The organism is Salegentibacter tibetensis (genome assembly GCF_020164485.1).
Classification (GTDB): domain Bacteria; phylum Bacteroidota; class Bacteroidia; order Flavobacteriales; family Flavobacteriaceae; genus Salegentibacter; species Salegentibacter tibetensis.
In genome coordinates this window covers 1-57671 of the sequence record NZ_JAIQZA010000026.1, presented here as the reverse complement: position 1 = coordinate 57671, position 57671 = coordinate 1, and the positions used below count along the sequence as shown (strand labels likewise).

At 37.6% G+C, this 57671-nt stretch carries 45 protein-coding genes, 1 tRNA gene and 1 pseudogene (1 of these 47 running past the window's edge); 17 read left to right on the top strand and 30 right to left on the bottom strand.

Translation table 11 applies throughout. The features are described 5' to 3' along the window. The 6 genes from LB467_RS13450 to LB467_RS13425 all read right to left on the bottom strand — a co-directional run. Positions 1-986, bottom strand: partial view of a UDP-glucuronic acid decarboxylase family protein gene (locus LB467_RS13450; RefSeq protein ID WP_224474563.1) — the 5' portion only. Its footprint begins 4 nt before the window's first position; the window shows 986 of its 990 coding nt (coding positions 1-986); the start codon lies at positions 984-986; its stop codon lies off the left edge, out of view. 41 nt (positions 987-1027) lie between these two features. After that, complete coding sequence (gene rfbD / locus LB467_RS13445; protein WP_224474562.1) at positions 1028-1876, bottom strand: dTDP-4-dehydrorhamnose reductase; 849 nt, start codon at positions 1874-1876, stop codon at positions 1028-1030. Beyond that, positions 1873-2418 carry a dTDP-4-dehydrorhamnose 3,5-epimerase gene (gene rfbC / locus LB467_RS13440; protein ID WP_224474561.1) on the bottom strand — a complete coding sequence of 182 codons (546 nt, stop codon included), beginning with the start codon at positions 2416-2418 and terminating at the stop codon, positions 1873-1875. Before rfbC ends, rfbD begins: the two co-directional genes overlap by 4 nt. 3 nt (positions 2419-2421) lie before the next feature. Further along, the gene (locus LB467_RS13435) at positions 2422-4104 is read right to left on the bottom strand and encodes a DUF6909 family protein (protein ID WP_224474560.1); all 1683 of its coding nucleotides are present in this window, start codon (positions 4102-4104) and stop codon (positions 2422-2424) included. Positions 4105-4110: 6 nt separating this feature from the next. Beyond that, positions 4111-5610, bottom strand: coding sequence for a GH3 auxin-responsive promoter family protein (locus LB467_RS13430; protein ID WP_224474559.1), 1500 nt, complete (start codon positions 5608-5610; stop codon positions 4111-4113). 70 nt (positions 5611-5680) lie between these two features. After that, positions 5681-6550: a M23 family metallopeptidase gene (locus LB467_RS13425; RefSeq protein WP_224474558.1), complete on the bottom strand. Its 870-nt coding sequence runs from the start codon at positions 6548-6550 to the stop codon at positions 5681-5683. 213 nt (positions 6551-6763) lie between these two features. On the opposite strand from LB467_RS13425, the gene LB467_RS13420 reads away from it, so the two are divergent. Beyond that, positions 6764-6976 (top strand): twin-arginine translocase TatA/TatE family subunit, encoded by a 213-nt coding sequence (locus tag LB467_RS13420; RefSeq protein WP_224474557.1) that lies wholly within the window; start codon positions 6764-6766, stop codon positions 6974-6976. A gap of 75 nt (positions 6977-7051) precedes the next feature. Here LB467_RS13420 and LB467_RS13415 read toward each other — a convergent pair whose 3' ends face one another. Genes LB467_RS13415 through LB467_RS13405 form a run of 3 tightly spaced genes read right to left on the bottom strand, consistent with a single transcriptional unit; the run spans position 7052 to position 10874 of the window. Next, on the bottom strand, positions 7052-8032 hold the full coding sequence (locus tag LB467_RS13415; RefSeq protein ID WP_224474556.1) for a DUF4837 family protein: 981 nt from the start codon (positions 8030-8032) through the stop codon (positions 7052-7054). A gap of 24 nt (positions 8033-8056) precedes the next feature. Further along, positions 8057-9640, bottom strand: coding sequence for a lytic transglycosylase domain-containing protein (locus LB467_RS13410; protein ID WP_224474555.1), 1584 nt, complete (start codon positions 9638-9640; stop codon positions 8057-8059). A 49-nt stretch (positions 9641-9689) separates the two neighbouring features. Then, the gene (locus LB467_RS13405) at positions 9690-10874 is read right to left on the bottom strand and encodes a phosphoglycerate kinase (RefSeq protein ID WP_224474554.1); all 1185 of its coding nucleotides are present in this window, start codon (positions 10872-10874) and stop codon (positions 9690-9692) included. 139 nt (positions 10875-11013) lie between these two features. On the opposite strand from LB467_RS13405, the gene LB467_RS13400 reads away from it, so the two are divergent. Both LB467_RS13400 and LB467_RS13395 read left to right on the top strand, forming a co-directional pair. Then, a complete protein-coding gene (locus LB467_RS13400; RefSeq protein ID WP_224474553.1) occupies positions 11014-12168 on the top strand; it encodes a DNA polymerase III subunit in 1155 nt (384 codons plus the stop codon). A 4-nt stretch (positions 12169-12172) separates the two neighbouring features. After that, positions 12173-12568, top strand: coding sequence for a DoxX family protein (locus tag LB467_RS13395; protein WP_224474552.1), 396 nt, complete (start codon positions 12173-12175; stop codon positions 12566-12568). A 156-nt stretch (positions 12569-12724) separates the two neighbouring features. On the opposite strand, the gene LB467_RS13390 is transcribed toward LB467_RS13395, so the two are convergent. The 5 genes from LB467_RS13390 to LB467_RS13370 form a co-directional block, all read right to left on the bottom strand. Further along, on the bottom strand, positions 12725-13240 hold the full coding sequence (locus LB467_RS13390) for an OmpH family outer membrane protein (RefSeq protein ID WP_317196371.1): 516 nt from the start codon (positions 13238-13240) through the stop codon (positions 12725-12727). 226 nt (positions 13241-13466) lie between these two features. Further along, on the bottom strand, positions 13467-14300 hold the full coding sequence (locus LB467_RS13385; protein ID WP_224474551.1) for a class I SAM-dependent methyltransferase: 834 nt from the start codon (positions 14298-14300) through the stop codon (positions 13467-13469). A 72-nt stretch (positions 14301-14372) separates the two neighbouring features. Continuing rightward, positions 14373-16244: a tRNA uridine-5-carboxymethylaminomethyl(34) synthesis enzyme MnmG gene (mnmG, locus tag LB467_RS13380; protein WP_224474550.1), complete on the bottom strand. Its 1872-nt coding sequence runs from the start codon at positions 16242-16244 to the stop codon at positions 14373-14375. Positions 16245-16264: 20 nt separating this feature from the next. Continuing rightward, positions 16265-16684: an rRNA maturation RNase YbeY gene (ybeY, locus tag LB467_RS13375; protein ID WP_224474566.1), complete on the bottom strand. Its 420-nt coding sequence runs from the start codon at positions 16682-16684 to the stop codon at positions 16265-16267. Further along, a complete protein-coding gene (locus LB467_RS13370) occupies positions 16677-19937 on the bottom strand; it encodes a hypothetical protein (RefSeq protein ID WP_224474549.1) in 3261 nt (1086 codons plus the stop codon). The genes ybeY and LB467_RS13370 overlap by 8 nt, the downstream gene beginning before the upstream one ends. A 117-nt stretch (positions 19938-20054) precedes the next feature. On the opposite strand from LB467_RS13370, the gene gltX reads away from it, so the two are divergent. Beyond that, on the top strand, positions 20055-21572 hold the full coding sequence (gltX, locus tag LB467_RS13365) for a glutamate--tRNA ligase (RefSeq protein WP_224474548.1): 1518 nt from the start codon (positions 20055-20057) through the stop codon (positions 21570-21572). A gap of 236 nt (positions 21573-21808) precedes the next feature. Further along, entirely contained in the window at positions 21809-22771 is a 963-nt protein-coding gene (locus tag LB467_RS13360) for an SPFH domain-containing protein (RefSeq protein ID WP_224474547.1), read from the top strand. A gap of 183 nt (positions 22772-22954) precedes the next feature. Here LB467_RS13360 and LB467_RS13355 read toward each other — a convergent pair whose 3' ends face one another. The 4 genes from LB467_RS13355 to LB467_RS13340 all read right to left on the bottom strand — a co-directional run bounded on the left by LB467_RS13355 (position 22955) and on the right by LB467_RS13340 (position 25745). Continuing rightward, entirely contained in the window at positions 22955-23188 is a 234-nt protein-coding gene (locus LB467_RS13355; protein WP_224474546.1) for a DUF6327 family protein, read from the bottom strand. Between the two features lie 5 nt (positions 23189-23193). Beyond that, positions 23194-23544, bottom strand: coding sequence for a phage holin family protein (locus tag LB467_RS13350; RefSeq protein WP_224474545.1), 351 nt, complete (start codon positions 23542-23544; stop codon positions 23194-23196). Positions 23545-23554: 10 nt separating this feature from the next. Next, entirely contained in the window at positions 23555-23929 is a 375-nt protein-coding gene (locus LB467_RS13345; RefSeq protein ID WP_224474544.1) for a YtxH domain-containing protein, read from the bottom strand. Positions 23930-24068: 139 nt separating this feature from the next. Beyond that, positions 24069-25745 carry a glutamine--tRNA ligase/YqeY domain fusion protein gene (locus LB467_RS13340; RefSeq protein WP_224474543.1) on the bottom strand — a complete coding sequence of 559 codons (1677 nt, stop codon included), beginning with the start codon at positions 25743-25745 and terminating at the stop codon, positions 24069-24071. Positions 25746-26181: 436 nt separating this feature from the next. On the opposite strand from LB467_RS13340, the gene folB reads away from it, so the two are divergent. Further along, complete coding sequence (gene folB, locus LB467_RS13335) at positions 26182-26538, top strand: dihydroneopterin aldolase (RefSeq protein ID WP_224474542.1); 357 nt, start codon at positions 26182-26184, stop codon at positions 26536-26538. Between the two features lie 146 nt (positions 26539-26684). Next, positions 26685-26758 (top strand) — tRNA-Cys (locus LB467_RS13330). A 32-nt stretch (positions 26759-26790) separates the two neighbouring features. Here the strand turns inward: LB467_RS13330 and LB467_RS13325 are convergent. The 3 genes from LB467_RS13325 to rnr all read right to left on the bottom strand — a co-directional run bounded on the left by LB467_RS13325 (position 26791) and on the right by rnr (position 30489). Continuing rightward, the gene (locus LB467_RS13325) at positions 26791-27489 is read right to left on the bottom strand and encodes a LysE family translocator (protein ID WP_224474541.1); all 699 of its coding nucleotides are present in this window, start codon (positions 27487-27489) and stop codon (positions 26791-26793) included. Positions 27490-27519: 30 nt separating this feature from the next. Further along, positions 27520-28191 (bottom strand): head GIN domain-containing protein, encoded by a 672-nt coding sequence (locus tag LB467_RS13320; protein WP_224474540.1) that lies wholly within the window; start codon positions 28189-28191, stop codon positions 27520-27522. A gap of 108 nt (positions 28192-28299) precedes the next feature. After that, a complete protein-coding gene (rnr, locus tag LB467_RS13315; protein WP_224474539.1) occupies positions 28300-30489 on the bottom strand; it encodes a ribonuclease R in 2190 nt (729 codons plus the stop codon). 1111 nt (positions 30490-31600) lie between these two features. Between rnr and rpiB the strand changes: the two genes are divergently transcribed. Both rpiB and LB467_RS13305 read left to right on the top strand, forming a co-directional pair. Continuing rightward, positions 31601-32035 carry a ribose 5-phosphate isomerase B gene (gene rpiB / locus LB467_RS13310; protein ID WP_224474538.1) on the top strand — a complete coding sequence of 145 codons (435 nt, stop codon included), beginning with the start codon at positions 31601-31603 and terminating at the stop codon, positions 32033-32035. 626 nt (positions 32036-32661) lie between these two features. Next, positions 32662-33099, top strand: coding sequence for a GNAT family N-acetyltransferase (locus tag LB467_RS13305; protein ID WP_224474537.1), 438 nt, complete (start codon positions 32662-32664; stop codon positions 33097-33099). On the opposite strand, the gene LB467_RS13300 is transcribed toward LB467_RS13305, so the two are convergent. From LB467_RS13300 to LB467_RS13275, 6 genes are all read right to left on the bottom strand, one after another. After that, the gene (locus LB467_RS13300) at positions 33100-34734 is read right to left on the bottom strand and encodes a S41 family peptidase (RefSeq protein WP_224474536.1); all 1635 of its coding nucleotides are present in this window, start codon (positions 34732-34734) and stop codon (positions 33100-33102) included. A 33-nt stretch (positions 34735-34767) separates the two neighbouring features. Next, positions 34768-35148 carry a ribonuclease P protein component gene (gene rnpA / locus LB467_RS13295; RefSeq protein ID WP_224474535.1) on the bottom strand — a complete coding sequence of 127 codons (381 nt, stop codon included), beginning with the start codon at positions 35146-35148 and terminating at the stop codon, positions 34768-34770. A gap of 240 nt (positions 35149-35388) precedes the next feature. After that, a complete protein-coding gene (locus LB467_RS13290) occupies positions 35389-37236 on the bottom strand; it encodes a M1 family metallopeptidase (RefSeq protein ID WP_224474534.1) in 1848 nt (615 codons plus the stop codon). A gap of 34 nt (positions 37237-37270) precedes the next feature. Beyond that, complete coding sequence (locus LB467_RS13285; RefSeq protein WP_224474533.1) at positions 37271-38944, bottom strand: S8 family peptidase; 1674 nt, start codon at positions 38942-38944, stop codon at positions 37271-37273. A gap of 59 nt (positions 38945-39003) precedes the next feature. Further along, a complete protein-coding gene (locus LB467_RS13280) occupies positions 39004-39867 on the bottom strand; it encodes an MBL fold metallo-hydrolase (protein WP_224474532.1) in 864 nt (287 codons plus the stop codon). A gap of 111 nt (positions 39868-39978) precedes the next feature. Next, positions 39979-41763, bottom strand: a complete 1785-nt coding sequence (locus LB467_RS13275; RefSeq protein WP_224474531.1) for a cation:proton antiporter — start codon at positions 41761-41763, stop codon at positions 39979-39981. 188 nt (positions 41764-41951) lie between these two features. On the opposite strand from LB467_RS13275, the gene LB467_RS13270 reads away from it, so the two are divergent. Further along, the gene (locus tag LB467_RS13270; protein WP_224474530.1) at positions 41952-43832 is read left to right on the top strand and encodes a cation:proton antiporter; all 1881 of its coding nucleotides are present in this window, start codon (positions 41952-41954) and stop codon (positions 43830-43832) included. A 152-nt stretch (positions 43833-43984) separates the two neighbouring features. Beyond that, positions 43985-46024 (top strand): cation:proton antiporter, encoded by a 2040-nt coding sequence (locus LB467_RS13265; RefSeq protein ID WP_224474529.1) that lies wholly within the window; start codon positions 43985-43987, stop codon positions 46022-46024. Here the strand turns inward: LB467_RS13265 and LB467_RS13260 are convergent, their stop codons facing one another. The 3 genes and pseudogenes from LB467_RS13260 to lepA form a co-directional block, all read right to left on the bottom strand. After that, positions 46025-46786, bottom strand: coding sequence for a YebC/PmpR family DNA-binding transcriptional regulator (locus tag LB467_RS13260; protein WP_224474528.1), 762 nt, complete (start codon positions 46784-46786; stop codon positions 46025-46027). Positions 46787-46907: 121 nt separating this feature from the next. After that, positions 46908-47171: pseudogene (locus LB467_RS13255) on the bottom strand (four helix bundle protein); the annotation flags it as partial. 205 nt (positions 47172-47376) lie between these two features. After that, positions 47377-49173 carry a translation elongation factor 4 gene (gene lepA, locus LB467_RS13250; RefSeq protein WP_224474527.1) on the bottom strand — a complete coding sequence of 599 codons (1797 nt, stop codon included), beginning with the start codon at positions 49171-49173 and terminating at the stop codon, positions 47377-47379. Positions 49174-49596: 423 nt separating this feature from the next. On the opposite strand from lepA, the gene LB467_RS13245 reads away from it, so the two are divergent. Genes LB467_RS13245 through LB467_RS13220 form a run of 6 tightly spaced genes read left to right on the top strand, consistent with a single transcriptional unit; the run spans position 49597 to position 57430 of the window. Next, positions 49597-50862: a sugar MFS transporter gene (locus LB467_RS13245; RefSeq protein ID WP_224474526.1), complete on the top strand. Its 1266-nt coding sequence runs from the start codon at positions 49597-49599 to the stop codon at positions 50860-50862. 12 nt (positions 50863-50874) lie between these two features. Continuing rightward, the gene (locus tag LB467_RS13240) at positions 50875-52443 is read left to right on the top strand and encodes a beta-N-acetylhexosaminidase (protein WP_224474525.1); all 1569 of its coding nucleotides are present in this window, start codon (positions 50875-50877) and stop codon (positions 52441-52443) included. A 22-nt stretch (positions 52444-52465) separates the two neighbouring features. Continuing rightward, complete coding sequence (gene murQ, locus LB467_RS13235; RefSeq protein ID WP_224474524.1) at positions 52466-53284, top strand: N-acetylmuramic acid 6-phosphate etherase; 819 nt, start codon at positions 52466-52468, stop codon at positions 53282-53284. Between the two features lie 55 nt (positions 53285-53339). Next, positions 53340-54938 carry a glycoside hydrolase family 10 protein gene (locus LB467_RS13230; RefSeq protein ID WP_224474523.1) on the top strand — a complete coding sequence of 533 codons (1599 nt, stop codon included), beginning with the start codon at positions 53340-53342 and terminating at the stop codon, positions 54936-54938. Between the two features lie 6 nt (positions 54939-54944). Beyond that, a complete protein-coding gene (locus LB467_RS13225; protein ID WP_224474522.1) occupies positions 54945-56402 on the top strand; it encodes a sodium:solute symporter in 1458 nt (485 codons plus the stop codon). An 11-nt stretch (positions 56403-56413) separates the two neighbouring features. Further along, positions 56414-57430, top strand: a complete 1017-nt coding sequence (locus tag LB467_RS13220) for a dipeptide epimerase (protein WP_224474521.1) — start codon at positions 56414-56416, stop codon at positions 57428-57430. Positions 57431-57671 lie beyond the last annotated feature (241 nt).

Here is a 57671-nt window from a genome sequence, read left to right as displayed (position 1 = left end):
CGCCTTATGTGGCTTGAAAAATCCTTATGCTCGCTTTTCTCAAGTTCTTCCGGACTCAGGCTTTTAAAATAATCGTAAGTGATTTTCATCCCTTCGCTTCGGGATATTTTGGGTTCCCAATTTAAAATTTCTTTTGCCCGGCTAATATCGGGTTGCCTTTTTAAGGGATCGTCTTCCGGAAGTTCCTTATAAACCACTTTTTGATTGGTGCCTGTAAGTTTCAGGATTTCTTCAGCAAAATCTTTGATGGTAATTTCATCCGGATTTCCAATATTTACCGGATCAGAATAATCGCTCAGCAACAAGCGGTAAATCCCCTCAACTTGATCATCAACATAGCAAAACGAACGTGTTTGTAAACCATCTCCAAAAATGGTGAGATCCTCACCACGCAAAGCCTGCCCAATAAATGCAGGAATTACGCGGCCATCGTTTAAACGCATCCTGGGACCGTAAGTATTAAAAATTCTCGCAATCCTGGTTTCTAAACAATGAAATCTATGATAGGCCATCGTGAGGGATTCCTGAAAACGTTTGGCTTCGTCATAAACCCCACGTGGGCCAATAGTATTTACATTGCCGTAATACTCCTCGTTTTGTGGATGAACCAGCGGATCGCCATAGACCTCAGAAGTAGAGGCTATCAAAATTCGCGCATTCTTTTCTTTGGCCAGGCCAAGGCAGTGCAAAGTTCCCATAGAACCTACTTTTAAGGTTTGAATAGGGATCTTTAAATAATCTATGGGACTTGCTGGGGAAGCGAAATGCAGAATATAATCTAAATCCCCGGGAACGTGTACAAATTTGGTGATATCATGATGAAAAAACTCAAAATTATCCAACTTAAAAAGGTGCTCAATATTCTTGATATCGCCGGTAATCAGGTTATCCATTCCAATTACTTTGTAGCCTTCTTTAATAAAGCGATCACATAAATGTGAGCCTAAGAAGCCGGCAGCACCGGTAATGAGTATTTTTTTTGCCATATATTTAAGTTTGATTTGAATTTAAGGAAATCCTTTCAGAATTATACATTTGTCAGTTTTTTGAGGCTCTCTTTCCAGTCTAAAACCGGTTTTGAAAAACCTTGTTGAAGTTTGTTTTTATTCAGCACGCTGTATTCAGGTCTTGCGGCGATGGTTTTAAAATCGTTGCTCTCGTTTAACCGGATTTCTTCTGAATTTCCTGTGAATTCTAAAATAGCTTCAGCAAAATCATACCAGGTAGCTTCGCCCAGATTGCTGAAATGGTACAAACCGAAATCTTTATTTTCCGAAACAATTATTTCAATAACAAATTCGGCTAGATCATTGGCATTGGTTGGTGTACCGGTTTGAGAAGTGGTAATATTTAATTCGGCTTTTTCATCTATTTTTCTAAGGATTGTTTTATAAAAATTATGCCCGAATTCTGAATATAACCAGGAAGTTCGAAAAATAAAATGATCACTTAAAACCTCAGCGAGAGTTTGTTCGCCTTTTAATTTTGAAGCTCCATAAACGTTTATAGGATTGGTGGTATCGGTTTCTTTATAGGGATTTTCAGCTTTCCCGTCAAAAACATAATCGGTGGAAAAATGAATCAAAATTGCGCCAAATTCATCACAAACCTCAGCGAGGTTTTTGGCGCCATCCGCATTTATTTTAAAGGCTTTTTCTTCTTCAGATTCAGCTTTTTCAACATTTGTGTAAGCAGCGCAATTAATTACCCAATCGAATTTAATTTCAGAAAAAAGCTTTTTTAAATTCGCTTTCTTAGTAATATCGGCTTCCGCAGAAGATTTAAATACAAAATTAAGCTGGGAATAATTGGCTGAAATCTTTTTAAAACAAGCTCCTAATTGCCCGTTAGCACCAGTTACGAGAATATTTTTCATCCAAAAACCTCTTTAAAATGGGGTTGTTTTAAATCTTTATCTGAAATTATCATTTCTTCCTCCGGGAACTCCCAGTCTATCGCCAAATCCATATCGTTGTAAATGATACCGGCTTCATAACCCGGGTAGTAATATTCATCGCATTTATAAGCAAAAACCGAAGTTTTTGAAAGGGTAACAAATCCGTGACCAAAACCTTTCGGAATATAGAGCTGGTACAAATTCTCATCGTCCAGGATAATCTTAAAACTCTGTTTAAAAGTTGGTGATTCTGGTCTTAGATCTACCACTACATCCAACACTTTGCCATAAATGGCGCGTACCAGTTTGGTTTGGCCAAATTGCCCGGTTTGATAGTGTAAACCGCGCAAAACACCACGTTTGGAAATAGATTGATTGTCCTGAACAAACTCTTTTTCAATCCCGGTTAATTCTATAAATTTCTTTTTGTGATAACTCTCCAAAAAAAGACCGCGTTTATCCCTAAAGATATCCGGTTTGATGATAAAACAGTCTTTTAAAGGTGATTCTTCAACGTGCATAAACTAAGATTTAAAGATTTGTTCCAGGATTTTTTCGGTAATCATATAAGTAGGTTTTACCCCGGTAGTACCAAGACCACCCGAAGCCAGAGTGCTCCCCGTTTCCAACGGATTATCTGAAGCGTAATATGCGTACCTCACCTTAACGTCATTATCTATACTGCCCCGTAATTTTGAAGCTGCCTGAATGGCTTTTTGGTAATGGGCGCCTTCCATCTCCAGCCCGCCAACATTCCAGGTAGAATCGTGGAAAAATTTAAGGATATCCCGGTTTTGAAGAGAAGTTCCCAAAACGGTAATCATAGCGCCGTCTACAATATCGATTCCGCTACCTTCCAGATCGGCGCGGCTAAGTTCATTTTTAAAAGGATAATTATCTGCTGTTCCTTCAAACAGGTGGGCAGAAGGGACCATAATATCGCCTTTCCCACCTTCCAGGATACCGGCTTTTCCCATTATTGAGATAGATTCAACATTCATCTTAATCTCATTGCCTTCAAAATTATAAGGCTTCAGCAGCTCGTCCATAGTTTCGTAAGCCTGCTCCCCAAAAGCATAATCCATGACAATAATTACCGGGGCTTCTTCATCGGTTTTAATATCCCATTTCCCGAATTTCCCCTTTAACCTGGCCGTATCAAAGATTTGAACATCTATATTTGTACCACTGTTATCTTCAAGAAAAGTCATCCCGTTATCGAGCCCGGTTTTCATTACCTTATTTCGTAAACTCCCGTTTGCACTATTACTAAGTGCCTCGTAGATCTCCAGCGGTTTTTTATTTTTAAGCTCGGCTTTTAAGGCTGATGGTGTATAAAGCGTGTTCATCACACTGTGCATATTTGCGCTAATAATATGCAAGGGGCGGTGCATTAAATTCCCCTTTATTAGATGCTGCTTAATATTATCGGCCCAAATCTCGCCGTGAATATGATGGCCTAAACGTTCGCGCAATACAGGGCTAAAAGTGATTATCCTTTTATTGTTCTCAACCGTTTCTGCAATGGCTAGTTTTGCCAACCAGTAAATTATATGTAGAAAACGCTCTGGATTTTCGGGTAAAGAGAATTTTGGATATATCTCCTGCACTTCATAGAAAGTACGGCCTAGAATATTCGCGGTATGGGTTAATGCGATCTCCCGCTGCGCCTGGTCTAAAGGTTCTTCCTGTAAAACGGCTTTTTCCAGTTTTTGCCAATCACGGGTAACGCTGCCTTCCTCATCTATAATTACACGTCGCATTATTTTATGCGATTCTACAAACAAAAAGGTTAGGTGGGTAAGAATATCATAGATCTCAGAACGGCCACGGGTAATCTCAATGTTCATTTGTTCAGCGTCTATCCTGTAACAGTTACGACGGCGTTTTGGGGGAACAATGGGCTTAAAATGCGAATTTCCGTAGCCTTCATCGCTAGTAAGATTAATAAACCGGCATTCTTCAATTCCCTTGGGTAACCGGTCTACTACATACAGTAAACCGTTAAGTTCTGCTTTATCATCGGCAATAGAACCGTAGATTTCCGGGCGAAGAATAAGCAAAGCCTCCCTAAGGGTCTCGCCAGATACTCCCATTGGTTTATAAAATCCACGATTAAAAAGATGACGCATGGTAATATACATTCGCTCTATAGCATGGGTACTTTCTTGTGCACGGGTACGACCGAGTAATTTAAGATTTATCATTTTTGATTATGCTTTTATAATTTGTTCGAGGACTACAGCAATTTTTCGGTCATTGGCCAGGCGCGGTAATTTGTTTTGCCCGCCCAGTTTTCCGATAGATTTCATATACTGCTGGAAACCGTTTTCCGGAACTCTTGATATTTTTAATGGCTGAAGAATCTTGCCTTCAATAAGATCAAAATAATAAGAATTTTGCTGCTGAAGACTTTGATCCAGGATTTTGCTGAATTTCTTTAAATCTTCAGGCTCCTTTTCAAATTCTATAAACCATTCGTGATACGGTAATTTATCGTTATCGGGAGTGATTTGTGGTGCCACGGTAAACTCGCTGATGCGGGCATTTGTAGCCGAAGTTGCTTCCTGCATGGCTTCTTCCACTTCTTTGGCTATAACGTGTTCCCCAAAAGCAGAAATAAAGTGCTTTATTCTTCCTGAAACCATAACCCGATAAGGTTTTATGCTGGTAAACTGTACCGTATCCCCAATATTATAGGCCCAAAGACCCGCGTTTGAAGAAACCAGCATCACATAATTCACGTCAGTTTCAACATCGCCAATACTAAGTCTTGTAGGATTTTCATCAAAAAATTCATCGGCTTTTATAAACTCGTAGAACATGCCTGAATCGAGTTGCAGCAACATTCCTTTTTCAGTTTGTTTATCCTGAAAAGCGAAAAACCCCTCTGAAGCCGGATAAAGCTCAATGCTATCTACTTTTCTACCTATTAAGTTTTCAAATTTAGCACGATAAGGTTCATAATTTACCCCCCCGTAAATAAACAAATCGAAATTCGGGAACAGTTCTCCCACTTTTTTGCCGGTTTTTTGCTGAAGCCTTTCAAAATACATCTGCACCCAGGATGGAATACCGCTAATTACGCTCATATCCTCATTCCGGGTTTCTTCTACGATCGCATCAACTTTGGTTTCCCAATCTTCGATACAATTGGTCTCCCAGCTGGGCATCCTGTTTTTCTGAAGGTAAGAAGGCACATAATGGGCCACGATCCCGGATAAGCGACCAAGTTTCACCCCGTTTTTCTCATCCATTTCCGGGCTTCCCTGCAGGAAGATCATTTTCCCGTCAACAAATTTGGCATTTCCGGTTTCTGCGATATAGCACAAAATCGCATTTCTGGCCGCATTTATATGCGAAGGCATAGAATCTTTGGTAAGCGGGATATATTTGGCACCACTGGTGGTTCCAGAAGTTTTTGCATAGTATAAAGGTTTTCCCGGCCAAAGTATATCGTCTTCTCCGGCTACCATTTTATCCACATAAAACCGCAATTCTTCATAATCGCGAACCGGTACATTTTTGGTGAAATCGGCATAAGATTTAATGTTCTTAAAATCGTGATCCTGACCAAATTTTGTGTCTTTGGCTTTCTCAAGAAGCTCCTGAAATACCTTTTGTTGTGTAGCTTCAGGTTTTGAAGCCCATTTATCTATTTTTTTTTTGATATTTTTAGCAAAAATCTTTGCTCCAAACGACTTTAAAGACATAGGTTTTTTTTGGAATTAAATGGCATTCTTTACTTCAGCAATACTTTGGCCTTGCAAAGGTCGTGATTTATTAATCAAAATCAATATAATCTGTAGGGTCTACGGGTACGGCTTCGTTCCAAAGTTCAAAATGCAAATGCGGGCCGGTGGTGTATTCCCCGGTAGAACCGGCCGTGGCAATAACCTCTCCCCGTCTTACATTTTCGCCCTGCTCTTTAGACAAAGAAGCATTGTGCTTATAAACCGACAACAATCCATATTCGTGCTTAATGATAATCACATAACCGGTTTCTGTAGTCCATTCTGAAAAAATTACCCGGCCATCGGCTACCGATTTTACCGGGGTATTCTTGGCGACCACAATATCTACAGCATAATGTTTTTCTTTAGCATCATAGCCTGCGGAAATTGCTCCTTTTACCGGCGGGAATAAGGAAAAATCTATATTATCTGTAGCCGAGGGCAAAACATTGTATTTATCTTCCTGGGCTACTTCTTCCCTAAGCAGCGAATCGGCCCGGGAAGGTTCTATAGGTTCAACTTCCTGGCCCATAATGGGATTTTCAATTAAAGAATCACGATTAAGACTTGACGTATCTGCTTTCCCGGTAAGCACATCTTTAATGGAACTTAAATATTGATTATTCATCTTTAAAACCTGCTGCAGGGAATCTGATTTATAAGCTAATTGAGAAGCCTGTTGCTTTAATTGGGCGGAAGAATACCCAGGGATATACTCCTTAAGCGGAGTAAAAGCGATTATAAAGGTTGTCGCGGCAATTAAAATTATAGCACTTAGAGTAATAGTGACAAAAACATTGAGTCGGGTTAATTTAAAAGAAAGTTTTTCCTCAAAAGTATCTTCATTTAAAATTACCATACGGTATTTATGAAGTAACTTTTTGGTGAATTTTTTTATCTCTTTTTTATTTTCGGCCATAATTTACAAACAAAGATAATTTAAAATTTCAGCTTGAATAATGAAGGTTATCAAACTTAGTTCCAGATTGAATTTTACTCCGGGAAATCAGGGTTTTCAGAAATAACGTATGATAGGTATCTAAATTAAGCTCAAGTATAACTTAAATTTAAGCTATATTAACGTTGTAATTGCTTAATTCTTGTTAAGTTTGTAATATTAAAATCATACGTTATGAATGCATTTATTTTACCCTTAGCTATTGGTGCCCCACAGATTATATTAATTGTTGTGGTAATATTGCTATTATTTGGAGGTCGAAAAATTCCTGAATTGATGAGAGGTTTAGGTAGTGGGATTAAAGAATTTAAAGACGCTTCAAAGGATGACAATGACGAAAAGACGGTTACTTCCGATGACAAGAATTTTTCTGAAGAGAAAAAATAGACAAATAACTACCTATTAAAAAGCCCGAATTTTAAAAAATTCGGGCTTTTTATTTGTTGTAAAATCTTAGAATATTTATTTAATATCTGCCGATTGCAGGATAGCATCTATCTCAAAGATGTTGTCCCTTTTCCCTCTTGAGGGCGAAAAAACAAAACCTTCTACTACTAAAAAGCGGTTATTGGCTTCATCTTTAATCGCGTAATTCAAAAACGGCCCAGCCATAAAAGCGCCTTTTACTTCCCAGGTTCCCCGGGTTTCATAAGTAAATTTTCCGTCTATTTCAGTTTCAAAAAGATAAGGAGCATAGGCATCTTCAGTAATCATATGGGTTCCCTCAGTAGGCCCGGGAATGTGCGCTCTCCCAATTGAATCTCGCATTTTAATTATATTTCCGATCGTATTCGTATCGGCTTCAATTTGATTAATAGGTACTTCATAAATTAGAATCTCCATATTCCCTTTCGGAATTTCCTTTCTAATCCACACAAATTTTTCATCTTCCAAGGCATACCTATACGCCGAAGGAAATTTAAGCGACAAACCGAATTTTTCTTCGAGCTTATCATCTTTTTTAAGCGATTTTCCCATTCGGCGTTGCTTCTCTTTCATTTCAGTAGCTTTAAAAGCTGCGACTAACTTCTCTGAACTCTCATTAATAACATGAATAAGTTCCTCTTCATTTTGCCCGGAAATTATTACGCCGGTCTGCGGTCTGGCATATAGATCTTTAATAACTTTCGCTCCAGGCTCTTCACCTTTCTGAATAGAGATAAAAGAACGGTTTTTTCGAACAAATCCGCTAAAGGTTTCCGGCGGAATCTGGCTCAATGAAAACATAGGTTCTTCCTGCGGAAGCCCTTCTACCGTAGCAGCAAAATTATCTCTTATGGCTTCGCCCACAGGCCCCTCCCATAATTCGTTTTCGATTATTAGGGTGATTTGATTAATATTTCCTGAAGAGTCTGATAGGATGCGTTCTTCTGCTTTATCGCCATTTTCATTACAGGAGACGAGAAAAATTAAACTGAATAGAAGAAATAATGTTTTTTTCATTTTAATTAGTTTGGTTTGAAATGATTAACCCTTGGAAAGTTTAAGTTCCATCCCGGGTTTTAGGCTACTATTGCCCATATCATTCCAAGCCCTCAAATTCTGTACCGTAACTCCCGGAAACTTTTGGGAAATACTCCAAAGCGAATCTCCTTTCTTCACTACATAGGTTTTTGTGTTGTTATTCTGAGTATTATCAGCGGCAGCATTATCAGTTGTCACCCCAGGTTTTCGCGGATAAATTGTAAGGTACTGGCCTATTCTTAAATTATTACCTCTAAGATTGTTCCAGCGTTTAATACTGCTCACTCCTACCCCATAACGCTCGGCAATTTTTCCTAAATAATCGCCGCTTTTCACGCGGTACCTAATTTTATCTTCTGCTTTCACAAATTCAGGGAAAGCTTTCGCTTTGTTTTGTATGTCCTCTTCAGCAAAATTATAAATTGCGGCTTCGTTACTCACAAAGGCCCCACTAACCGTTGTTGGAAGCCTAATCATATAATTTTCCTCTTCAACAAAAGGAATAATGTCCAATTTGTAACTCGGATTTAAAAACTGAAGCATCTCCTTTTCTACTCCGGTTACTTTAGAAATTTGATCGAAGGTGATCAATTTTTTTACTTTAATGGTATCCGTCTCAAAAAAAGCGATTTCGGGCCCCTGTGGCTGGAAATTGTGCTCATCGGCATATTCGAAAAGATAAAGGGTCGCCAGGAATGCAGGAACATAACCGGCAGTTTCCCTGGGTAAAAACCTTCTTAATTCCCAGTAATTATTAGAACCTCCACTACGGCGAATGGCTTTAGAAACATTACCGGGTCCTGAGTTATAAGACGCCAGGGCTAAGTCCCAATCACCAAACGAACGGTATAAATTTGCAAGATATTGGGCGGCAGCTTCTGTAGACATATGCGGATCCATCCTTTCGTCTACATAACTGCTCACGTCTAGTCCGTGTGCTTTTCCTGTTCTGTACATAAACTGCCAAAGTCCGGTGGCGCCAACCCAGGATTTTGCCCTTGGGTTTAAAGCCGACTCTACAATGGCAAGATATTTTATTTCCAGCGGAATATCATAACGATCAAGCTGTTGCTCGAACATTGGAAAATAATACTCACTTAAGGCCATAAGACGCTCCATAGCCTTCTTATTTCGTTTTAAATAAGAATTTATAACACTTTCCAGTACTGGATGGTATTCTACGTTAAAAGGCGTACGCGCATTTAATTTGGCCAGTCTGGCCTTTAAAGTGTCGGTGGGAAGTTCTTTATATACTTCGTCTTCATAATCCTGCTCCCTGATGCTTTTATACATCTTATCAAAAAGATCTGAGTTGGTAAGCTGTGCTTTCCAAACAGAATCAATTTCGGCCGCGCGAGGCAAATCTTCCAGCGATACCGCCGAAGAATCCCTAATCACAGCCGAAATTGGTAGTTTGTTCTTGAATTCCGGATCTGGATGAGCAAGAATAATTTCACTACTGTCTACCTTTTGAAAGATCTGCACTCTAAAATTAGCCTTTTCTACCTGCTTCTCCTTCTTTTCTTCCTGTGCCTGAAGGCTAATTCCCAAAAGGAATACAAGAGATAAAACTATATACTTACCCATAATATTCAAGATTTTAAAAAGAACGTAAAATCATAGATTTTAGTACGCCTTATTTCCCAATCGCCTCAATACCGGGCAGGGATTTTCCTTCTAACATTTCCAGCATGGCACCGCCACCTGTAGAAACATAACTTACTTTATCTTCAAAACCGAATTTCTTAACCGCAGCCACAGAATCTCCACCTCCAACTAAAGAGAAGGCTCCATTTTTGGTAGCTTCTGCGATAGAATTTCCTAAAGAAATGGTTCCTTTTGCGAATTTATCCATCTCGAAAACCCCTAGTGGTCCATTCCAAAGAATAATTTTAGATTTCTGAACTACAGCATCAAAATTCTTAATACTTTCTGGTCCTGCATCCAGTCCCATCCAGCCATCTGGAATCTCGCTAATCTTAGTAGTATCGGTAGCAGCCTGTTCAGAAAAGCTATCGGCAATTACAGAATCTACCGGCAGGTGTACCTCTACGTTTTTAGCTTCAGCCTTTTTAAGGATTTCCAGAGCTAATTCCTGCTTATCTTCTTCTACAAGTGAATTTCCTATTTTTCCGCCTTTAGCGAGAATAAAAGTATAGGCCATTCCGCCACCAATAATTAAATGGTCCACCTTATCAAGGATATTCTCAATCACCGTAATTTTAGAAGAAACTTTAGCGCCACCTAAAACAGCGGTTACTGGCTTTTCTTTACTGTGAAGTACTTTATCCAGGTTTTTGATCTCTTTTTCTAATAAATATCCAAAACATTTATCGTCAAAATATTTCGCAACTATGGTAGTAGAAGCGTGTGCACGGTGGGCTGTACCAAAAGCATCGTTTACATAAATGTCTCCAAGTTCTGCCAGTTGTTTTGCAAAACCTTCATCACCGGCTTTTTCCTCGTTATGAAATCTAAGGTTTTCCAGCAACAAAATTTCGCCGGGATTTAAATTATCGGCAGCGGTTTTTACTTCTTCCCCAATACAATCGTTCACAAATTTTGGTTCTACCCCAATAACCTCTGCTACTTTGCTAACTATATTTTTTAAAGAGTATTTTTCTTCCTTCCCTTCAGGTCTTCCCAGGTGTGACATTAGAACTACGCTCCCACCATCTTCCAAAATCTTAGTGATAGTTGGTTTGGCAGCTTCAATTCTATTAGCATCAGTTACCTGGCGGTCTTTATTTAAAGGTACATTAAAGTCTACCCTTACTAGTGCCTGTTTGTCTTTAAAATTAAAATCGTTTAAAGTCTTCATTTTCATTTCTTTTTTAAAACCAAAAAATTTGGTTTAGTTGGTTAAGATTAAGCCCAATCGGCTTTTATTCAGCATACGCTATTTACAAATATAAATTTTTCCGAAGACATTAAAGTGTATATAAATTTTATATTTGCTTATGCTTTTTGAAGAAATAATAGGTTTACAGCATTTAAAGAAACATCTTACCACCACCGCTGATAATGGTCGGGTTCCACACGCACAGCTGTTTGTTGGAAAGAGTGGTAGCGGAACATTGCCACTTGCCATAGCCTATGCGCAGTATGTGCTTTGTAAAAATAAGGAAGGTGAAAATTCGGCGGGAAATGAGAGCTGTAATGTGCGCTTTAAAAAACTGGCCCATCCAGACCTTCATTTTGCTTTTCCGGTTGCCGCAAATCAAAAGATTAAAAAACATCCCGTTTCTTCCCACTTTTTAGAAGAGTGGCGGGAATTTGTTAAAACCAATCCCTACGGAAGTTTATTTGAATGGTACCAAAAACTGGGCATTGAAAACAAACAGGGGCAGATTGGGGTAGATGAAGCCCAGGAAGTTGTAAAATCGCTTTCCTTAAAGGCTTATGAAGGCGGATTTAAAATCATGATTATTTGGATGGCCGAAAAAATGAATACCGCGGCTGCCAATAAATTACTGAAGTTAATAGAAGAACCACCAAACAATACACTTTTCTTGCTTATTACTGAAGATGAAGAGCAAATTATACAAACCATAAGGTCCCGTTGCCAAAAACTTCAATTCCCTCCTTTACCCGAAGGTGAAATTGCAGCATTTTTAGAAAAAAATGAAAATTGCAGTAAGCCTGATGCTTTAAAAATTGCCCACCAGGCTAACGGAAGTTATACCCGCGCTTTGCATTTATTACAAAAAGATAGCGGAGACCAACAATTTGAAACCTGGTTTATCAACTGGGTTCGTACTGCATTTAAAGCGAAGGGAAATCGAGCGACAGTTCTGGAACTTATTTCGTGGAGTGAAGAAATTTCGGGGATGGGCCGTGAATCTCAAAAGAGCTTTTTGCTGTATTGTATAGACTTTTTTAGACAGGCTTTAATGCTGAATTACAAAGCTGAAAAACTGGTATATCTACAACCGGCCACACCGGGATTTAAACTTGAGAAATTTGCGCCATTTGTACATGGAAATAATATTAAAGATATTATTGGCGCCCTTGAAGAAGCAATTTATCATATTGAAAGAAACGGAAACGCAAAAATTATCCTCACCGATCTTTCTATTAGACTAACACGATATTTACATAAAAAAACCGCTTAATATTATGAAAAACCTCTACGCAAACATCACAGAAATCCTTATTTTAATTTTTATCCTTATCACTTTTCTGCAATCGGGAATAGATAAAGCTGCCGATTGGAAAGGAAATACAGGCTGGTTAAAAGATCATTTTTCAGGAACTTTTCTCGCCGGGCAGGTTCCCTTTATGGTAGGAATAATTATGATCATTGAAATAATAACGGGAATAGCCACTATTTTGGGTATTATCTGGCTTATTGCTTACAATGATGCATCAATAGCGCTATCCGCTTGCATTCTTGCAGCTATCACGCTACTAATGCTATTATTCGGACAAAGAATTGCAAAAGATTATGCCGGTGCTTTTACCCTAACCGGTTACTTTATCGTGGTAATTTTTGGAGTTTTCCTGATGTCATAAAATATAAAAACTGTCTCAAAAATAATAACTTCCGTCACTGCGAGGAACGAAGCAATCTGCAATTAGTAGTAATCCATTTAGAGATTACTTCACTTCGTTCGTAATGAGGTTGAAATTTATTTTGAGACAGTTCTTCTTAAGAAACTCAGAACCTAATTAATTCTGATTATATTTCTCATTTAAATTATCAAGGATTTCCTGGGTAAGATCCTTACCGTCCTTTGCGTACATAATGTTAGCAGATTCGTTAGATCCAAAAATATAGGTATAACCATTCTCTTCACCATACTCGGCAACATAATCCTTTACTTTATTTACAATAGAATCTATAACAGCATCGCTTTGTTCTCTAAGTTGATTACCCTGCATTTGTTGTTGCTGCTGAATCCTTTGTTGCTTTTGCATTAATTCCTGTTCCTTTTCCTGGCGTTGTGCCTGGGACATAGAATTCATTTCTTCCTGGTAAGCCTGTACTTCCTGCTGGAATGTTCTGGCAATAGAATCTAATTGTCTCTTTACAGAATCTGATTTTGTTGTAAAGTCAGCTTCCACATCCTTCATTTCTTTGTACTCCTGAATTAGTTTTGTGGTATCTACATAAGCTGTTTTTTCCTCGTTGCAGGAAGTAAGTAAAACAGCTACTACCAAAATCATTAAAAGTTTTTTCATCATTATTATAATTTGTTTAAAGCAAATGTATGAAAGTTAAATTTTCGAGGTAAATGAAAATTGAATAATAAACCTGTATAGCAATTTATTATATTAAAAAACCGAATCATAGATTTTACTAATGAAAAATGAATTAAACAGGATGAATTTAACGAATTTTCTCTTTTAAAACCACCCAGCAGTCCATTTTGGAACCAAAGTGCCTTTAAACAAGCTTAAAAGGCTATTTTTAGCTTTTCTGAAAGAAATATACAAGAGAGGAATACTCTGAAGTGCTTTGCGCCTTCAAATTTGATTTCAGGCCCAAATTGAAAGCTTTAAGGAAATTTGACTTTCCGGTTTTGTTTTTTTCTGAAAGCAGGCTCACATAAAACGAATCGAAAACCAGAGGTTTGGTTTCAATCTTTTTAAAATTATGTTTTTTGAATAATCCCGAAATTCCATTTTGAGAAAAATGCCAAAGGTGCCTGGGTACATCGTAAGCGGCCCAAAATTCTTTATAATACTCCGCATCAAAACTTTTAAAATTCGGAACAGCGATCACCGCTATTCCATTCGGTTTTAACAATCGCTGCAATTCTTTAAGTTGAAATTCCAAATCCGGTACATGTTCTAAAACATGCCACATAGAAATTACATCGAAAGAATTTTCTTTAAAATAAGATAATTCCTGCCGTAACTCTATTCCCTTTTCTAAAGCTAATTTTCGAGCGCCTTTGTTTGGTTCAATTCCTGAAACATTAAAATCTTTCTTTTTTGCAGCAAGTAAAAAATCTCCCGTACCTGCTCCAATGTCCAGAATTTCACTTCCGTTAGAAAATTCCAAAATCCATTTTAGCTTTTCTGCAAGCATATAATTTTTTACACCGCGATAAAGTTTATCGGTAAAAGATTTTTTAGAATCGGTATGAGAAATATAATCTTCACTTTCATAATAAGCTAAAAGATTTTTCGGTTTGGGAAGCGTTTCCAAAATCTCAAAATCGCTTCGCATTCTCAATCGAAATTCCTCTCCAGAAACTAAATGATCTTTACATTTTAAATGAAAATCTTTATCTGTCATAGAAGAATTTTGATCGGTGTTTTTTCAAGGTAGATTTAAAAATAAAATTTGTTCCACGTGGAACTATTAAAATTATCTCCCCATATAGACAAGTAAAACGGAAATATCATTCGGACTTACTCCGCTAATTCTTGAAGCCTGGGAAATTGAAATCGGTTGAACTTTATTTAATTTTTCACGTGCTTCAAAAGACATAGATTTGATTTTTGAGTAGTCAAAATCATTAGGGATTTTCACATCCTCCAGCCTGTTCAATTTATCGGCATTGTTTTTTTCCTTTTCAATATACCCTGAATATTTTATCTGAATTTCGGTCTGCTCCAAAATCTCATTATTCAAATTATGCTCCTGAATGTATTCTTCTACCCCCGGGAATTTCCGAACATCATTCATCGTAATATTTGGGCGAGAAAATATTTTAAAAATCTTATCGCTTTGTTTCATCAAAGCAGAATTATTCGCTTCCAAAACCGGATTTGAATCTTCGTGGGATACACTTTTATTCCGAAGGAATTGTACAAAATTAGAAGACTTTTCTTTCTTCTCCTCCATTTTTCGCATCCGCTCTTCGGTAGCTAAACCAATCTTATAAGAGCGCTCGGTTAATCTAAAATCAGCATTATCCTGCCGCAATAAAGTTCTATATTCTGCACGAGAGGTAAACATTCTATATGGCTCCTCAGTTCCTTTTGTAATAAGATCATCTATAAGAACCCCGATATAGGCTTCGTTTCTTTTAATGATAAATTCTTCCTTTTCCTGAACTTTTAAAGCAGCATTTATACCCGCCATTAGTCCCTGGCAGGCGGCTTCTTCATAACCAGTAGTTCCGTTGATTTGTCCGGCAAAGTATAAGCCGTCAACAAGCTTTGTTTCCAAAGTATGCTTCAACTGTGTTGGTGGGAAATAATCGTATTCAATGGCATATCCAGGTCTAAAAAATTTCACATTCTCAAAACCGGCAACAGAACGCAAAGCTTTAAATTGAACATCTTCCGGAAGCGAGGTAGAAAAACCATTTACGTAAACTTCAACCGTATTCCAGCCTTCTGGTTCTACAAAAAGTTGATGACGGTCTTTATCAGCAAAACGATTTATTTTATCTTCAATACTCGGGCAGTATCTTGGTCCAATACTTTTAATCCTACCGTTAAACATCGGCGATCTTTCAAATCCGTCTTTTAAAATTTCGTGTACTTCCGGAGAAGTATAAGTCATATAACAAGACCGCTGTTTTTTTAACGCTTGAGTTTCATCTAAAAAGGAAAATTTAGAAGGTTCTTCATCTCCGGGTTGCTCAATCATTTTGGAATAATCCAAAGATCTTCCATCAACTCTTGGAGGAGTTCCGGTTTTCATTCTGCCCGATTCAAAACCTGCATCAACCAGATCCTTTGTGATTCCGGTTGCGGCTCTTTCCCCGGCTCTACCACCACCAAAATTCTTATCGCCGATATGAATTAAACCGTTTAAAAAAGTACCATTGGTTAACACTACAGACTTGGCTCGAATTTCCAATCCTAAAGATGTCTTTACTCCTTTTAGTTCATTTCCTTCCATAATAAGTCCGGCGACCATTTCCTGGTAAAAATCGAGGTTTGGTGTTTGTTCCAATCTAAGTCTCCAATGCTCGGCAAACATCATACGATCACTCTGTACCCTCGGACTCCACATTGCGGGTCCTTTAGATTTATTGAGCATTTTGAATTGAATGGCACTGGTGTCACTAACCAATCCGCTGTAACCTCCCATCGCATCAATCTCACGCAAAATCTGTCCTTTTGCAATTCCGCCCATTGCGGGATTACAACTCATTTGCGCAATATTTTGAAGGTTCATAGTTACCAATAAGGTTTTAGAACCCAAATTTGCAGCTGCAGCTGCGGCTTCGCTTCCTGCGTGCCCCGCGCCAACTACAATAACATCATATTCATCTTCGAACATAAAATCTCATCTTTCTAAATTTATTGTTCCACGTGGAACAATGCAATCTTGTCGTCTTCCTTCTGTCGCATTTCTTTGGCTTCACTTTCAGATTTATCACCATATCCGCACAAGTGCAAAATACCGTGAATCATAACCCGTTTAATTTCTTCGGAAAAATCAACATCATACTCCTTAGCATTTTCTTTAACGCGATCTGTGCTTATAAAAATATCACCGTGTAATTCATTTCCTTCAGAATTATCAAAAGAAATTATATCGGTATAATTATCGTGGTCCAGAAATTTTAAATTGATCTTGTACAAATAGTGATCATCACAAAAAATATAATTGATCTCGCCAAGATCTTTCTCCTCCGATGCAATAACCTCCCTGATCCATTTATCAAAAGATTTTTTATCTTCTAATTCAAAATCATTTTCCGAATAAAAATTAATTATTGGTTCGCTCAAAATATGTCTTAACTTTCTGTTTATAAATTTCGCGCAAAGGTAAGCTTTGTCTGTTTAAAATTTCGATAGAATTGAAATATTCTTTAGCCTTAATACTTTGATCTTTACCTGTATTATCAAAGTCCTGAACATTGGTTTCAGACTCCCGTTTATTATTTTCTCCCTGTTGCAACCTGGCATTTTCAAACTCCATCAATTCATGTTCCAGCTGTTGCAATTGTTGAAGGTTTTCAGGATCAAATCCTTTATCAAGAAGTTGCTCCTCTGCTACCTTCATCTGTTCCTCCATTTGTTTTCCTTGTTGTGAGCCCTCCCTCTTATTCAATTCCTGTAAACGCTGCCTTAGCTCCTGCTGATCTTTATAAATTTCGAAAAGGTCTTCCATTTCACCTTCTCCCATTCCTTTACCGGGTTTCTTACCTTCGTTTTGCTGACCTTTTTGTTGTTCGCCTTTTTCCTGAAAATCCTTATTAATTTCCTGCTGTTTTTTAATAATATCCTGAAGTTGAAAATCGGAATCTTCACCCTCCCCTTTTCCCAATTGAGGGTTGGCTTGTTGCTGCATCATTGAAAGAATTTCACTGAGCATATACGCCAAATCATTCGACCCGGTCACAACATACTGCTGGCTCGCGGTCCCCTGTGGTAATTCATTTTCAGCGAGTCGCTCCAGGGATTTATCTATGTCAAATTCAATGTCGGTAAGGTTTTTAGTGATATCTTCTGTAATCATAGGATTGTTAAGAGCCAAAGAATATAAACTATCATCTATATGCCTGAAATTTTCTCTTAAATCACTTTGCCTTCTTAACTTGGCAGCATAACCGGGATTATTCATTTCTATCTTACTGAAATCTACAAGAAGGTCTTCCTGCTGAAAAGAAAAGGTAACTAAATTATCAAGAATTTGTCGAAGGGTTTCAATATCGGCTTTTAATTCCTCTCCACTTTGCTGCATAGAAAGTTGTTGTAATTTCTCGCTCATTTCCTTCATTTGTCGTGCAGCGTTCTTTTGCTTCTCTTTAGCTTTCTTAAGTTCTCTTTTTTCTAAATTATCCTCAGCATCATTCAGCTCGTTTCTTATACTTTCTTCATCTACATCATCACGAGGTAAGTCGGTAGGTTTTTGCAGCTCATTATTATCCTTTTCCAGTTGGTTCATTTCCTCCTGAAATTCTTCAAATTCTTCCGAAATTTCTTTTTGCTCATCTAAAGTATCATCATCAGAATTTTCTGACAATTCATTTTGTTTCTCTGAAAGTTTATTCAAATCCCTGACCAGTTTTTGGAGCTTTTCTTCTACATAATAGCGCTTGGTTAATTCTAAAAGTTGTTCCAGGTTTCGCTCTTCACTCTGGTTTCTTTTAGATAATTCTTCTAACTTCTCCCCCAATTCTTCCCTATTAATCTTGTCAGCAATTTCCTGCAATTCTTTAAGCAATTCTTCATTCTCTTTTAATCGTTCTTCATTCCTGTCCAGACGATTTTTTAATTCATCTTTTTCCGAAGAATTTGAATTTAATTCGTCCTGTTCATTCTCGAAACTTTTCTTCAGTTTATCAGAATAATTACGCATCATTTCAGATTGCTGCTTTTGCCGCTGGATAAAATTTTCTAGTTTTTTACGCTGATTATAATCCAGGTTTTCATTCTCCTTCTGCAAACGGTTTAATTCATTTAATTCTTCTTCAGAAGATTTAATATCCTTTAAACTTTCACTCAAATTATTAATGGATTCGCCTTGCTGTTTTAACTTTTCCTCCTCGATTTCATCTGCTGTTTTTCTTCGGAAACTAAAGGTCGAACTCTTGGTTCTTTTTGATCCATTAACCCCATCGTTATCCCAAAGCTGAAAATAAAAATTATAGGTTTCTCCGGGTTTTAAGTCCAAATCACCCGGAAAAGTATAATGAAACTCATCAAAAGTAGTTTTGGAAATCGAAATTTCCTGTTTTTTAAGACTATCTTTTTTATTTTCAATATAATAAACCAGGTTTAGCCGGTTTAGTCCATAATCATCAGATAGTTTCCCGTAGAAATATTGTGTGCTATTATCTATACTATCCAGTTTTTGCTGAATTTCCATTTCCGGGTATTGATCTTTAATAACACGGATGGAATAATCCAAGGCTTCAAAGTTTTTAATCGCATTATTTGATGTACTCACACGGTAATCCATACGGGAATAAACAGACTGTGAATATCGAAAATCGGTGTTTTCTGCGGAAAGTTTTACGAGCGAATCTTTAGTTGAAAAATTTATAATTTCGGTATTTCTGGTATTAAAGTTCCAGGTGATCTTTGTTCCTTCCGGAACATTTACATTTCCGGTTCCGCTTAAACTATCATCCACTTTTCCTATATAATCGGGATAATCAAATTTCATATTGAAATCTAAAAGTTTCGGTACTTTTAGGGTTTCAAGTTTAAACTCTTCCGAAGAAATTCCATTAGCACTCAACCTAAAATTTACATCATTCTGAAGCCGTTTAAAAGTATATTCAAAACTGCCAGGCGCGATTTGTTTAAGGAAATAGGTTTGTCCGATATAAGAAATTTCAGGTTTTTCTGGAGTAATATTTCCTTCGGTTTTTACCAGGATTTTATATTCAGCATTCTCTCTCACCTTTAAAGAATCATTCAAAATTAAAAACCTGAACGGCGCGGGAGCTTCAAAAGCAGTATTGTGTCTAGCTAAGCGGTCTAAGGGTGCCCCGACAAGATTGATATTTCCGGTAACTAAAAGTCCTAAAATCAAGATAAGGGGAAATAAGGCATATTTCAAATATTTATTGTTCTCCTTATAGTCTACCGCACGGATAAAAGGAACTTTATTTAATTGCGCCGATTTTTGTTCAATGCCAGCCAGTAATAATTCAGATTGTTGTGCATCCTTTTTAAGCTGAAGTACATTCAGTAATTTATCGTTTACTTCAGGAAAATGAGCACCGATAATTTTTGAAGCTTCTTCATCATTTATTCCCTTAGAAAATTTAAAAAGCTTCGCTAATGGAATTAGAATAAAATATCCCAGAAGCATCATCTCTACCCCAACAAAAATCCAGAATAGAAAAGTACGGCTAGCGGGATCTAACCATAAAAAATGTTCAATAGCCAGAACCGCAAGAAAATAAAGCAAGCCAATGGCCAAAAATAAAATAAAGCCTTTCAGCAATTTATTCAGGTAAAATTTCCTGATAAACGCTTCGAGTTTTCTTCTAATCTGTTTGTAACTTTCCATAATTGAGGCTTAAAAATACAACAATTTTAGCGGAGTAATTTATCATGGGATTGGTAATCTACACATTAGGTTTCGTTTAATAAGGTTGTATCTTTGCTGTTAAAAACAAAATTAGATATGTCAGCTAAAGTTCGCGTGCGTTTTGCGCCAAGTCCAACCGGCCCTTTGCATATTGGCGGGGTAAGAACAGCTTTATATAATTATTTATTTGCCAAAAAACACAATGGTGATTTCGTATTGCGTATTGAGGATACCGATCAAAACCGTTATGTAGATGGTGCCGAAGATTATATTATTGAATCCCTTAATTGGTGTGGAATTCCCTTTGATGAAGGTCCAGGAAAAGAAGGGGATTACGGCCCGTACCGCCAGAGTGAGCGCAAAAATATGTATCGAAAATATGCCGAAGAACTTATTAAATCCGATAATGCTTATTACGCTTTTGATACGGCTGAAGAACTAGATGCGCATAGAAAAGACCACGAAGAAAAAGGAAAAACTTTTATCTACAACTGGCACAACCGCCAAAAATTAAAGAATTCTCTCGCACTTTCTGAAGATGAAGTAAGAGATAAATTAGATGCCGACGAGGATTATGTGATCAGGTTTAAATCTCCTGAGGACGAAAACCTTCATATTAAAGATGAAATTCGCGGCGATATGGAAATTGACACCAGTACTTTAGACGATAAAGTTTTGTTTAAAAGTGATGGAATGCCAACCTATCACCTGGCTAATATTGTAGACGACCATTTGATGGAAATCTCTCACGTTATTCGTGGTGAAGAATGGTTGCCTTCCCTGGCGCTACATTTTATGTTATATCGTGCTTTTGGTTGGAATGCCCCTAAATTTGCGCACTTGCCGCTTATTTTAAAGCCACAGGGAAAAGGAAAATTAAGCAAACGTGACGGTGATAAACTCGGATTTCCGGTTTTTCCATTAGAATGGAAAGATCCAGATTCAGGAGAAATATCTGCCGGATATAGAGAAGATGGCTATTTTCCTGAAGCAGTTACTAATATGCTGGCCTTTTTGGGTTGGAACCCGGGTACCGAACAGGAATTCTTTAAATTAAATGAACTTGTTGAAGCTTTTGAAATAAACCGTGTTCATAAAGGCGGAGCAAAATTTGATCCTGAAAAAACCAAGTGGTTTCAGCAACATTATATGCACGAAGCCGATGAAAAAATAGTTGCTGAAAAGCTTGAGAAAATACTACAGCAAAAAGAAATTGAAGCTTCTTCAGACTATGTTTTGGAGGTAGTAAAACTGATGAAGGAACGTGCTGTTTTTGTGAATGATATTTGGGATCAGGGTTATTTCTTCTTCGTTGCCCCTACTTCTTACGATCCTAAAAATTCCAAAAAAGCCTGGAAAGAAGGAACGGCCGATTTAATGCAGGAGTTAATAAATATTCTGAGAGAGCAGGAAAACTTTGAAGCCGAAGCATTACAGGCAAAGGTAAAAGCCTGGATCCAGGAAAAGGAAGTCGGTTTTGGAAAAGTAATGCAACCTTTTAGGTTAGCCCTGGTTGGTGCTATGCAAGGCCCCGACCTATACGAAATCGCCGAAATGATTGGAAAAAAAGAAACCATTTCCCGTCTGGAAAATGCGATAAAGACTTTAGGATAAAAGAGTTAACTAATACTTTTAAAAGTAGGCTATTTAAAACTACTTGATTTTCGGTCGTCATTGCGAGGAACGAAGCAATCTTTACAATTGGAGAGATTGCTTCTCCCGATAAGAATCGGGATCGCAATGACGTTTGAAATGTAGTTTCAAACAGCCTATTTTTTGTTTTAACCAATATCGTACAGCTAAGCAAAGTTTCACTATCTTGGAGAATAATCAACTTATATTCTTCAATTATGTTAGGCTACATTTTTCTTCCGCTTATTATCATTTTATTCTTTGTTATTGTATTCAGTGGTATCTTCACTGTCCGGCAACAAAAAGCCGCTATTTTAGAGCGTTTTGGAAAATTTAAAGCCATTAAAAATTCAGGATTACATTTAAAGATTCCTATTATAGATCAAATTGCCGGCAGGATTAATTTAAAAGTACAGCAACTGGACGTTCTGGTAGAAACCAAAACCAAGGATAATGTATTTGTAAAGCTTAAGATCTCGGTACAATTCCAGGTAATTAGAACGAATATTTATGACGCTTTTTATAAACTCGAAAGTCCGTCAGATCAAATTACTTCCTATGTTTTTGATGTTGTGAGGGCTGAAGTCCCAAAAATGATTTTAGATGATGTTTTTGAAAGAAAAGACGATATTGCCATCGCAGTTAACCGTGAGCTTAACGAATCTATGCAGGATTATGGCTACGACATCATTAAAACGCTTGTAACAGACATTGACCCCGATGAGCAGGTAAAGCATGCAATGAACAGAATAAACTCCGCAGAACGCGAGAAAGTAGCTGCAGAATACGAAGGGGAAGCCGAAAGAATACGAATTGTGGCCAAGGCACGTGCCGAAGCTGAAAGTAAACGTTTACAGGGACAGGGAATCGCCGATCAAAGGAGGGAAATTGCCCGCGGACTCGAAGAAAGTGTAGATGTATTAAATAATGTTGGGATAAACTCGCAGGAAGCTTCTGCTTTAATAGTGGTGACGCAGCATTATGACACGCTACAGGCAATTGGTGAAGAAACCAACAGCAATCTTATTTTATTACCAAATTCACCCCAGGCTGGAAGCGATATGCTTAATAATATGGTGGCTTCATTTACAGCTTCCAATCAAATTGGGGAAGCGATGCGTAAGAAAAATGAAGAAATTGAACAGGAGAAAAAGAATAAGCCTGATACAAGACGCAAATAATTGCAATCTCAGTTTACCACATGGGTCAAAATTATTGAATAAAAAAGGTTTGAAGGTTTATTTTCTATCTCCGTCAACCTGAACTTGCTTCAGGTTCTAACATGTTAGATTCTGAAATAAATTCAGAATGACCTATGATTTTAAAAATAAACTCTCAAACCTTTATAATATCTCTAAGAATCTTTATTTCTTTACTGAAGCGGTTACCTTTTTTAAACCGGTAAGCTTCGTTACAGCTTTAAGAATTAATGCTTTTTGCAAGATAGATCCTACCATACTTCCCATAAGAGATAAAGGAGATAGGGCACTTTTAGTGCGCTCTATATTCAATTTTATCTCCTCCCGGTCTATTTTGGTTTGCAGTTTCAGAATTTTTAAATCCCTATCAATTTCTTTAAATGAACTATACTCCTTCATATCGCTTAGTCGTTAAAAAATTTTCTCGAAACTTTTACCAAAAGCATTTTTTCAATAGGTTTTTTTCCGAAGATTAGGATAAGGAGGAATAATAGAAAATAGAATCCGCCAACAATAAAGTAACCGGAACTTGGTGAGCCTATAGCCTCACTAATAAGAATTGCAACGGCTACAGATAGCAAGATCATGGCAAAAATGATAAAAATACCCAGCAAAAGACCCTGCACGAGACCGATGGCCCCTTTCATGGCTTGTTTAAAGAACTTGAGTTTATAATATTCGGCATTGCTATGCGCAAATGCCTTCAAATTATAATTTAACTCATCAATACTTCTGGATAGTTTTTCGAATGCCATACAAATGCTTCTATACTACTGCTTTATTAGGTTGGTCTTTAGAATCTCCGCCTTTACCATCTTTCTGTAGTTTGGCATTTTGCTTTCTAAGCTCTTCTAATTTAGTTTCCATTGCAGTAAGAATATCATCTGCTTTATGACTCGCTGAAGAAAGTGTTTCTTCTAAGCGTGCTTCAAAATCTACACGAGCTTGTTTAGCTTTTTCGGTTAGATTAGAAGAAGTCTCAGTATACTTTTTATTTAATCTGTCCTGAGCCTTCTTAGACTCGTCTTTTAATTTTTTGCGGGTTTCTTCTCCGCTATCTGGTGCATATAATAGACCTACTCCTGCTCCAATTGCAGCTCCGGTAATTAATGCTAATAGTGTACTTCCTGTATTTGCCATAATAGTTTTTGTTAGTTAAATTAATACTAAACCCAAAGATACAAGATGGGTTAAGGCTATGCTGTTAATAACCGGTTAATATGTTAAAATCCTTTACTAAAATATTCTTAAAAACCCATATAACCAAATGGATTACAGCTTATTTAATTTTTGACCAGGAATCTCTAAGTGTAACCGTGCGGTTAAAAATAGGATTTCCTTCTTCTGATTCCTTATCTACACAAAAATATCCTATTCGCTGAAACTGAAATTTATCCTGAATTCCCGCCGATTTTAAACTTGGTTCCACAAATCCTTTAATAACATCCAGGGAATTTGGGTTAACGAATTCCATATAATCTTTCTCCTTATCGCCATCTGGATTCTCTACGCTGAATAAACGGTCATATAGTCTGATTTCGGTTTCTAAAGCGTGTTTTGCAGAGACCCAGTGTAAAGTTCCCTTCACTTTTCTCTTAGATTCTTCGGTACCACTTCCACTTTTACTTTTTGGATCGTAAGTACAATGGATTTCAGTAATATTTCCTTCGGAATCCTTTATCACATCCTCGCCCTTAATGATATAGGCATTTTTTAACCTTACTTCTTTCCCCAGGGTTAACCTGAAAAATTTTCTGTTTGCACTTTCCTTGAAATCTTCCTTTTCAATATAAAGTTCTCTTGAAAAAGGGATTTCCCTGCTTCCCGCCGACTCATCTTCCGGATTATTTTCAGCTTCCAGCCACTCTTCTTTTCCTTCTTCATAATTGGTAATTACCAATTTTACAGGATCTAAAACGCCCATAACTCGAGGAGCAGTTTTATTAAGGTCTTCCCGTGCACAAAATTCTAAATGTGCAACATCAATCATATTTTCACGTTTTCCAACTCCAATAGAATCGGCAAATTTCCTGATAGAATTTGGTGTATAACCTCTTCTTCTTAATCCGGAAATTGTTGGCATCCTAGGGTCGTCCCAGGAATTAACCACGCCTTTTTCTACCAGTTGCATCAGTTTACGTTTACTAACAACTGTGTGACTTAGATTTCTACGGGCAAATTCCCTTTGTTTGGGCTTTAATTTGCCTTCTTTACTTACTTTTTCAACAAACCAGTTATATAATTCCCGGTGAGGTAAAAATTCCAGCGTACAAAAAGAATGTGAAATACTTTCAATAAAATCGCTTTCCCCGTGGGCCCAATCGTACATAGGATAAATTTTCCAGTTATCCTTGGTGCGGTGGTGGCTTTTATGCAAACAACGGTACATCACAGGATCGCGCATTAGCATATTTGGCGAAGCCATATCTATTTTTGCGCGTAAAACGTGTCCACGTTCGGGGGTTTCACCGTTTTTCATTTTCGCGAAAAGTTCAATATTTTCTTCTACGGAACGTTTTCTATATGGGCTTTCTGTACCGGGTTCAGTGGGGGTTCCCTTTTGTTCTGCTATTTCTTCTGAAGTCTGGCTGTCTACATAAGCATCTCCATTTTTGATCATTTCAACAGCCCAGTCATACAACTGCTGAAAATAATCTGAAGCATAACATTCTTTTTCCCATTTAAATCCGAGCCATAAAACATCTTCTTTTATGGCATCTACAAACTCCTGCTCTTCTTTAATAGGATTGGTATCGTCAAAACGAAGGTTTACGGGAGCATTGTATTTTTCCCCCAAGCCAAAATTGAGACAAATAGAAGATGCGTGACCTATATGAAGGTAACCATTGGGTTCAGGAGGAAACCTGAATTTCAGTTCTTCTCTTTTGTGCGTAGTTTGAAGGTCTTCTTCTATAATTTGCTCTATAAAATTGAGCGATTTTTTTTCTTCAGCCATAATTTATTAAAATCAAGAACCTCTGGGAAGAGGTAAAAATCAGACATTTATTTTAAATTTCGAATAATGCTCGAAATATTACTCCCTTTTGCGGGAATAATGCGCAAAGTTACCAAAAAATAGGTCGCTTAGGCCAAGCTTTAGCCTAAAGGAATAATATATTTCCTTTTAAGAGTATTTATTATGGAAGTTATTACTGAAACAAAACTTGCTTTGTAATACCAGAAGCAAATCTAATTTTTATAAAAATTATTACCGAAAAACTTATTCCTTAAAAATTGATATAAAGCACCTACCCACTTATCTTTGTAAACTCCTCGAGGCAAGATCACGAGGCATTATTTAAAAATGTATTTTGAATTCGAGGGTAATCTGAATGATTCGGGCAGGCCTCGGAAAATTTAAATCTCGATTATCGAGTAAAAAAAATAATCTTTTGGGAAGTATTAAATTAAAAAACATCAGGGTTTTTGCCTATCACGGCTGCCTGGATGAAGAAGGAAAAATAGGAAGCGATTACCGTGTAGACCTTAAGGTAAAAGGCGATTTGTCACATTCGGCTAAAACCGATGCCCTGGCAGATACCATAGATTACGTTCATTTAAATAAAATTGTAAAGGAAGAAATGGCGATTAGGTCTAAACTTCTGGAAAACGTGGCGGAACGTATCCTAAAACGGGTGTTAGAGGAGATAATTTTAGTACAAAAAGCAAAGGTTGAAGTTTCAAAAATCAATCCGCCGATTGGCGGAAATGTAGCAATGGTTAGTGTAATTAGAAGTATATCGCGTTAAATTTTGTTCTACTGAAAGAGATTTTAGAATTTAAATTTGTTGACAATTTTTCTTTATTTTAAACTATTTGAATCTTCCTGAAGCGCGTATGTTAGTTTTATTTTTTAAACTTAAAATTTTTACTACATTTGCCAACCCTTAAATAGGGCATCGTGGCCGAGTGGCTAGGCAGAGGTCTGCAAAACCTTGTACAGCGGTTCGAATCCGCTCGATGCCTCCAAAAGCTCCCAATTCTGGGGGCTTTTTTTATGCTTAATTTGTTATGGTATCGCTGGGAGTAATGGTTTCAATCTGTTCTTTAATGCCATTAACCTGGTTTGGGAAAAGGCCCTGGAAAATAAGCATTCCACCAAAAACTATCAGTAAAACACTAATACCTTTTTTCATAATATAAATTCGGGTGGGAGTAAGTTTTCGGTTTAATTTTTTAGCCAGCAGGATTTTAAAAACGTCTAAAACGAGATAAGTTCCTAAAACACTTCCAAAGAAAACCACTATTCGGTTTTGCTCCATTTCTAATTTTGGACCAAAAATGATAATTAATCCCAGCCAGAATCCCAAAACTCCAATATTTATGAAATTCAGTAGGAATCCCTTTACGGCTAAACCCATATAATCGCTTTTGCTGAGTTTTCTGATCTCTGGGGTATCATCTTCCTGCCGAAGCACCTTTTTAGTCTGTACAAAGCTCATAACACCGTAGGTGGCCAGAATCATACCTCCAAAAATGAATAAAGCGGGATCGTCCTTAATGCTGGCAAGTAGTTTGGTAGTACTTAAATAGGCGACAAACAGGAATACAATATCGGCTAAAATAACACCTAAATCAAATGCAAATGCGGCTCTAAACCCTTTAATAGCAGCGGTTTCCAGCAGTACAAAAAAGACTGGGCCAAGTAAAAAAGCTAAGAAAAGACCTAAGGGTAGGGCTGCTAATACATCCTGAAACATACAATTGTATTATTTTACAAATGTAGACTTTTAGTTCTTTCTAATCACTTTTCCACCGAACATGGTATTTTGATCTATGGTCTTTGGGTTACCATAAACATTTACAGTACCTCCTGCCCTAACCTTTGCCTCTACAAGTCCACTGGCTGTAATATCTGCAACTCCACCAGCTTTAATGCTAATTTCGGTATTTGTGGATTTTAGGTTTTTAGCGAAGAATTTTCCACCGGTATTAATGCTTATCTCCTGATTTTCCGTATTTCCTTCCACCTCGATTTCGGCCCCGGTATTAGCATCTACATAGAGTTTACTAAGATCTACATCAGCAAAAATATCGGCGCCTTCTGAAGCATTTAAATGAAGAAATTCCTGTTTCAGAATAGAATCAATTTTTATCGAAGCATTTTGCCGGGCATCTATTTTCTCCAGTTTTTTAAACTGAATTGTGATTTGAGTATTATCATTACTAAGAATTTCATCTATACTCATCCTAACTTTTAAGATCCCGTTATCTATCTTGAATTTTACATCAGTTCGGTTTTCTCCGGTTATTGTAGCCTTATTTTGGTTCGCTTCCTTTAAAATAACCTCCAAACCGTTATAGACTTTAATCTCCGTAAAATCTCCCAGCTCCTGGGTAAGTTCCTGAGCGCTTAACATACCAACACTCATAAAAAACAGTGCAAAAAGATATTTTTTCATCGCTATAATTTTATATTTACGTCAAGCTGAACTTGTTTCAGCTTCTAATATGTTTTGTATCTCAACAACTTAGATCTTCTCGCCTATGCATCAAAAATTAAAGTCAATTTATTCTTCTTTTTTACCGATTAGGGTAAAATCAAGGTGTCTTTTCACTAAATCGGCATTTTTAACTTTTACGATAACTTCATCTCCAAGCTGATAAGCCTTTTTGGTCTTTCTGCCCACAATTGCGTAATTATCGGCATCAAAATCATAATGATCACCTTTTATGTCTCGCAGGCGAATCATTCCTTCGCATTTATTTTCTACAATTTCAACAAAAATTCCGAAATCGGTTACCCCTGAAATCACCCCAATAAATTCCCTATCCTGGTGATCTATCATAAATTTCACCTGCATATACTTAATAGAATCTCTTTCAGCATTAGTAGAAAGATTTTCCATCTGGCTGGAGTGGTGACATTTTTCTTCGTATTCGTCTTCTTTTGCGGAAGGTTGATTATCTAAATAACGTTGCAATAAACGATGCACCATTACATCTGGATATCTTCTAATTGGCGATGTAAAATGGGAATAGTAATCGAAAGCTAAACCGTAATGACCAATATTTTCTGTGCCATAATAGGCCTTGCTCATTGTTCTGATAGTAAGCGTATCTATTAAATTTTGTTCTTTCTTACCCTGAACATCCTGAAGCAATTGGTTTAAAGAAGAAGAAACGGTTTTCCTGTTTTTAAGGTTTAAACCATGCCCAAACCTGGAAACCAGACTATTTAAAGAAACCAGTTTTTCCTCATCTGGTTCGTCGTGACAACGGTAAATAAAGGTTTTCTTTTCATCTCGTTTTCCTATGAATTCAGCAACTTTTCGGTTAGCTAAAAGCATAAATTCTTCAATAAGCTTATTGGCATCTTTGGCGGTTTTAAAATAAACACCAATCGGTTCGTTTTCTTCATCCAGTTGAAATTTAACTTCAACTTTATCAAAAGATATAGCTCCCTGACGCATTCTTGCTGAACGCATCCTTTTTGCCAGCTTATTCATAGTTAATACGGCTTCAACTATTTCATCTTTCACCGTATAGCCTTGGTCCTGAATAGAAACTTCCGCAGGAATTTCTCCCTTTTCAGTATCTATAATTTGTTGAGCTTCCTCGTAGGCAAATCTTGCATCAGAATAAGTAACGGTTCTACCGAACCATTCGTTAACCACTTTTGTATTCTTATCTATTTCAAAAACTGCAGAAAAGGTATATTTTTCTTCGTTTGGTCTTAAAGAACAGGCATTGTTAGAAAGTACTTCGGGCAACATTGGCACTACGCGATCTACCAGGTAGACCGAAGTTGCACGTTCGTAAGCCTCGTCGTCTAAAATTGTTCCCGGTTGCAGGTAATGCGCAACATCGGCAATATGAATTCCAATTTCTACATTTCCATTATCCAGTTTTTGAAAACTCAAGGCATCATCAAAATCCTTGGCATCTTCTGGATCTATGGTAAATGTTAACACATCACGCATATCGCGACGTCTTTTAATTTCTTCAGGTTGAATTGAAGTATCTATCTGATCGGCAAAATCCTCTATTTCCTTCGGAAATTCATGTGGTAAACCATATTGTGCAAGGATAGAGTGTATCTCGGTATTATGCTCCCCGGGAACACCTAAAACCTGAACTACTTTACCAAAGGGAGAATCAGCTTTTTCTGGCCATTCTTCAATCTCAACAACAACTTTATCGCCGTTTTTAGCATCTCCCATTTTGTTTTTCTGAACAAAAACATCGGTATACATTTTTGGATCGCCAATAACCACAAAACCAAAATCCTTTTGCATATCAAGAACACCAACAAATTCGGTTCTTTTACGCTTTAAAATTTGGGTTACTTCTCCTTCAGATTTTTTATTGCGTTTGCGATTGTAGATATAGATTTCTACTTCATCACCGTTAAATGCGGTATTTAGATCTTTTGGCGATATAAATACATCGTCATCCAGTTCATCTACCAAAGCATAGGCATAACCTTTAGTGGTCATATCTATCACTGCGCGGTAATAATCGTTGCTTTTCCTACTTATTTTAAATTTTCCGCGTTCCTCTTCTTCTATCTGCTTTTTAGCAGCTAACTGGGCTAATTTCTTAATAATATTATTACGACTATTAGCATCGTTAACACCAAGTTTAGCGGCAATTTGCTTATGATTAAAGGTTTTTCCAGGTTCCTTTCTAAGGATATCTGTAATACTTTTGGTAAGGTCACCCTGGTGTTGGGATTTATTTTTATTCTTTTTACTCATTTCAATATTTAAAGTATAAAATTACGGCTTCTGTGTTACATGAGCTCTATTTGCGATTAAAGTTTTGTTAAGCGCTCTGAAAATTATTCTCTTAAAGAATATTTTCACATTTAATTAACATAATTTTCAATCTGGGTATAAACCCCCGTTTTTTGTCAGATAACAATAAAAGCAATTTTCAATCTTAATTTTTTCTTAATTTTAATTTAAAGTTCTCGCTGCATTTTATTCTCATTTTTGTAAGGTTAGTTTATCAGTTTACTATGAATAAAGCTAAAAAAATATCGTTTATTTTCTTTGCTATTTTCCTACTCGGGTTGATAGTTTTTATCGCGTCCATTAATATTTCCCTAAATAAAAAAAGCCAGATAAATCTTGAATCAGCTCAACTTTATATGGAACACAGTATGAGTTATTCTGAAGAAACAATTTATTATTTGAATTAATTTAAGTTTCTGTTTTTCAGTAATTTAAGAATTAATATTTTTCATATAATAAGCATAAGAAAAAGACTTAATTCATTTCCAGACTTTTATATTCCCAACAAATAAAACTTTAAAAATCAAATTACAATTTTATAGATAGCACTCAATGTTATCAACATTATATATTATTATCTTTTTTTCTTCTTTTTATAAAAATTAAAACTAATGATGATTATAGGCTGTTAACTTGTAGAACAATTTTTTTAAGCTTTGTTTGGTTTTTAAGTTAGCTTGATTTGGTAACAACTTATTAACATACTTCTAAAACTCTAAAAGTCTGGAAATCTTACTATTTTAATATTTACTTAACAAAAGTTAATAAGTGAATTCCAATATTAAATCGGGATAACTGGAAAATAAATTACTGTTTACAACCTGTTTTTATATGCTGATAACTTCTCCAAAAGTAACCGACTTATAATTTGATTTACTCGGTAATATTTTGCTATTGAAATTTAAATTGAATACCGCAAATAAGTTTGTCAGTTTCTCATCAATGCTTATCCACAATACTATGTCAATACTAAAGCCTTGATTTTAAAGCTTATTTAAAAAGTAATTAACAATTGAAAACAGTGCTGTTACTAAGTGGTTTTTTTACCTTTGCTGCAGCTAAAACCTTAATTATGAAAATTGCAATAGGAAACGATCACGCCGGTACAGGATACAAGAAAAAAGTAGTTGATTATCTAAAAAACAAGGGTATAGAAGTTATTAACTATGGTACTAACAGTGATGATAGTGTAGATTACCCAGATTTTGTGCATCCGGTAGCCGATGATGTTCAGAATAAAAAAGTAGACTTTGGTATTATTATCTGCGGAAGTGGTAATGGTGCTAATATGACAGCTAATAAACACCAGGGTGTACGTTCTGCTCTATGCTGGATGGGAGAGATCACTAAATTGGCCAGGGAGCATAATGATGCAAATATATTAAGTATTCCGGCGCGTTTTGTATCTGTACACCAGGCGGTGGATATGGTAGAAATCTTTTTGGAAACTCCTTTTGAAGGTGGAAGACACCAAAAGAGAGTAGATAAAATTCCGGTTGAAAATTAGTAAGAATATTTAATTATAAAAGAGGCCGTCTAAAAAGTCTAATTTCGTCAAGCTGAGACCCGTGATAAAAAAATTACCTAGCGGAGGAAAATGACATTTTCGAGCAAAGCCAGTTTTAAACTCCGTGTGTGAGTGTAGAAAATCAGCAGCGTTAATAATTTTTGAAAGCTTGTCCTGAGTGGAGTCGAAGGGCCCTGGAAAAAATTTAGCTGCTGATTTGCAGTTTTTTGGCCTTGTTGCCAAAAAAACACCTCCACATAGGGCGCCCTTTTTTGTTTCGTTTTACTTGTATCCGACGAACGCAGTGAGAGGAATACACGCAAAAAATGAAAAATGAACTTCCAAACCAGGTAAGTTTCTTTTTGAATATAGAAATATAAAAACAAACCTAAATATCAGGATTTTAGAAATACGTCAATGGTAACCTGTTTCAGACTTTATCCCGAATTTACTTCGGGATTCTAACATGTATGTGTTACCCATAACTTAGAACTCCGAACAAATTTTGGAGCAAGCTCTGAAATAAACCCGCCTGAACGGACGGGCAGGTTCAGAATGACGATTTAAAAAGCCTTTTAGACAGGTCTTTTCTTTTTTAATTTTGAACAAATCTACTTTAAAAAAATATGGAAATTCTTTTAAAAACATTTAATGAACTTAGTCTTGAAGAGCTTTACCAGATACTACAACTTCGCTCTGAAGTATTTGTGGTAGAACAGGATTGCGTTTACCAGGATATAGATGGCAAAGATCAAAAAGCATTGCACGTTCTGGGACTCAAAGAAGGAAAAGTTATTGCTTATACCCGCTGTTTTGATAAAGGATTTTACTTTGATGAAGCTGCCATTGGTCGTGTGGTAGTAAAGGAAAATCAAAGGAAATTTGGCTATGGCCATCTTATATTAAAAGCTTCAATTTTAGCCATTGAAGAACGTTTTAAAACCAATAATATTAAACTCTCCGCCCAGCAATACCTAACCGATTTCTACGAAAGCCACGGTTTTATGCAAATTGGGGAAGGTTATCTGGAAGACGGAATTCCACATATCGCGATGGTTAAATAATTATTGCAAAATCTGTGAATAACGCTGTGTATCATTTAAAATTGACTTGGCTTCCAGGATCTCAGGATTGTGATCTATGTAATATTCATACAAACCTTCTTTGTAGAAATAACGTTTAATAATTTCATCGGTTAATAAACTCACTATTTCGTGTTTTTTATTATCTAATTCTTCTTTTTTCTGCTCATCAATTGTAGTAGAAATACTTTTGTAATGATCTAAAATATCCTGTTCATAACCTTCTTGAGAGGCAGTAGTTAAAAGCTCTTCCAAATCAGCTTCTGTAGCGGTTTGATAGTTAAAGTTTGAAGTTTTCAAAAAGTTTTTAAAACTGTTGAAATCTGCATCGGTAAACTCGAATGATTCAGGATCACTTAATTCATTTTTATAATAATACTCTGTAGCAAAATCAAAGATGGTATTTTCAGCGAGCAAGGCGTTAGTGATATTGCTGTATTCGGAAGTTTCCAGTTTTACATCGGGAGAAATTCCGCCGCCATCAAAAACGCTACGCCCTTTGCGGGTTTTAAACTCGTTGTAATCGTCTGCAGTGCGTTTTATGGCTTTTCCTTCTTCATCCCTTTCAGCATAATTAAGTGACTGTATACACCTTCCGCTAGGGGTGTAATAGCGCGAAATGGTAATTTTTAACTGGGTGCCATATGCTAGCTCTTTAGGCCGCTGCACAAGACCTTTTCCAAAGCTGCGCGCACCAACAACCACTCCCCTGTCTAAATCCTGGATTGCACCGGCTACGATCTCGCTTGCAGAAGCACTACGCCCATTTACCAGAACCACTAAGGGAATTTGCGTATCTACAGGTTCTTTTTGGGTTTGGTAAGCCCTATTGTATTTTTCTATAACCGATTTTGTGGTGGTGATCAACTCGCCTTTTGGTAAGAAAATATTACTCACATTTATGGCTTCGGTCAACAAGCCACCTGGATTTCCCCTGAGATCAAGGATAATTTCTTCTGCCCCCTGATTTTTTAAATCTTTAAGTGCCCTTATGGTTTCGGAAGAAGCCTTGGCATTAAAGCGGGAAAGTACAATATAACCGGTTTTTTCATCCAAAAGTTCATAAAACGGAACTGCTTTTAAATTAATGGCGCTACGGTTAAGATCTGTTGATTTTATTTCTCCCTGGCGACGAAATTTAATGTTGATTTGAGAATCTGGAGAGCCGTTAAGTAGTTCTCCAACATCATCGGTATAATCGGCTACTTTTATTCCTTCAATTTCAATAATCTTGTCTCCCGCTTTTAATCCGGCCTTATCGGCGGGATAACCTTTGTAGGGTTCCATAATAAGCAAAGCATCTTCAATTACCTGCACGGTGGCGCCAATGCCGCTGTATTCACCAGAATTATTAATCCTGGCCGCTTCAACATCCTGTTCGTTCCAGTAATTGGTATAGGGATCCAAATCTGCCAGCATCGCTTTAATCGCGGTATCCATTAAAGCTGCTGGATTGGTTTCTTCAACATAATTCATGTTGATTTCCTTAAAAAGCGTGGTAAAAATTTCAATTTGTTTGGCGATCTCAAAAAAATCAGATTTAAAGCCAAAACTGCTGAATATAAGTGTAGCACCCAGCGTAATTACCGCAATTTTTTTGGTGAGTTTCTTTTTCATTTTGAATATTTTTTAAGCGGATTTATAGAAAAATCAGCGTAGTTTATTTTGTTCTTCCTTAAACTTCTCCATCACTTTTATCATTGCCTTATTAAGCTCTTCGAGGCTAATTTCGTCCCTGGAAATATAGATAAACATCAACGCGTAAGGTTTTGGAAAGTTGCTGGTTACAAGATACTTATTTTTTCTGAAAGCTTCCCGCATCAGTCTTTTAATCCGGTTTCGGCCAGCAGCGGTTTTTACCAGTTTTTTAGGGACAGATACCCCGGTTTTAAAATTGGTAATTTCAGGGTTTGTTATGGGAAGATAGATGAGTTTTAAAGGATATTTTTTAACCGATTTCCCTTCCTGAAACAAAATATCTATCAGCTTTTTGCTCTTTAGTTTTTCGTCTTTTCCAAAACTTTCATCCATAGCTCAAAAGTAAGCTGATTATATTAATTGTGCTAACCTCAAGCTGAAGTTGTTTCAGAGCCTGTTCCGAAATTTGTTCGGAGTTCTAACAGCTTAGATTCTGAAACAAGCCCGTCTGAACGGACGGGCAGTTTCAGAATGACGAAACAGGAACAGGTAAAATTTTTTTCATAAAAAAACCTCACAGAATTTAAAAAACTGTGAGGTCTAAATTTATAATTTAAAAATATAGAAATACTACTACTGCCCTGCTTCTGCTGAAGTTTCTTCAGCAGTATATAGGTTGTTGTCCCTGTTTACATCTGCCATTAGCTGAGATTCGTCTATTTCAATACTTTCTATCTCGCTGAGTGGTTTTTCTATTTTCAACTCGTAAGTTGGATACGCCCAGGCCCAATCGTCTGCAACTGTCCAGTTTTCGTGTTCTGCCGGTTTTTCCCAACGCATCATTTGCAACGGAATATAGATCATTTCTTCTTCACCATTTGTATAACGTACAGTAACATCTATAGGCATTGGCATCAATTTATGACGCTCTAAGGTCACTTTAGTTGAATTTTCATCAGCTTTGGTAACTTCTTTAATTCCGTAGTCTATAGTTGCAGTAGTACGCGTCCAGTCATTTAAATACCAGTCTAATTCTGCTCCTGAAACCTTTTCAGCAATTCTTATAAAATCGTTAGGCGTAGGATGTTTAAATTTCCACTCGTCATAATAACGTTTAAGGGTTTTATCGAGATTATCTTTTCCTATGATATATCCTAACTGAGCAATAAAAACAGCACCTTTTGAATAAGCAGCAGCTCCATAAGCGGCATTTAGGTCATATCTGTCGGCCTGTGTGGTTTGTGGTTGTTCAGCGCCAGAATTAGCCAATTGCATATATCCACGGTAAGAACCCGTATGAGGATTATCAGCATAAGTTTCCATTACCTGGTTCATAGCAGCGCTGGAAATATAGCTGGTAAAACCTTCGTCCATCCACTCGTGTTTGCTTTCGTTTGTAGCCATTAAATGTTGAAACCATGCATGTGCCAATTCGTGTGCGGTAACACCTACAAGACTTCCAAAGTTACGTTCTCCGGTGATTAAGGTTAACATGGCATATTCCATTCCGCCATCACCACCCTGTACCAAAGAGTATTGATCCCATGGGTAAGGCCCAATATTTTCATTGAAAAACAACAATAAATCTTCAGTTTTCTCCTGAAGGTTTTTCCAGTTTTCCTTTATTTCATCATTGTTTTTATAGAAAAAGTGAAGCACAGTTCCATCCGCAGCAATTCTTTTATCGTGAATATATTCAGGATCTGCAGCCCAGGTAAAGTCGTGTACTTCTGGTGCTAAAAAATGCCAGGTATGTGTATCTCCTTCAGCTTCAACTTCTTCATCGGTATAACCGTGACCAATTTCATCAGGATTTTGAAGATATCCTGAAGCAGCAACGGTATAATCTTTATCAATGCTAAGTTTTACATCAAAATCTCCCCAAACGCCATGAAATTCACGGCCAATGTAGGGCGCTGCGTGCCAGCCTTCAAAATCGTATTCGGCCATTTTAGGAAACCACTGGCTCATAGAAAGTGCTACACCTTCTGAGCTGTTTCTTCCAGAACGGCGAATTTGCTCGGGCACCTGGCCTTCAAATTCCATATTAAAAGTGGCTTTTTCTCCCGGTAAAATAGGTTGGTCCAGCTCTACTTCTAATACAGTTCCAACTTCTTCAAAAGAAAGGTCGTTTCCATTCTGGTAAAGGCTGGATACTCTTAAATATCCTTGCTCCGCTTCGCTTAATTTCGAAATACGATCTCCTACCCTTCTATCAGGGTCTTTTATTGTTAATGAACGTACGTCCATTTCACTTCCCGGTTGAAAAGCATTAAAATATAAATGATAAAAAACACGGTCTAAAGTATCAGGTGAATTGTTGGTGTACACCAATTCCTGAGTACCGGTATATTGAAAGTTTTCAACATTCATATCTACCTCCATCTTATAATCTACGTGCTGTTGCCAGTAACTGGTGTTATTTTGAGCACCTGCCCAGGAGGTTGCTATAAGGGCTATACTTAATAATAATTTCTTCATTTAATTGTGGTTTTTATGATGTAACTAACTTATTTTATTTTGTTTGGGAAGCTAAGATAAGGGCATTATAAAGATTTACCATTTTTCCTGAAACAGATAATTCATTAAAATCTTTAGTATTGTTACGGTCACCGCCTACAATTACTTTCGCATCTGTAGTCAAACCGCTGTCCATAATAATCTGCTTTACTTGAGCTGCACTTAATTTTGGATAAAAAGAACGAATAATTGCTGCTACTCCGGTAACTGCAGGAGCCGCCATAGAAGTTCCCTGCAAGTATTCGTATTCGTTATTTGGAGTGGTAGACCAAATCTTAGTTCCGGGAGCGAAAACATCAACATTTGATTTTCCATAATTAGAAAAATCGGCAACCAGTTTAGAGCCATAATCAAAATTTAGCGCACCAACGGTTAGGAAATTATCTGAAATTTCTTCCGGTGCTTCCGGGTTTTGATCGTTAGGATATACAGTGTTTTCATCTAAGTTAAGGCCTTCGTTTCCTCCTGCATTTACGATTAAAACATCGTTTTCAGCCGCATATTTAATGGCTTCTGTTACCCACTCAGGATTTGGAGAAAAATACTTTCCAAAACTGGTGTTGATCACTCTTGCACCATTATCTACTGCATAACGTATCGCCAGTGCGATATCCTTATCATATTCATCTCCATCTGGAACTGCCCGCAGCACCATAATTTCCACGTTATTGGCAACGCCATTTATGCCGATATTATTATTTCTTTCCGCAGCTATAGTTCCTGCTACGTGAGTACCGTGTTTAATATCTTCTTTATCCTTAGATGGTCCCATAACATTGGCGTTTCCATAATTGGTATCGGTAATATCATAAGGATCATCGCCTACGGGCGCACGACCGTCTAATTCCAGGTTTAAATGGGTTTCTATACGATTGGCATAATATTCAATGCCTTCGTCAAGTTCTTCCAATGCCTCCGGAATATTTTCGTTTACGTTATCCTGAATTTGTTGCAACATAGCTTTATACTGAGCCAACTGGCCTGTAGCTTGCATTGCGCTAAGTTCTTCCTTGGTATAATCTTCTTTTCCTAATTGTGAAGAAACGGCCTGGTGTGCCGCTACAAGTTGTTTTTTTATTTGCTCGTACTGGTTTCTATTCTGAATAGTTTCTTCATACTCCTTTTCGTACTCTTCTTTCGCTTCCTGATAATAAATAAACTCAGCCCTGTCTGCCGTACTTATAGAGCTTGCAGGTTTACCTTCATATTTTGGCTTTAAACGCTTATAAATACGGGTATACTCCATATTTTCTTCCACGGCATCGCCTAGAAAATTCCAACCGTGAACGTCGTCTATATAGCCGTTATTATCGTCGTCTTTTCCGTTACCTGGAATTTCACCGGTATTGGTCCAGATAACGCCCTCCAGGTCTTCGTGCTCTATATCTACGCCGCTATCTATTACGGCTACAATGGTTTTCTGACCTTTGTTGTTTTTAATTATTTCTGAATAAGCTTTGTCTACGCTCATCCCGGGAATAGTATCGTTCATTAGATCGGCACCTCCCCATCCTTTAAGTTGAGTTTCAGAAAGATCGGTGATCTTAAGCGGGATAGAATCTATATTTGCGATTGGGGTAGAAACTATTTTTGGAGAGCCACTTCCGCAGGAAGCTAAAATAAGCGCGCTTCCCATTATTAACGCAGGTTTTAAAAAGGGTATTTTCATTTATTCTATTGAATTTAATTTGCCTTAATGGCTTTTTTGTGTTTTAAGCGAATTGAATTTTAATTAAAAAGTTCATTAAAAGTAAAGGTTTTGTCTAACCTTACTCCTTTTTCGGTGTTTTTTAAAGTTATAATTTCGTTGTGAGCATCGTGCTCCAGGAACAAATAATAACCTTTATCTGCAGCCTGTTTAAGAAACTTTTCTTTTTCGGTTAAAGTAAGCAGCGGCCGGGTATCAAAGCCCATTACATAAGGTAACGGAATATGGCCGGCAGTTGGAAGTAAATCTGCCATAAAAACCAGGGTTTTATCTTTATACTGAATATGGGGTATCATTTGCTTATCAGTATGTCCATCTACAAACAACACGCCAAAATCAAATTCCTGAGATTGAATAAAGTTTTGGTTCTCTTTACGATCTAAAAAATGAAGTTGCCCGCTTTCTTCCATAGGCAGGATATTTTCTTTTAAAAAGGAAGCTTTTTCACGAGCATTAGGTTCTGTAGCCCATTTCCAGTGATCTTTATTGCTCCAGAATTTTGCATTTTTAAAAGCGGGTTCGTACCCGGTTTTATCTTTATTCCATTTAATCGCTCCTCCACAATGGTCAAAATGAAGGTGGGTTAGGAAAATATCGGTAATCTCATCACGGTGAAAACCATGTTCTTCAAGCGATTTATCTATAGAATGTTCGCCCCAGGGGTAGTAAAATCCAAAGAATTTTTCGCTTTGTTTATCGCCCATTCCTGTATCTATAAGGCTTAGTTTATCGCCATCTTCTATAAGCAAGCAGCGAGCGGCCATATCTATCATATTATTGGAATCGGCAGGGTTGGTCCTGCTCCAGAGACTTTTTGGAACAACGCCAAACATAGCGCCACCATCCAGTTTAAAATTACCTGACTCTATTGGATATAATTTCATAAAATTTGAATTTTATTCTGCAAATTACTAAAAGCAAAAAACATGCACTGCTAAAATTCTGTTAGCAGGCATGTTTTATAAATTATAAACTTCAGATATAGAAATATGGGCTTATACCAGGTAAATTACTTTTTCGCCTTCGGCAATGCTATCGTTGTAACGGAAAGGCCTTTTAATTCCTTCGGTATTAATTATAAAAAATGGTAAAATTGAATTTTTTTCGCCTTTATGTTTTTTCACCCATTCTCTGGTTGAAATTTCTTCTTTAATAGTTTGCGTTTTTTCTTCAAAATCACCGTCATTTATTTTTATTGCCCAGGGTTCTAATTCTGTTTTATTGGCAAAAAGGGAAGTAGCATTAATTTTATCAAGCATATCTACATCAGCACCGGTTTCACTTGGGGATACCAGTACTATTTTGTTGGGGATATAAAATGTATCGTCGGCTATTTGTGCAGCCAGAAAGTTTATTTCACTATTACCGGTAACTCCTATAAATGTGCCTATCTCCGTGGCTTTCGCATCCTCCATGGTTTCTTCCTTTAGAATATTACCATACATACTGTTGAAGCCTTGCTTTTTTGCTTCAGCAACCATTTCCCGGTTGGAATCTATAATCACCACCTCGTCCTTATCCTGAAGCTTTTTAGCCATATACAAACCAAGGGGATTTGCACCTAAAATAATATATCCACTTTTGGATTCCTGGAGTACAAGTTCGTTTCTGTTTCGTAGCCAGGTGGTGGTCCAGGTTAAAAAAAGCGGAACTGTTAGCGTTGTAAAAATGGCCATAAAAACCAGGATAGAGAAAATCTCACTGGTAATAATACCCATTTGTAAGCCAATCCCCGCAATAATAATTTCAACCGCACCACGGCCGTTCATACCGGTTCCCACAGCAATACCTTCTCGCCATCCATAACCGCTGGGTAAATAGAACAAAGCGGTACCAAAAATTTTACCAATCATCGCAACCAATGTAACTACGATTAACATCATAAGGTCGGTTTGAAAAATCTCCAGGGTTACATTAAAGCCTGCAGAAACAAAGAATATTGGTGCTAAAAATCCTATGGAGACATCATGGAAAATATGATTGATATCTTTTGAAATTTGCCGGTTAAAAACTCCGTCACGAATAAACAATCCTGCCATAAAAGCTCCTAAAATACTATGCAAACCGGCTACTTCAGCCAATTCTGAAAAGCCCAGCACTATAATTAGAATTAGGGTAAAATGAAGTGTCCGGCTGTGAATATTAGATTTCATTAAAAACCTTCCCAGTAATGGCATAAGATAAAGCCCTGCAAGGGCGGTAAAGACAAAGAATAAAACAGCTTTTCCTGCTACCCATACCAAACCAAGGGTATTTATGCTACCGGCATCTACATAACTTACTATCCCTGCAAAAATAACCAATGCAAGGGTATCAGAAATAAGCGCACCTGCCATTAGGACGTAGGCTATTCGGGTGTTGAGGAGTTTCAGATCTACCAGAATCCTGCTTTTGGTAGCCAGAGAGGTGACAGCAACTGCAATCGCCACAAAAATGGCGGCCATTTGAGTACCGCCAAAATAAATAATAGTATAGTAGCCTAGGGCAAAAGGAACAATAAAACCACCAATAGCGGCCAAAAGTCCCGGCCAGGAAGCTTTTCCGAGATCGCGGAAGTTAATTTCCATCCCTATATAAACCATAAGAAGAATAATACCCACTTCTGCCAGAACGTTAATCATTTCAGAAGGTTCAAGAAGACCAAGAAGGGCAGGACCAATTATAATTCCTATAATGAGTTCTCCCAGTATTGCAGGATATCCCAGTTTTTTAGCCGCTGATCCTCCTAACCAGGCACTGAATAAAATAATCAAGAGATTGAGGATATTTAATTCTTCCATAAAGAATAATTTGGTAGTTAGAGTTACAAAATATCAATATTTTTGCAACTTTTAGATAATTATTTATGTTAAATGGCTATAAAACTTACTTATTAAGTAATATGGCTTAAAAAGCCTGAATTCATTATATCGTTGCGATTAAATCGGCCTATTTTTGTAGATAGCTATTTACTTTAAAACGTTTACGCATGTTAGAACTTGCAAGTTTGGTAATATTAGGGATCCTGGCCCAGTGGTTGGCCTGGAAGATTAAAACCCCCGCAATTTTGCCACTTATTTTGATTGGCCTTTTGGTTGGACCAATCTCAACCTTAATTAGTGAAGACGGTACCAAATGGGTAGAACCTATTTGGAATGGCTCTGAAGGTTTATTCCCCGGTGAAAGCCTGTTTTATTTTGTTTCCCTCGCTATTTCGGTTATTCTTTTTGAAGGTGGATTAACCCTTAGAAGAAGTGAGGTAGGCAATATTGGCCCGGTTATCCTGAAACTTATCAGCGTAGGGACGGTAGTAACTTTTCTGGGTGCGGGTTTAGCTGCACATTTTATATTTGACCTTTCCTGGCAGATTTCATTTTTATTTTCAGCATTGATAATTGTAACAGGACCTACGGTTATTTCACCCATTCTGCGAAATATTCCCTTAAAAACTCACGTCTCTTCTATTTTAAAATGGGAGGGAATTCTTATAGATCCCATTGGCGCTCTTATTTCAGTATTGATGTTTGAATTTATTAGGGTAGAAGGCGGGCAGGATTTTACGCAAACTGCGCTAATTGAATTTGGAAAGATCCTGTTATTCGGATTTACCTTTGGTTTTACTTTCGCCCATTTACTGGCATTTTTGATTAAAAGACAGATCATTCCGCACTATTTACTCAATGTCTTTATTCTCGCAACGGTACTTGGTGTTTTCGTTCTGGCCGATACTTTTGCCCACGAAAGCGGGCTTTTGGCCGTGGTGATTATGGGAATGGTAATGGGGAATCAAAAATTACCCAATATTAAAGAACTTTTATACTTCAAGGAATCGCTAAGTGTATTATTAATTTCGATACTTTTTATTCTTCTCGCCGCAAATATTGAAGTTGAAGAACTATTGCTGGTTTTTAACTGGAATTCGCTTATTCTTTTTGGAGTAGTGGCTTTAGTGGTAAGGCCAATTGGGGTGATTTTAAGTTCACTGGGATCAGGTCTAAAACTCAATGAAATAGCTTTTATAAGCTGGGTTGGGCCCCGGGGTATTGTTGCCGCAGGTATTGCCTCATTATTCGGTCTTCGTTTGGCACGGGAAGGTATTGCTGGCGCCGAATATATTACCCCATTAGTATTTATGATCGTGCTTTGTTCGGTTTTATTAAACGCAGCAACAGCAAGGCTTTTTGCACGTTTAGTAGGGGTTTTTATAAAAGATTCACAAGGAATTTTGATAATTGGTGCTTCATCTATTGCAAGATTAATAGGGAAATACCTGCACGATAATGAACGCCATGTTGTATTGCTGGATAATAATTCTGATAATGTAAAAAAAGCACGAGACTTAGGGATTGATGCTATTGAAGGGAGTGTTTATTCAGATGATCTCATGAATAATATAGAACTGAACGATATTGGCTATTTAATGGCCATGACCGGGAACAGCGATATCAATAAAACAGCTATTTCGAAATTTAAAAAGCAATTTGGGGAAAACGGTTCTTTTAGGGTCATCACTGCCGATGAAATGAACAATCCCGAAAAAAATCCTACCGAAGGCTTATTTTCCCATACCGATGATTATATAAAACTCACAGAGGTTTCCAGGAGCTATCCAAAAATCCACGAACTCGCGCTGAACAGCAAAGAGCATTATGAAGGTTTAATTGAAATTTCTAAAACCGATCCAGACATTATTCCATTGTTTGTAAAGAATAAAAAAGGGGGGCTAACCATAATACCTTCACATAGTTCAGATGTTGAGATTGAAGAAGGGTTTCAGCTTGTTTATTTAGGAAAGAAAATACAACGGGAAGAAAAAGTTGAAGAAGACTACACAGAGGTTGTTGAAGAGGAGAAAGAAGGAAATTCTTAAAAAATTAAATCCGAACCTCTAGGACTAAAAATGCACCAATGCTTGTGTTGAAATATTAGTTTATAGCACTATATTATATTTCTTGGAAAGAAATAAAATTATTCAATTTTCCTGTATCTTTAGGGCTTTTAAACCACAAACCGGTACGCGATATGAACGAATTTTATGAAATTCTGCAACACGAATTTGAACTTCCTTTAAGCAACCCGGTACTTGTTTTTTCACTTATACTTCTTATAATTCTCGTTTCACCTGTTTTGTTGCGAAGAATAAAGATTCCCGGCATTATTGTACTTATTATTTCGGGTATTATCATTGGGCCTTATGGTACCGGGCTTTTAGAACAAAATACCGCCATAGATCTGTTTTCTAAAATTGGTTTGCTTTACATCATGTTTATAGCCGGTTTGGAGTTGGATATGAACCAGTTTAAAGTAAACCGGAATAAAAGCTTTCTCTTCGGGCTTTTTACTTTTGCTATTCCTCTGATTATAGGTTATCCGGTATGTTATTATTTACTGGGTTACGATTTTAACGCCAGTTTTTTAACGGCCAGTATGTTTGCTACGCACACGCTAATTGCCTATCCCATAGTAAGTAAAATGGGGGTTTCTAAGAATGAAGCTATTGCCATTACCGTTGGAGGAACCATCCTAACCGATACAGCAGTATTAATAATTCTTGCCGTAATTATGGGGAATGCCCAGGAAGGCGGACTTACGATGGATTTCTGGATTAGGCTGGTAGTTTCCCTCACAATTTTTTGCGGTATTATGTTTTATCTGGTGCCTAAAATTGCCAAATGGTTTTTTACACGTCTCGAAAAGGAAAAACATTTACATTACATTTTTGTACTCACGGTGGTATTCCTTGCCGCATTTTTAGCTGAATTAGCAGGCGTTGAAGATATTATTGGGGCATTCCTGGCAGGATTGGCCTTAAACCGATTAATTCCACATTCTTCGGCGCTTATGAACCGAATTGAATTTATGGGTAATTCCCTGTTTATCCCTTTCTTCTTAATAAGTGTGGGTATGTTGGTAGACATCAGTGTGATTTTAAGCGGATATATGGCCATTGTGGTAGCCTTAACCTTATCGGCAGTAGCGTTGATTGGAAAATGGGCCGCCGCTTATTTTACCCAAATAGCTTTTAAATATTCAGCTTCACAACGCAAGGTTATTTTTGGATTGAGTAGTGGTCACGCCGCGGCTACATTGGCAGTTATTATTGTGGGTTTTAATGCCGGGATTATTGATAAAAATATCCTTAACGGAACCATTATTCTAATCCTCATAACTTCAATAGTAGCGACTTTTGCTACGGAAAAAGCTGCGGAAAGACTTGCACTGGAAAACCAGGAAGTAGATCCTGAAGCAATTAAGAATTCGGAAAACTATAAGAAAGAAAGCATTTTATTGCCTCTGGCCAATATTGTGAATTTCGATAAACTGCTTGAATTCGCTATTCTAATTAAAGATAAGGCTTCTACTAATCCTGTTTCCATACTTTCGGTGGTCCCCAACGATGAAGAAGCCGAAATCAATATTGCGCAGGCACAGAATAAGTTGGAAGATTTCGTAAAACAGGCTTCTGCTTCAGAAACCGATGTAGATGTAACCGCAACTATAGACCAGGATGTGGCCAACGGAATTGCCCGAAAATCCCGTGAAATTATTGCCGATGTTACCGTTTTGGGCTGGCCTACCAGCTCTACCGATGAAAATGATATTATTGGCGATAAAATGGCGGGGATAATTCGAGGTACGCGTAATACAGTTTTTATTTGTGAAACCCATACACCCTGGGCTACCCACGAACGTTTAATTGTAGCTGCCCCACCAAGGTCAGCTGAAATGGCCGGTTTTGAATTATGGGTAAAAAAAGTTATAAAATTCTCGGAAGAGCTCAGTATTCCTATTTTCCTTTATTGTGATACCGAAACCCGAAACGCCGTAGAGCAACTAGTAGAAAAACTTAGATTAAAAGCGCCCTTTGAATTTCAGGAATTTAGTAATTGGGAAGACTTCCTTATTATTTCTAAAAATTTAAGCGTCGAGGATATTATTATGCTTATTTCAGCTCGAACCGGAAGCATTGCTCACCGGGGAATCCTGGAGCAAATTCCACTAAAAATGGCTACGTATTTTAAAGATAATACCAAGATCATTGTTTATCCGCAAGAAAAATAACTAATCTTCTTTTTCCATTTCTTCTACCAGCTCATCGGTAATTTCCATATTGTGATAAACATTCTGGACATCATCGTCATCTTCAAATTTTTCTGCGAGATTCAGAATTTTTTTCGCGTCTTCAACCGGTAATTCCACCGTATTCAAAGGAATGCGTTGTACTTCAGACGATTTAACTTCTATTTCCAATTCTTCCAATTTTGAAGACATCAGCCCGAAATCATTAAAATCGGTATAAATAGTTATGAAATCTTCTTCTTTTTCAATTTTTGAAGCCCCACCTTCTATAAGTTCCAGTTCAAATTCCTCAAGGTTTATCTCGATATTTTGACGTTCAATAGTAAACACACCTTTTTTAGCGAAAAGAAATTCAAGAGAACCATTGGTTCCTAAATTTCCGCCATTTTTAGAGAATATAGAACGAACGGCAGCTACGGTACGGTTAGTATTATCGGTAGTACATTCAATAAAAAAAGCGATTCCGTTTGGGCCGTAGCCTTCAAAAGTTACGGTCTCATAATTATCGGCATCTGCACCACTGGCTTTCTTTATGGCGCGTTCTATGGTGTCTTTGGGCATATTTACACCTTTGGCATTAGAAATCGCATTACGCAGCGCCGGGTTGGCTTCAGGGTCTGGTCCGCCGCCTTCTTTTACCGCTACACTTATCTCCTTGATTGCACGTGTAAACTGTTTTGCTCGTTTCTTATCCTGAACACCTTTACGGTGCTTTATATTTGCCCATTTACTATGTCCGGCCATTCTTATTAGTTTTTAGTCTGGAGTTGGTAGTGGGTAGTTTTTAACCCTGTTTACCTTAAATACAAAAATAAAAAATAGCTATTAATTTAGAAAAATAGTTGGTAGTGGTAGCTAAAAACAGTTATTTTTTATTTCGAAGATATTTACGAAGGCCAGAAATCATCTTAGAAATTTCTACTAAATCTTTACGACTTTTTTGATTAATCTGCTCCGAAATATAATTTTGACGCGTGGCTATCGTAGTATATACCACGCATTCTTTTAGAGAATTCGAGGAAGTTCTCAGAAGTTTTAAAAACTCCTTATCAGTACCGCCAGAATCCTCAGAAATATTTAAAGCAATAGAAACCGCAGCCCTTCTAAATTGAGAAGTTAAACCGTAGACTTCTTCTTTAAGAAATTAATTTGTTATAGAATAAACAAAATCAATAAAGTCAAGCGTTTTTTGATGAACTACTAAATCTTCAAAATTGAATTTTCATAATGAGTTTTGCTAGTTTACATTAAATATAAACCATTGATTTTAAACAGCTAATGAATATTAACTAACTAACTACAAACTCTCAACTACAGTCTACAACTTTAAACTTTTAATCATTCAACTTTAACACCGCCATAAAGGCTTCCTGTGGGATTTCCACATTACCTACCTGGCGCATGCGTTTTTTACCTTTTTTCTGCTTTTCAAGTAATTTTCTCTTACGTGAAATATCACCACCGTAACATTTGGCGGTAACGTCTTTTCTAAGCGCTTTTACGGTTTCACGGGCAATAATTTTTGCGCCGATTGCCGCCTGAATTGGAATATCAAATTGCTGTCTTGGGATTAATTCTTTCAGCTTTTCACACATTTTCTTACCAATATCGTAGGCATTATCTACGTGGAGTAGGGCAGAAAGGGCATCTACTACATTGCCATTCAATAAAACATCAACCTTTACCAATTTAGATTGGCGCAATCCTATAGGCGAATAGTCAAAAGACGCATAACCCCGGGAAACGGTTTTTAACCGGTCGTAAAAATCGAATACAATTTCAGCTAAAGGCATGTCAAAACTTAGCTCAACCCTTTCAGGAGTTAAATAAACCTGATTAGTGATTTCACCTCTTTTCTCAATACAAAGGGACATTACATTCCCTACATATTCAGATTTGGTGATTATGGTAGCTTTAATATAAGGCTCCTCTACCCGGTTTAGAGATGAAGGTTCCGGTAAGTCTGATGGGTTATTAACCAAAATAAGATCATCAGGATTTTTATTGGTGTAGGCATGATAAGATACATTGGGAACGGTTGTAATTACCGTCATATCAAATTCCCTTTCCAAACGCTCCTGAATAATTTCCAGGTGAAGCATTCCAAGGAAACCACATCTAAATCCAAAGCCTAATGCTGCAGAACTTTCAGGTAAAAATACCAGGGAAGCATCGTTTAACTGAAGCTTTTCCATAGAACTTCGCAGTTCTTCATAATCCTCTGTATCTACAGGATAAATTCCTGCGAAAACCATAGGCTTTACATCTTCGAAGCCGGCAACGGCTTCTGTGGTTGGATTTTTAGCGTCGGTAATAGTATCACCCACTTTTACTTCGCGGGCGTCTTTAATCCCGGTGATGAGGTAACCTACATCGCCGGTTTTAATTTCCTGCCGGGGGAATTGTTTTAAACGTAGTGTTCCAACCTCATCGGCAAAATAATTTTTATCTGTAGCCACAAATTTAATATTCTGGCCTTTTTTGATCGATCCGTTAATTACCCTAAAATAAGTCTCCACCCCACGAAACGGGTTGTAAACTGAATCAAAAACCAAAGCTCTTAACGGAGCATCTACTTTTCCACTTGGTGGTGGAACCCTTTTAATAATCGCAGAAAGTATTTCTTCAATTCCCAAACCTGTTTTTGCACTGGCAGGAATAATGTCAGAATGTTCACATCCAAGAAGGTCTACAATATCATCGCTTACAACTTCTGGATTGGCACTTGGCAAATCTACTTTATTGAGAACCGGGATAATTTCAAGGTCATTTTCCAGGGCAAGATAAAGGTTAGAAATGGTTTGTGCCTGTATACTTTGAGCAGCATCTACAATCAGCAAAGCACCTTCACAGGCGGCGATAGAGCGTGAAACTTCATAGGAGAAATCTACGTGACCGGGAGTATCAATAAGATTTAAAACATATTTTTCACCTTCGTATTCATAATCCATCTGTATAGCGTGACTCTTAATGGTAATGCCGCGCTCACGTTCCAAATCCATACTATCCAGCAATTGTTCCTGCTTTTCACGATCGGTTACAGAACCTGTGAAATCCAGAAGACGGTCTGCCAGGGTACTTTTACCGTGATCAATATGGGCGATTATACAGAAGTTTCTTATATGCTTCATCGGGTATTTTTAATATTTGAATTCCTTAAAAGGTAATCAACAAATTTAAGTTTACAAATATAGTTTATTTCATAGTCCTAAAAGAAAGATGGAATATAAGAATTGGAAGAAACCCGAAGTTTGAATAATTGCTTTTGTGAAAATCATTTAAATAAAAAATTCACATATCTTTTATTTATTTATAAAAAACTTACTTAAGTATATAGCAGTTGTAAAAAAGTTTATTTCTTTTGTAAGAAACAATCTTGTTAGATCTTTCAAATTAAGTGAGATTTAATCCAGAGTATTATCGCAGCCTGGAGGCTTGTACAGAGAATTTTTACTTTTTTTAATTTCCCATTTTAAATTGTTGAAGACAATTTGATGAAAAGACATTAAGTTTAGCCTAAAATAAATACGAACAATAATTTAAGACATACACTTATGACTGCTGAAACCGCAACTAAACAGAATAACACCAGTAGATCTATTGTTATAATTGGGGCCTTATTTTTTATCTTCGGATTTGTCACCTGGCTAAATTCTGTGCTAATTCCATTTTTAAAAACTGCCAGCCAGTTAAATAACTTTGAATCTTATCTCGTTGCTTTTGCATCCTACATCTCCTATTTCGTTATGGCTATTCCTTCTGCCTGGGTTTTAAAGAAAACAGGATTTAAAAACGGAATGTCCCTTGGCCTAGTTGTTATGGCTATTGGGGCTTTGATTTTTATACCCGCAGCATTGTCCAGAACTTACGCGATGTTTCTTTTCGGCTTGTTCGTTCAGGGAACCGGTCTTGCTTTGCTGCAATCGGCTGCAAACCCTTATATCACTATCCTTGGTCCAATTGAAAGTGCGGCAAAGCGGATTAGTATCATGGGCATTTGTAACAAGGTTGCCGGTGCTTTGGCTCCAATTATTTTTGGTGCGATTTTGCTTAAAAATATGGATGCGGTAGAAGCAAGGCTTGAAGGTATGGGGGCAGTTGCAAAAGCAGCAGAATTAGATGAACTTGCCTCTCTGGTTATTACGCCCTATATAGTAATGGCTGTAATCCTGGTAGGACTTTCAGTACTTATTTATTATTCAGCTTTACCTGAAATTGAAACCGATGGAGAAGATGATACCCTTGCCGCATCGAATAAGAGTAAAACAAGCGTGGTTCAGTTTCCAAATTTATTGCTGGGTACCCTAGCCATGTTTCTTTATGTTGGGGTGGAGGTGATCGCCGGAGATACCGTAATTAGCTATGCCCGTGACGCGCATGATATTTCAACAGATGTCGCTAAATATTTCACTACGTACACCTTAATCGCTATGATTGTGGGATACTTGATTGGCACGGTCACCATTCCTAAATATATCAGTCAGCAAAAAGCATTGCAAATTTCGGGTATCCTGGGGATTATTCTGGGACTCTGTGCAATTTTCACTGATGGATATATTTCAGTGCTTTGTATCTCGCTTTTAGGTTTAGCAAACGCTTTGGTATTCCCTGCTATCTGGCCATTAGCTTTACACGGACTGGGAAGATTTACTAAAATGGGTTCTTCCTTTCTAATTATGGCGCTTGCCGGGGGAGCTATTTTACCGCTTATTTACGGTTATTTAGCCGATACTTTTGATCCGCAATCGGCTTACTGGATTGTAATTCCAAGTTATTTGTACATCTGGTTTTTCGCTGCAAAAGGACATAAAATAAAATAAAAATCTCTTATTATGAAAAGTTTAAAATTTAGTTTAGTTTTTTTAGTGTTTTTTCAGCTGGGTTTATCCGCACAAGAACCCGAAGCTGAAAAACCGGCAATCATCCCGCAGCCGGCAGAAGTTGAGTGGAAAGAAGATTTCTTTACACTTCAGGAAAGAACAGTGGTTTGTTTTAATTCCGGTGCAGAAGCATCGGCTGCCTGGTTGCAAAGATTGCTGCAAAATACTTACACGCAAAGCTATACGATGCAGGGAGAAGATTGCAACGGTTTTAATCTCAATCTTAATCCAAACCTGGAAGAAACTTTAGGTAAAGAAGGTTATCAATTAGATATTTCTTCAAACATTGTTTATTTAGAAGCCGCTTCAGAAGCCGGATTATTCTATGGTATCCAGACTTTACGTCAAATGTTTCCGGCTGAAATTGAAAATGAAAAGGTTTCCGAAGAAATTAAACTTCCGCAAGTATCAATTACCGACAGTCCAAGATTTGAGTGGCGAGGTTCTATGCTGGATATTGCCCGCAGTTTTTTTGGCCCAGATTATATTAAAAAGCACCTGGATAGAATGGCTTTTTATAAGTTAAACAGGCTGCATTTACACCTAACCGATGACCAGGGTTGGCGTATAGAAATAAAGCAAAAACCTAAGTTAACCGAACTTGGAGGTAAAGGTGCCGTAAAAGGTGGACGTTCTGGATATTTAACTCAGGAAGAATATAAAGAAATTCAGGAATATGCTGCTGCCAGAAATATTGTGATTGTACCGGAAATTGATTTGCCGGGTCACATTTATTCGGCCTTAATGGCTTATCCAGAATTAAATTGTGATGAGTTGGCCAATATAGAACCCAGAATGGCAACTCCACCACAGCTTTACCATGAATACCAGGTAGGGTGGAGCAAACTATGTCTTGATAAGCCCGAAATCTATGATTTTGTAGCTACGGTTTTAGGCGAAATGGCCGAGATCACCACAGGGGATTATTTACATATTGGCGGAGATGAAATTGAAGATGAACGCTATAAAGAATTCGTGGTAAAGGCTGATTCTATTGTACGGAAATTGGGAAAAATAACTATTGGTTGGGAAGAAGTAACCCAGGCAGCAGTAGATAGCACTTTTATTAGTCAGCGTTGGACCGGCAATACCAAAAGGGTCGTGGATACTCGTGTTATAGAATCTATTTGTACCAATTTCTATTTTGACCATGCCAATATTCCGGGACAGGAAATGACCAATAACTGGTGCCAGGAAAGAGGAGTTTCTTTAAAAGATGCTTATACCTTCAAGGCAAAAAATCCGAAAACAATAGGAGTAGAGGCCCCGGTTTGGACAGAAATGGTGCTTTCTGACGAAGCTGCAGATGATAGATTTTGGCCCAGAAGTATTGCAATGGCAGAAGTGGGTTGGTCTAAAGATGAAAACAAAGACTTTAAAAACTTTGTAAACCGACTTGGAGAGCACGGGTTGAGACTGGACCTTATGGATGTAAATTATTTTAGAACCCCGGAGGTGAATTGGAACAGCAGTCGAAATAAAGGTGTTTTTTCAGAGTTTATGCCTGAGTCCAGGTGGTAAATTATTTTAACTGAATTAGGAAATGGAAAGCAATAATCCCGATACAGAAAAAACTTCAAATTATAATGATTTGGAGAAGATGAATACTGCAGATCTTCTAGGTAACATAAATAAGGAAGATAAAACTGTTCCTGAAAGCGTTGAAAAACAGATTCCGGCCATAGAAAAGCTGGTAGATGAGATAGTGGCTAAAATGGAAGTAAGCGGCAGGCTTTTCTATATTGGTGCTGGAACCAGCGGCAGATTAGGGGTTTTAGATGCTTCAGAATGCCCTCCAACTTTTGGGGTTTCAGATCAAATGGTAATTGGTTTAATCGCTGGCGGCGATACTGCGCTTAGAAATGCTGTTGAAGGTGCCGAAGACGATACAGAGCAAGCCTGGAAAGACCTTCAGGAATATCAAATATCAGAAAAGGATGTGTTGGTAGGAATTGCTGCTTCAGGAACTACGCCTTATGTAATTGGAGGAATTAAGGCAGCCCGTAAAAAAGGAATTGCTACCGGCTGTGTAACCTGTAGTTCTGGTAGTCCTTTGGCAGAAGCCAGTGAATTTCCTATTGAAGTTATCACCGGACCTGAATTTGTAACCGGAAGTACAAGAATGAAAGCGGGAACCGCTCAAAAATTGGTTTTAAACATGATTTCTACTTCGGTAATGATAAAATTGGGGAGGGTAAAAGGAAACAAAATGGTCGATATGCAGCTTTCCAATAAAAAATTGGTAGGACGTGGCACCCGGATGATTATGGAAGAATTAGGAGTGGAAGAAAAGGAAGCAGCACATCTACTTCTGGAATATGGAAGTGTACGGGCGGCTGTTGTTGCCTATCGCAAAGCTTAATTTTTTTATTAGCCAATTTAAGATCGCATCTTCCGTTAATTCCAAAACCTACTCTATGAAAAAAATAATTCTTTCCTTACTTGCAGTAATTTTGTTTTTCTATTCCTGCAAAACAACTCAGGAAGTGTCGCAACCACAACCTCAGGAAACACCTGAACCAGAAGAGGTAATTGAACAAATCCCCGAAGAAATTGAGGCTCCTGAAACCCCGCAAAAAGATGAGGTGAAGTGGGATCCCAAAACCCCAAGAAATATTGAGGAATTCCGTGCAGCCTGGGTGGCTACCGTTGCCAATATCAACTGGCCCAGCAAATCCGGTCTTTCTACTTCAGAACAGCAAAGAGAGGCCCTGGAACTTTTAGACTTTTTAGAAGCACACAATTTTAATGCGGTAATTTTCCAGGTACGTCCGCAGGCTGATGCACTTTACGACAGTGAAATAGAACCCTGGTCATACTTTCTCACCGGAAAACAGGGAAAAGCTCCTGAGCCTTATTACGATCCGCTAAAATTCTGGGTAAATGCTGCTCACAAACGCGGACTGGAATTGCACGTCTGGTTAAATCCATACCGTGCGCATCACACTACCGGAAAGGAAATTAGTGAAAAATCGGTTATTAAAACCAATCCAGATCTTGTAGTAGAGCTGGCAAATGGAATGTGGTGGATGGATCCGGCGCAAAAGGGAACTCAAGATCGCTCCAGTGAAGTAGTGATGGATATTGTAAAACGCTACGATATAGACGGTATTCATTTTGACGATTATTTTTATCCCTACGATTCTTATAATAACGGCAAGGATTTTCCAGACGATTTAAGTTGGAGGGCCTACCAGGCCGCAGGCGGTGAACTGTCCCGGGGTGACTGGCGTCGGGAGAGTGTAAATGTTTTCATTAAAAGGGTTTATGAAGAAATTAAAGCTGAAAAGCCACACGTAAAATTCGGCTTAAGCCCCTTCGGAATATGGCGTCCAGGTTATCCTGAGTCGGTACAGGGTTACGATCAATACGATAAATTATATGCCGATGCCAAATTATGGTTGAATGAGGGCTGGATAGATTATTATACGCCACAGTTATACTGGAAAATAAGTCAGTTAGGGCAGAGTTTTCCAGAACTACTTGGCTGGTGGGAAAGTGAAAACACAAAACAGCGTCATTTATGGCCAGGAATGAATGTTGGTGGCGAAGGAGACCAAATGCACATTACCGAAGTGATTAACCAGATTATGATTACCCGTGGAATGCTTCCTGAGAGTAAAGGCGCCGTTCATTGGAGTATTGGGCCATTGGTAAAAAATAAGGAGCTTGCAAAAGCCATAAAAGAAGGGCCTTATAAAAAGAAAACTTTGGTGCCACCCAGTCCCTGGTTAGATAATACGCCTCCTGAAATTCCAAACGTTACCGCTAATGAAAATCGGGACAAAATTGAAATTACCTGGGGTGTAGAAGATGAATCCGATATAAAACAATGGGTCTTATATTTTAAATATGAAACCGGAAACTGGGATTATAAAATTCTAAATGCCGAAAAAAGGAGTCAGGATTTGCAGAAAGAAGTAGGGGATAAGAAGCGTAAACTTCAAAAAATTGGAGTAACTGCGGTAGATCGCACCGGCAACCAAAGTGAATTCATCGACCTTGAAATAAACTAATAATTTATGAGCCCTTTTTTAGTCTTTGGTGTAATCGCCGGTTATTTTTTTTTACTGCTGGCCATTAGCCATTTTACTTCAAAACAGGCCGATAACAATACCTTTTTCACGGCCAACCGGCAATCACCCTGGTTTTTGGTAGCCTATGGGATGGTTGGCGCTACTTTATCTGGGGTTACATTTATTTCGGTACCCGGCGAGGTGGGTAATTCCAACTGGAATTATTTGCAGTTTGTAATGGGGAATATGGTAGGTTACGCTGTAATTGCCCTGGTGTTAATTCCATTATTTTATAAACTGAAACTGATTTCTATTTATGAATATTTAAAAGATCGTTTTGGGCAAAATTCTTATTATGCCGGGGCTTCATTTTTCCTTATCTCCCAAACCATTGGTGCTTCCTTTAGATTGTTTTTAGCGGCATTAGTGCTGCAAATCGCGTTTTTTGATGCCTTTGGAATACCATTTTGGATCACCGTTATGATCACCATTGCTTTAATTTGGCTTTATACCTATCGCGGTGGGATTAAAACCATTGTTTGGACTGATACTTTACAAACCACATTTTTGTTGCTGGCGGTTGTGATAAGTATCTGGATGATCACAGACCATATGGAGCTCAGCTTTACTGATGTTTTCGCAACGATTGGCAACAGTGAAAAGTCTACCATTTTTGAATGGGACTGGCGTTCTAACAACGCATTTTACAAGAGTTTCCTCGCAGGAATATTTATTACCATCGCGATGAACGGGCTTGACCAAAACGTGATGCAGAAAAACCTTACCTGCAAAAACAAAGGGGAAGCGCAAAAGAATATTTTCTGGTTTTCTATCGTATTTTTCTTTTCAACCGTACTTTTTTTAGCACTCGGGGTTTTGCTTTACAAATACGCCATGGATCAGGGAATCGCAATTCCAGAAAGAACAGACGATCTCTATCCCTTGTTAGCCCTAAATCACTTCGGAATCCTTGCCGGCGTTGTTTTCCTTTTAGGAATTACCGCTGCTGCTTTTTCCAGTGCAGATTCAGCTTTAACGGCACTTACTACTTCTTTTTGTGTTGATATTCTCGACATTCAGAAAAAAGAAAAAAATCAGAAGAAAACCAGGTTAATGGTGCACATTGGTTTTACCGTTTTAATGTTTTTGGTAATTATCGCTTTTAATGCGGTAAACGACAGCAGCGTGGTAAGCGCGGTTTTTAAAGTGGCCGGTTTTACTTATGGCCCATTGTTGGGTTTATTCGCTTATGGTTTACTGAGTAAAAATCCGGTTCGCGATAAATGGGTACCGGTGGTATGTATTTTATCGCCTATAATTTCTGTAATTTTAGATTTTAATTCTGAAGCCTGGTTTAACGGCTATAAGTTTGGTTTTGAAATTTTATTGGTTAACGCGGCCATTACCATGTTAGGCCTTTTTTCCTTATATAGGACTAAAGCTGAAGATTTATTAGCCAAATAATATTCTGAAAAATGCAATTAAAGTTTTATCCATATAAGCTCGAATTAAAAAACACTTTTACCATAAGTCACGGCTCGCGGGATTATCAACCCACATTAATTGTGGCGGTAACAGAGGGGAACTACACGGGTTATGGTGAAGCTACGGCAACTTCTTATTATGGGGTTAGTATTGAAAAGATGCAGCAGGATATTCAATCTTTAGAACCTCTTCTTGCTGAAAATATCGATAAATCCCCTGAAGAAATCTGGGAGCTTACCTGGCCTAAGCTTAAACAAAACCCTTTTGCGCAATGTGCTTTGGATATCGCCCTGCACGATTTACACGGTAAGCGAAATGAAATGCCGCTTTATCAGTTATGGGGCTTGAATTTGGAAAATATTCCGCTTACAAATTATACCATCGGGATAGATTCCGTAGAAAAAATGGTCCAGAAAATTAAAGAATTCCCCTGGCCGCTTTACAAAATTAAACTGGGTACCGCGAATGATGTGGTGATAGTAAAAGAATTGCGAAAATATACCGATGCTGTTTTTAGGGTAGATGCAAATGCCGCCTGGACGGCAGATCAGGCCATAAAAAATGCCAAAGCTTTAAAAGAATTAAATGTTGAATTCCTGGAGCAGCCTTTAAAAGCCGATGATTGGGAAGGAATGGAAAATCTTTACAAAGAATCGGTTTTGCCACTTATTGCCGATGAAAGTTGTATTGAAGAAAGTGATGTGGAAAAATGTGCCGGCTATTTCCATGGAATAAATATTAAGCTTACCAAATGCGGTGGACTCACCCCCGGCAAACGAATGATTTTACAAGGAAAATCCCTTGGTTTAAAAGTGATGGTGGGTTGTATGACAGAATCTACGGTGGGCATTTCAGCAATTGCACAATTATTGCCGCTACTGGATTATGTAGACATGGACGGCGGACTCCTGATTAAAAACGATATCGCCGATGGCGTAAAAGTCTATGATGAAAAAGCTCATTTCCCTGAAAGAAACGGCACCGGTGTGGAATTGTATGAGAAATAATAAATTTGCCACGAATACACGAATTGTAAAAGAATCTTCCTGCAAGGTTTTTTTAACCTTGTAGGTCTGAAAAGAAGCTTTTAATTACACTTTAGATTAAGAAAAAAGCGTCATTTCGATTTCTATGACAAAACCAAGCGATTTTGGTAATATGTTTTGTTTTTAACCAATGCCATAGCAATGTGGATTAACTTGTTTCTTACTGCATTTAATACGCTCATTTTATTTTTCCCTTCTTCAA

Bases quoted from the DNA above. Each gene is read 5' to 3' on its own strand.
- LB467_RS13395 (WP_224474552.1), top strand. From the start codon at position 12,173: ATGAAAAACCTCTACGCAAACATCACAGAAATCCTTATTTTAATTTTT.
- gltX (WP_224474548.1), top strand. From the start codon at position 20,055: ATGTCAGCTAAAGTTCGCGTGCGTTTTGCGCCAAGTCCAACCGGCCCT.
- LB467_RS13290 (WP_224474534.1), bottom strand. From the start codon at position 37,236: ATGAAGAAATTATTATTAAGTATAGCCCTTATAGCAACCTCCTGGGCA.
- LB467_RS13385 (WP_224474551.1), bottom strand. From the start codon at position 14,300: ATGACAGATAAAGATTTTCATTTAAAATGTAAAGATCATTTAGTTTCT.
- LB467_RS13285 (WP_224474533.1), bottom strand. From the start codon at position 38,944: ATGAAAATACCCTTTTTAAAACCTGCGTTAATAATGGGAAGCGCGCTT.
- LB467_RS13420 (WP_224474557.1), top strand. From the start codon at position 6,764: ATGAATGCATTTATTTTACCCTTAGCTATTGGTGCCCCACAGATTATA.
- LB467_RS13265 (WP_224474529.1), top strand. From the start codon at position 43,985: ATGAACGAATTTTATGAAATTCTGCAACACGAATTTGAACTTCCTTTA.
- LB467_RS13405 (WP_224474554.1), bottom strand. From the start codon at position 10,874: ATGAAGACTTTAAACGATTTTAATTTTAAAGACAAACAGGCACTAGTA.
- rfbD (WP_224474562.1), bottom strand. From the start codon at position 1,876: ATGAAAAATATTCTCGTAACTGGTGCTAACGGGCAATTAGGAGCTTGT.
- mnmG (WP_224474550.1), bottom strand. From the start codon at position 16,244: ATGTTCGAAGATGAATATGATGTTATTGTAGTTGGCGCGGGGCACGCA.
- LB467_RS13415 (WP_224474556.1), bottom strand. From the start codon at position 8,032: ATGAAAAAAACATTATTTCTTCTATTCAGTTTAATTTTTCTCGTCTCC.
- LB467_RS13390 (WP_317196371.1), bottom strand. From the start codon at position 13,240: ATGATGAAAAAACTTTTAATGATTTTGGTAGTAGCTGTTTTACTTACT.
- LB467_RS13400 (WP_224474553.1), top strand. From the start codon at position 11,014: ATGCTTTTTGAAGAAATAATAGGTTTACAGCATTTAAAGAAACATCTT.
- LB467_RS13340 (WP_224474543.1), bottom strand. From the start codon at position 25,745: ATGGCTGAAGAAAAAAAATCGCTCAATTTTATAGAGCAAATTATAGAA.
- murQ (WP_224474524.1), top strand. From the start codon at position 52,466: ATGGAAAGCAATAATCCCGATACAGAAAAAACTTCAAATTATAATGAT.
- LB467_RS13275 (WP_224474531.1), bottom strand. From the start codon at position 41,763: ATGGAAGAATTAAATATCCTCAATCTCTTGATTATTTTATTCAGTGCC.
- LB467_RS13320 (WP_224474540.1), bottom strand. From the start codon at position 28,191: ATGAAAAAATATCTTTTTGCACTGTTTTTTATGAGTGTTGGTATGTTA.
- rfbC (WP_224474561.1), bottom strand. From the start codon at position 2,418: ATGCACGTTGAAGAATCACCTTTAAAAGACTGTTTTATCATCAAACCG.
- LB467_RS13350 (WP_224474545.1), bottom strand. From the start codon at position 23,544: ATGGCATTCGAAAAACTATCCAGAAGTATTGATGAGTTAAATTATAAT.
- LB467_RS13360 (WP_224474547.1), top strand. From the start codon at position 21,809: ATGTTAGGCTACATTTTTCTTCCGCTTATTATCATTTTATTCTTTGTT.
- LB467_RS13300 (WP_224474536.1), bottom strand. From the start codon at position 34,734: ATGAAAAAGAAACTCACCAAAAAAATTGCGGTAATTACGCTGGGTGCT.
- LB467_RS13270 (WP_224474530.1), top strand. From the start codon at position 41,952: ATGTTAGAACTTGCAAGTTTGGTAATATTAGGGATCCTGGCCCAGTGG.
- LB467_RS13425 (WP_224474558.1), bottom strand. From the start codon at position 6,550: ATGGCCGAAAATAAAAAAGAGATAAAAAAATTCACCAAAAAGTTACTT.
- rnpA (WP_224474535.1), bottom strand. From the start codon at position 35,148: ATGGATGAAAGTTTTGGAAAAGACGAAAAACTAAAGAGCAAAAAGCTG.
- LB467_RS13305 (WP_224474537.1), top strand. From the start codon at position 32,662: ATGGAAATTCTTTTAAAAACATTTAATGAACTTAGTCTTGAAGAGCTT.
- rpiB (WP_224474538.1), top strand. From the start codon at position 31,601: ATGAAAATTGCAATAGGAAACGATCACGCCGGTACAGGATACAAGAAA.
- LB467_RS13280 (WP_224474532.1), bottom strand. From the start codon at position 39,867: ATGAAATTATATCCAATAGAGTCAGGTAATTTTAAACTGGATGGTGGC.
- LB467_RS13410 (WP_224474555.1), bottom strand. From the start codon at position 9,640: ATGGGTAAGTATATAGTTTTATCTCTTGTATTCCTTTTGGGAATTAGC.
- LB467_RS13220 (WP_224474521.1), top strand. From the start codon at position 56,414: ATGCAATTAAAGTTTTATCCATATAAGCTCGAATTAAAAAACACTTTT.
- LB467_RS13230 (WP_224474523.1), top strand. From the start codon at position 53,340: ATGAAAAAAATAATTCTTTCCTTACTTGCAGTAATTTTGTTTTTCTAT.
- LB467_RS13245 (WP_224474526.1), top strand. From the start codon at position 49,597: ATGACTGCTGAAACCGCAACTAAACAGAATAACACCAGTAGATCTATT.
- LB467_RS13435 (WP_224474560.1), bottom strand. From the start codon at position 4,104: ATGATAAATCTTAAATTACTCGGTCGTACCCGTGCACAAGAAAGTACC.
- lepA (WP_224474527.1), bottom strand. From the start codon at position 49,173: ATGAAGCATATAAGAAACTTCTGTATAATCGCCCATATTGATCACGGT.
- LB467_RS13225 (WP_224474522.1), top strand. From the start codon at position 54,945: ATGAGCCCTTTTTTAGTCTTTGGTGTAATCGCCGGTTATTTTTTTTTA.
- LB467_RS13325 (WP_224474541.1), bottom strand. From the start codon at position 27,489: ATGTTTCAGGATGTATTAGCAGCCCTACCCTTAGGTCTTTTCTTAGCT.
- LB467_RS13355 (WP_224474546.1), bottom strand. From the start codon at position 23,188: ATGAAGGAGTATAGTTCATTTAAAGAAATTGATAGGGATTTAAAAATT.
- LB467_RS13345 (WP_224474544.1), bottom strand. From the start codon at position 23,929: ATGGCAAATACAGGAAGTACACTATTAGCATTAATTACCGGAGCTGCA.
- LB467_RS13370 (WP_224474549.1), bottom strand. From the start codon at position 19,937: ATGGAAAGTTACAAACAGATTAGAAGAAAACTCGAAGCGTTTATCAGG.
- LB467_RS13260 (WP_224474528.1), bottom strand. From the start codon at position 46,786: ATGGCCGGACATAGTAAATGGGCAAATATAAAGCACCGTAAAGGTGTT.
- rnr (WP_224474539.1), bottom strand. From the start codon at position 30,489: ATGAGTAAAAAGAATAAAAATAAATCCCAACACCAGGGTGACCTTACC.
- LB467_RS13240 (WP_224474525.1), top strand. From the start codon at position 50,875: ATGAAAAGTTTAAAATTTAGTTTAGTTTTTTTAGTGTTTTTTCAGCTG.
- LB467_RS13430 (WP_224474559.1), bottom strand. From the start codon at position 5,610: ATGTCTTTAAAGTCGTTTGGAGCAAAGATTTTTGCTAAAAATATCAAA.